Here is a 55987-nt window from a genome sequence, read left to right as displayed (position 1 = left end):
GGAACACACCGTTGGCGTTGGAGGCGAACACCTCGATCCGCCCGTCGGCGTTGTTGCCCGCGGCCAGTCGGTGCCCGCCGGTGCCGAAGTTCTCCCAGGCGGACCACCCGGCGCTGGGCCCGGTCTGCCACATGTGATCGAACGTACTGTCCGACAGCGCGAACAGCTCCAGCCGGCCGTCCGCGTTGGCCGCCACCGCCAGCTGGGCGTTGCGCGGACCACCCGCGAACCGCCACGTCGACCAGGCGCCGTTCACCGCGGTCTGCCAGGCGTGGTACACACCGTCGGCACCGGCGGCGAACGCCTCGAGGCGCCCGTCCGCCGACCGCCCGGACACGACCCGGCCGGAGGCGTACGGGTGCTTGGGGCCGCCGCTCGTAGCGGACCACAACGCGTTGGCGATCAGCGTGGCGTCGCCCGCCTCGATCCCGTACAGATGACGCAGGTCCTCCCGCGGTCGCTGCACCCGCCAGCACACCTCGCCGATCGGCGCGTCGTTCCACCCGCCGCCCGGAAACTCGTCCTCCATCGCATTGAGGAAGGCATTGGTGGCGTAGACCGGGTCCAGACGCTGCTCCCGGCTGCCCCACCAGTCCTGCTGCTGGAACAGTCCGATGCTGGTGTGGTCGACGGCCTGGGAGTAGTTGTTCATGCTGGTCTCCACGATGATCGTCGCGATCGCGATCGCCGCGGCCCTCGGGTTGAGACCCCGGTCCTTCACCGCCTGCGTGACCATCCGCGCGCAGGACATCTTGTACGCGTTCAGATAGCCGGCCATCTTCGCGCCGAGCTGCGGGTTGAGCTGGTCGGCCATGATGCCGTCGGTGGCCGAAGGACCGGCCGGATCGCACGGCGCGGTCGGAATGGCCATGCCCTGGGGGCCGGCGAAGTACCGGGAGACGCCGGAACGGTCGCCGCCCGGAACGGGCTCGGGCCGGGCGACGGCGACCGAGGCGGTCAACCCGACGACCAACGCCCAGATGCCGGCCAGTAAGGCCAGTCTGGTGAATACGCGGTGCAAGCCGCTTCCTGCCATGGTGTGCCTCTCGTCGTGAACTCCGGTCGTTGGCGGCCGACGGTAGGAGGCACCCATGAAATGCCGATGGAATCGGCCTCCCGCGCGTTTTGCCGGGCCGTGTTTCACCGGGCCGCGTTTCTCCGGCCCGCGTTTCATCGGGATGTCATCGGCCGCCGCCAGGCTCGTGACGCGAAGACAGACCACATGGGGAGGATCGAAATGCGAGCGAAGAAGATGACGGCCGCCTTGGCCGGCCTTCTGCTGACGGCGGGGCTTTCGGTGGCACAGGCGTCCACGGCGCAGGCGGCCACGACGGCCTCGTGCGAGGGCACCTACACGATCGTCGTCGGCGGCACGGGAAGCTCCTGGAACAACGACGGCTTCACCGGCAACATCCAGCAGCACGTCGGGTACCCGACCCAGATCCCCAACGGCGCGAGCGCCCGGGCGGGCGTCAACGAGCTGAACCGGCTGGTGCGCGACCAGCGTGCCGCGTGCCCCAGCCAGCACGTCAAGATGGGCGGGTACTCCCTGGGCGCCGCGGTGGTGCACATCTGGGTCACCGAGAACTGGCAGACCTTCGACAACGTCAACGCCATCCTCATCGCCGACCCCAAGCGCCAGGGCGGTCCCGGCGCCAACGGAGGATCCGTACCGTTCGGCGGCATCGTCGGAGCGCCGCTCGCCGGCGCCGACAGGTACTTCGGTGACGTGCCGGTCAAGACGATCTGCCACTGGGACTACGTCTGCGACGAGTCCGCCGGCATCTGGACGTACCCGGGGAACCACATCAGGAACTACCCCCACGACTTCAACATGGATCACCACAACGACAGCGCCAACGAGCAGTGGTACAACGGCGCCTGGTATCCCGCCGCCTGGTGACCAGCGGCCGGTCGTGATCACGGGCCCATCGGTCACCGGCCGGCCGTGATCACCAGCCGGCCCTGATCACCGGCCGGTCGCGGACCCGGCCAGGGGGCTCAGACCGAGGCCGGCCTCGTCGCCGCGCAGAATCATCTGGTGCGCCCGCCGCAGCATCCGGCTCGGAGGAACCCCGAGGTCCTCGGCGAGACGGCGGCGGGCGCGCTCGAACACCGTCAAGGCGTCGGCCTGGCGCCCGTTCCGGTACAGCGCCCGCATCAGCATCGCGGCCACCGGCTCGTTGAGGGGGTGCGCCGCCGACAGGGCGAACAACTCGGCGATCACCTCCGCGTCCTGGCCAAGCCGCAGCTGCCACTCCAGCTTCCGCTGCACGATGGCGATCCGGCGATCGCGGAGCCGAAGCCGCTCCAGTTCGGCGAGCGGCCCCGGCAGACCGGCCAGGGGCTCCCCGTGGAACAGCTCCAGCGCCTGGGCGCAGAGGCGGACCGCCTCGTGTGGTGCGCCCGCTCGATCGGCCTTCCCGATGGCGGTGACCAGCCGCTCCATGCGTGCCACGTCCACGTCGACCGCACCGGAGGCCAGCCGGTAGCCACGGAGTCCGCGCTCGATGACCGCGTCCGGACCGTCCCCGACGCGCAGGGCCTTGCGCAGTCGGTAGATGTACACCGGCACCACGTTCGCGACCGGCGGCTCCATCCCCCATACGTCATCGAGCAGTTCCTGCTGGCTGAGGGAGCGTCCCGCGCCCAGGGCCAGGGCCGCCAGGACGGCTTGCTGGCGCAGATGCCCCAGGTTCAGGGGCCGACCGTCCCGCCATGCCCGCAGCGGCCCGAGGAGGGAGATCCGTACCTTCGGTCCCGCCGCTCGCGCGGCGATGGTCCGTGGTCTCACCGGCCGTGTGCGGGGGCCACGTCCGGGGACGACCAGACCGCAGTCGAAGGCGTGGACGATGGCGGCGGCCCGGTCGCGCAGGCCGAGCTTCCCCATGATCCGCGCGAGGTGCTCGGCCACGGCGTCCTCGGGGACGGCGAGGGCGGCGGCGATCTCGTCGTCCCGCAGGCCGCAGCCGACCGCGGAGAGCACCTGGCGCTCCTCATGCCTGAGGGCGGCGGTGGTAGGGCGGTCGGTGATGACGGTCGTCGGCATCGCTGCTCCCCGGTCTCCGGACGCTCCGTCTCGCGAGCGCCGTCGACAAGGTAGTGGGGGGAGTGTCGGGCAAGGCATCCGGAACGATCCGGAGTGACACACGCGCGCGAACGCGACATCCCCCATGGACGGCGAGGGTGTTGCCGCGGATCCGCCCGCTCGCGGCACATACGCGGCCGACTCGCCCACACGTGTGGTCGCTCCCCACACGCCGCCCGGCGGCACGCCGCCGGGCCCCTCCGCCGACGATCATGCCGACGTGATCACTTCCGATACCACCCCAGCGCCCGCCACCCCCCTGCGCTCGGCGCGCGGACCGCGCACCGCGGCCGTCGTGGGGCTCGGCGCCCTGACGCTGCTGGCGTCGCTGTCCGCCCTGCCCGCCGGGGCCGTTCCGGCCGCGCCGGGACCCGGCCGGGCGGTACCTCCTTCCGGGCCGGTGGACGTCCTGGAGACCGGGACGGCCGCCTACCTGGACGCCGTCCGCGACGACCCGCGGCGGCTGCGCGCCTTCTTCCGCCATCTGCCCAAGGGCGGGGACCTGCACAACCACCTCTCGGGCGCGGTGTCCACCGAGTTCCTGATCGAACTCGCCGCCAGGGACGGCCTGTGCGTCGAGACCGCCACGATGACCGCCGTCGCCGCGCCCTGCGGTGCGGGGACCCGGCCAGCCGCCGATGCCCGCACCGACCGCGCCTTCCATGACGCGATCGTGCGCGCCTGGTCCATGCAGGACTTCCCGCCCGGAGGCGACGGGCACGACCACTTCTTCGCCACCTTCGGCAAGTTCGGCGAGGTCACCTACCGCCACCGCGGCACCCTGCTCGCCGCTGTCGCCGAGGACGTGGCCGCGCAGAACCAGTTCTACCTGGAGACCATGGTCACCCCGGCCTCCGACGGCGCGAAGAAGCTCGCCGACAAGGTCGGCTGGGACGACGACCTCGCCGCCCTGCACGCCAAGCTGGTCGCCGGCGGCAAGCTGGAGCGGCTCGTGGCCGAGGCGCGCGCGGAGGCGGACCAGGCCGACGTCCAGTTCCGTACCGCCGCCCGCTGCGGGACCAGCCGCCCCGAGCCCGCGTGCCGACTCCCCGTCCGCTGGATCTCGCAGGTGTCGCGCGGCAGCTCGCGCGAGCGGGTCTACACCCAGATGGCCCTCGGCATGCGGCTGGCCGAACGCGACCCCCGGTTCGTCGCGGTCAACCTCGTCCAGCCCGAGGACGGGGAGAGCGCGCTGCTCCACTACAGCCTCCAGATGCGCATGCTGGCGCACCTGCGCGGGGTCTACCCCGAGGCCCATGTGACGCTGCACGCCGGGGAGTTGTGGCCCGGACTGGTCAAGCCCCAGGACCTGGCGTTCCACATCGCGGAGGCCGTCCACGTCGCCCGCGCGGAGCGGGTCGGCCATGGCGTCGACCTCGTCCACGAGGACGACTGGCGGCGTACGGCCCGCACCATGGCCGCCCGGGAGGTCGCCGTCGAGGTCCCGTTCACCAGCAACGCCCAGATCCTCGGCGTACGCGGCGCGGACCACCCGTTCGCCACCTACCGCGCCTACGGCGTGCCCGTCGTCCTGGCCACCGACGACCCGGGGGTCAGCCGGATCGACATCAGCCACGAGTACCAGTACGCAGCCGAGACCTACGGTCTGTCGTACCGGGAGCTGAAGGACCTGGCCCGGGCCTCGCTGGAGTACGCCTTCCTGCCCGGAGCGAGCCTGTGGCGGGGCAACCCCACCCGCGACGGCTACCGCGTCGAGGATGTCTGCCGCGGCGAGCGCCCCGGTACGGCCGTGGGCAGCCCCGGCTGCCGCCGTCTGCTGGCCGCCAGCCCCAAGGCCGACGCCCAGTGGCGCCAGGAGACCGCCTTCCACGACTTCGAGCGGACCTTCGGCACCGGCCGCTGACCCGCCCGCTCTCACGCCCCCACCGGAAAGGACCCACGGACCCGGCACCGCCCCGTCACGAGGACCCCCGCACCACGACCGCACGTCCCTGCCCTCCGAGCAGGGGTGATGCGGCTCACCGGCCCGCCCCCGCGCCCGTACGAAGCGCGTCAGGAGCGGGCCGCGCGGCGTATGGGAGGCGTCAACGAAGGCCGAGGCCGGGCGGAAGGGAGGTTTCCTCGACTGGTCCGAGAAACCGATCTTCACTCAGGAGCTCGCGATGGCCGATCTGGCCTTCGTCCTCACCACGGCCGCGGTGTTCGCGCTGGTGGCCCTCGTCGCCAAGGGGGTGGCCGAGCTGTGACCGCCGAGAACGTCGTCGGCCTCCTCGTGGCCGCCGCCCTGCTGGGCTATCTCGTCCTCGCCCTCGTCAAGCCCGAGAAGTTCTGAGGACGCGGATGAGTCCCGTTCTCGCCGCCGTGCTCCAGCTCCTCGCGCTGAGCGTCGCGCTGGGCCTCGCGTACCGGCCGCTGGGCGACCACATGGCGCGCGTGTACTCCTCGACGCACCACCTGCGGGTCGAGAAGTGGATCTACCGTGCCATCGGAGCCGATCCCGACACGCGGATGGGCTGGCCCGCCTATCTGCGGGGTGTCCTCGCCTTCTCCGCGGTGGGCGTGCTGTTCCTCTACCTGCTCCAGCGGACGCAGGGAGCGCTGCCCGGCTCGCCCGCCTTCGCCTCGATCGACCCCGACCAGGCGTTCAACACGGCCGCGTCCTTCGTCACCAACACCAACTGGCAGTCGTACTACGGCGAGCAGGCCATGGGCCATGTCGTCCAGACCGGTGGGCTGGCGGTGCAGAACTTCGTGTCGGCCGCGGTCGGCATGGCGGTCGCCGTCGCGCTCGTGCGGGGCTTCGCCCGGTCCCGTACCGGCGAGCTGGGCAACTTCTGGGCCGACCTGGTCCGGGGAGTCGTCCGGATCCTGCTGCCGATCTCGGTGATCGGTGCCCTCGTCCTCGTCGCCTGCGGTGCGATCCAGAACTTCTCCGGCATCCACGAGGTCGGCCGGTTCGCCGGCGGCTCCCAGCAGTGGAACGGCGGGGCGGTCGCCTCGCAGGAGGTCATCAAGGAGTTGGGCACCAACGGCGGCGGCTATTTCAACGCCAACTCCGCCCATCCCTTCGAGAACCCCAACGGTCTCTCCAACCTCTTCGAGATCTTCCTCGTCCTGGTGATCCCGTTCGCCCTCACGCGCACCTTCGGGCGGATGGTCGGCAGCCTCAGGCAGGGGTACGCGATCCTGGCGGCGATGGCGACGATCTGGGCCGGATTCACGGCCCTGATGCTGTGGACCGAGTTCGCGGGCCACGGTCCCGCCTTCGACCTCGCCGGCGGCGCGATGGAAGGCAAGGAGACCCGGTTCGGCATCGGCGGCTCGTCGCTCTTCGCGGTGGCCACGACCCTGACCTCGACCGGCGCGGTGAACTCCTTCCACTCCTCGTACACCGGTTTCGGCGGCGGGATCACGATGCTGGGGATGCAGCTCGGGGAGATCGCGCCCGGCGGCGTCGGATCCGGCCTGTACGGCATGCTGATCATGGCGGTCATCGCGGTGTTCATCGCCGGTCTGATGGTCGGCCGCACTCCGGAGTACCTGGGGAAGAAGATCGGCACGCGGGAGATCAAGCTCGCGGCCTGCTACCTCCTGGTCACCCCGGCCCTGGTGCTCGGCTTCACGGCCGCCTCGTTCGTCCTGGACACCCCGGCGAACTCGATGACGAACTCGGGCGCGCACGGCTTCTCCGAGATCCTCTACGCCTACACCTCCGGCGCGAACAACAACGGCTCCGCCTTCGCCGGCCTCGACGCCGACACCCGGTGGTTCAACACCACGATCGGCATCGCGATGCTGCTCGGCCGGTTCCTGCCGATGGTGTTCGTCCTCGCGCTCGCCGGCTCGCTCGCCGAGCAGACGCCCGTTCCCCGGACCGCGGGCACGCTGCGGACCGAGAAACCCCTGTTCACCGGGGTGTTGGTCGGCACCCTCATGATCATCACCGGTCTGACCTACTTCCCCGCGCTCGCGCTCGGCCCGCTCGCCGAAGGGCTCGCGGCATGACCCCCGGCGCGACCAGGACCGACGTACGGAAGCAAGAAGACGACGCCATGACCTCCACCACGAAGACCCGGGCACCGCATACGGACGCGCCCACGGCCCACGAGCCCGAGGGCGGGCGGGTCGGCGGCGGGTCGTTCGACCCGAAGCTGCTGCTCACCTCCCTCCCCGGCGCTCTGCGCAAGCTCGATCCGCGACTGATGATCAAGACACCGGTCATGTTCGTGGTCCTGGTCGGCTCGGTGGTCACCACCGTGCTCGCCGTGAAGGACCCGGGGGACTGGTTCGGCTGGGCGATCACCGCGTGGCTGTGGCTGACCACGGTCTTCGCCAACCTGGCGGAGGCTGTGGCCGAAGGCCGCGGCAAGGCCCAGGCCGACACGCTGCGCAAGGCCAGGACGGGCACGGTCGCCCGCCGCCTGACCGAGGACGGCAAGGGCGAGGAGGAGGTCCCCGGCACCGAGCTGCGCGTCGGCGACCTGGTGGTCTGCGAGGCCGGCGACATCATCCCCGGCGACGGTGACGTCGTCGAGGGCGTCGCCTCGGTCGACGAGTCCGCGATCACCGGTGAGTCCGCTCCGGTGATCCGGGAGTCCGGCGGCGACCGGTCCGCGGTCACCGGCGGTACGAAGGTGCTGTCGGACCGGATCGTCGTCAGGATCACGACGAAGCCGGGTGAGACGTTCATCGACCGGATGATCCATCTGGTCGAGGGCGCGGCGCGACAGAAGACACCCAACGAGATCGCCCTCGACATCCTCCTTGCCTCCCTGACCATCGTCTTCCTGCTCGCCGTCGTCACGCTGAAGCCGTTCGCGCGCTACGCGGGCGCCGACGGACAGACCTCGCTGATCGTGCTGACCGCGCTGCTGGTCTGCCTGATCCCGACCACGATCGGGGCGCTGCTCTCGGCGATCGGCATCGCCGGCATGGACCGGCTCGTCCAGCGCAACGTCCTGGCCATGTCCGGCCGGGCCGTCGAGGCCGCCGGCGACGTGTCGACCCTGCTGCTCGACAAGACCGGCACCATCACCCTGGGCAACCGGCGGGCCGCCGAGTTCGTCCCCGTCGGCGGCGTCACCGAGGCCGAGGTCGCCGACGCCGCTCAGCTGTCGTCCCTGGCCGACGAGACGCCCGAGGGCCGCTCGATCGTCGCCCTCGCCAAGGAGCGGTACGGTCTGCGCGAACGCCATCCGGGCGAGCTCGCCCACGCCACCTGGCTCGAGTTCACCGCCCAGACCCGTATGTCGGGCGTGGACGTGGACGGGCGCCAGGTCCGCAAGGGCGCGACCGGTTCGGTCGTGGCCTGGGTGAAGGAGCGGGGCGGCGACGTCCCCGACGGCGTGCGGGCGCTGACCGACACGATCTCCCAGGCCGGCGGCACCCCGCTGCTCGTGGCCGCCGAGGACGGCGAAGGCGCGCGGGTCCTGGGCGTCGTCCATCTGAAGGACGTCGTCAAGAAGGGCATGCGGGAACGGTTCGAGGAGCTGCGCCGCATGGGCATCAGAACGGTCATGATCACGGGTGACAACCCGCTGACCGCGAAGGCCATCGCCGAGGAGGCGGGCGTCGACGACTTCCTCGCCGAGGCGACCCCCGAGGACAAGATGGCCCTCATCAAGCGGGAGCAGGCCGGCGGAAAGCTCGTCGCGATGACCGGTGACGGGACCAACGACGCCCCCGCCCTCGCCCAGGCGGACGTCGGCGTGGCCATGAACACCGGCACCTCGGCCGCCAAGGAGGCCGGGAACATGGTGGACCTGGACTCCGACCCCACCAAGCTCATCGAGATCGTCGAGATCGGCAAGCAGCTCCTCATCACCAGGGGCGCCCTCACGACCTTCTCCATCGCCAACGACGTGGCGAAGTACTTCGCGATCATCCCCGCGATGTTCGCCGTCGCCTACCCGAGCCTCGACAAGCTCAACATCATGGGCCTGGCCTCGCCCGAGTCCGCGATCCTCTCCGCCGTCGTCTTCAACGCGCTGATCATCGTCGCCCTCGTCCCGCTCGCCCTCAAGGGTGTGCGGTACGTGCCCACCGGCGCCGACCGGATGCTCCGCCGGAACCTCGGGATCTACGGTCTCGGCGGGCTGGTCGCCCCGTTCATCGGCATCAAGACCATCGACATCGTCATCTCCCTCATCCCCGGAATCGGCTGATCATGAACAACTCCGCAGGAAACGCGGGACGTCTGCTCGGGGCGGGTCTGCGCGCCCTCCTCGCGCTGACCGTGCTCACCGGCGTGGTGTATCCGCTCGCCGTCACGGGCGCCGCGCAGGCCCTGTTCCCCGGCAGGGCCAACGGCTCCGAGATCAAGGACGGGAGCGGGAGGGTCGTCGGCTCCGACCTCATCGGCCAGCGCTACGACCTGCCGCTGAAGGAGGGTGAGCGGACGGCGGAACCGGACCTGAGGTGGTTCCAGCCGCGACCCTCCAACGGCCTGGCCTCCCACACCGTCAACACCCGCTACCAGCTGCTCGTCTCCGGCGCCACCAACCGCTCGGCCGACAACCTCGACCTCATCCGGTGGGTCAGGGACGCCAAGGCGGCCGTGATCGAGGACAACTCGGTCCGCGGCCACCCCGTCGAGCCGTCCGACGTGCCCGCCGACGCCGTCACCTCCTCCGGTTCCGGCCTCGACCCCCACATCTCCCCCCGGTACGCGATGCTCCAGGCCCCCCGCGTCGCCCAGAAGAACCATCTCGACGTCCGGAAGGTGGAGCGGCTCGTCGCCGACCACACCGACGGCCGGATCCTCGGCTTCCTCGGCGAACCGCACGTCAACGTCCTCCGGCTCAACATCGCCCTCAAGGAGCTGACCAGGAGCTGACCCGCCCCGGTGGTACGCGCCGGTGCTCTCAGGGCCCGTCCGAGCTGCCCGGGAGGCCGACCCGGGGGACGATAGAAGCTGTCGGGCCCGGAGCCGGCCCCATGGCGGCCGGGCGGGTACTCCTCCGGAGGAGGGCCTCCGGCGGCCGGTGGACGGAGGGAGACCTGACGTGGACGCGGCTGACGCCCTGGGCGCCGCCACCCCGTCCGAGCCGGGGGGCCTGCTGGACATGCTGGGCGTGGCGGCGGTGGTCCTCGACGCCGACGGGCGGATCAGGCTCTGGAGCCCGCAGGCGCAGGAGCTGTTCGGCTGGACCGCGGAGGAGGCGCTCGGCCGGCCCGCCGCCAGGCTGCTGGTCGCCGAGGAACACACCGATCTCGTCCTGGACCTCTTCGCCCAGGTCATGGCCGGGGGCGGCAGCTGGGCCGGAGTCTTCCCGATCCGTCACAAGGACGGCTCCGACCGCCTCGTCGAGTTCCGCAACATGCGGCTGCTGGACCAGGACGGTGCCCGGTACGCCCTGGGGATCGCCGCCGACGACTCCGTCGTCCGCGGGATCGAGCGCAATCTCGCGCTCTCGGCGCAGCTCGTCGCCCAGTCCCCGACCGGCGTGGCGGTGGCGGACCCCGACCTGAACCTCGTCCTGACCAACCAGGCACTCGAGCGGATCACCGGCCGACCCGCCCAGAGCTGCCTGGGCCGCCCCGCAGCCGAGGCCCTGCCGTTCGAGGACGGCGAGGGCATCGAAGCGGCGATGCGCCAGGTCCTGGCCGACGGAGCGCCGCTGCTGAACCTCGCCGCCGTCGAGCGGACCGCGACCGGCGGGGAAGAGGCCCGCGCGTGGCGGGTGTCGTACTTCCGCCTCGAGGACTCCATCGGACGGGTGATCGGCGTCGCCGTGACCCTGATCGACGTGACCGACCAGTACCGGGCGGACCTGCGGAGCGCCCAGGCCCGCCGCCGCCTCGCACTGATCGCCGACGCCTCCACCCGTATCGGTACCACCCTCGACCTGGAGCAGACCGCACGCGAGCTCGCCGACTCCGTGGTCCCCGACCTCGCCGACATCGCCGCCGTCGACGTCCTGGACACCGTCATCCAGGCCCGGAGCACCCCGCGCGCTCCCACGGCGCCCGCCCTCTTCCGGGCCCTGGCGGTCAAGACGGCGTACCCCACCAGCGCCGCCGACGTCGCCGACCCGGTGGGCGAGATCACCCGGTACGAGGCCGACCGCCTGGTCACCCGCTGCGTCGCCACCGGCCGGACGGTCCACCTCGCCCACGTCCGCACGGAGGACCTGCCGCACATCGCCCGCGACGAGCACGCGGCCACCGTCCTGGCCGGTGCCGGCGTCCACTCGTACCTCGCCGTGCCCCTGACCGCCCGGGGCGAGGTCCTCGGCGCGCTCGACCTCAAACGCGCCCGCAACCCCCTGCCCTTCACCGAGGACGACGTCCTCCTGGCCGAGGAGCTCGCCGCCCGCGCCGCCGTGTGCATCGACAACGCCCGCTGGTACCAGACACAGCTCCAGGCCGCCACCACCCTCCAGCGCCATCTGCTGCCGCGCACCCCGCCGGAAGCGCCGGGGCTGACGGTGGCCTGCCGCTACCAGCCGGCCGGAGCGGCGGGCCACGCCGGCGGCGACTGGTTCGACATCATCCCGCTCACCGACGGCACCACCGCCCTGGTCGTGGGAGACGTCATGGGCTCCGGCATCAAGGCCGCGGCCACCATGGGTCAGCTGCGCACCGCCACCCGAACCCTCGCCCGGCTCGGCCTCCACCCCGCCGAGATCCTCCACCACCTCGACCTGCTCACCCGCGAACTCGAGGAGACCATCGCCACCTGCGTCTACGCGCTGTGCGACCCCCACGCCGCGACCTGCCACATCGCCCTGGCCGGCCACCCTCCTCCGGCACTGCTGCTGCCGGGGAAGGACCCCGCTCTCCTCGACCTGCCGACCGGTGCGCCCCTGGGAGCGGCCGAGGACGTGCCCTTCACCACCACCTCCTTCGAACTCCCGCCCGGCAGCCGCCTCTTCCTCTACACCGACGGCCTCCTGGAGACCCGCCGCCACTCCCTCGACGTCCGTATGGGCGCCCTCCTGCACCAGCTCACCGGTCCGCCGATGCCACTCGAAGCGACCTGCGACCACCTCCTCGCGACCCTGCCCGACCCCGAGAGCCACGACGACATCGCCCTGCTCATCGCCGAGGCCACCGCCCCGCCCCCGGCCCGGGACGCGGGTTCCTCCGGCGTCAGACCCAGTTGATCTCCGTCCGGGCCAGCAGGGGATCGTCGACCAGCTCCCACAGCGGCACCGCGACATTGCCGAGGCGGTAGCGGCCGCCGAAGTGGAGGGCGAGGACCCGGTGGTCCGCGAGGTCGAGCACCGGGGAGCCGCTGTTGCCGCCGAGGGTGGAGCAGTCGTGCCTCATCACGAGGCCGCCCGGGGCGAACTCCGTGGCCGTGCCGGGCTGGAGCCGCTTCACGTTGTAGACGTCCATGAAGATCCGGCGCATCGACTCGGGTTCGTTGCGGCGCCCGTCCCACGCCGGGTAGCCGATCACGTACACCGGACGGCCCGGCACGCTCGCGGGCGCGTCGGCGGCCACCGCCAGGGGCGTGGGCAGCGCGGCGCCGTCCGGCGGGGCGACGCGCAGCAGGGCCAGATCCACGTCCGGGTGGATCCCGGTCACCTCGGTGATCTCGTACGGGAGAGGTCCGGCGGCCGGGGCGGCGGACGGTTCCGCGACGAGCTCCTCGCCCGGGTCGACGCGGGCCGACATGCCCTGCTGGAAGGCCCAGCCGGCGCCTTCGGTCCGGCTGAACTCCACGGCCACGTGCCGGTTGGTCATCACCGTCTCGGGGCCGACGAGGAACGCCGTACCGACCCAGTCCAGGTTCGGATGACCGGCGACCTCCACCCGGCCGACCCGGGCGATCGACTCGCGGATCGCCGCCCGGCCGGCGTCGAGCACGGACCAGTCGCCGGGCTGGGAGGCGAAGTCCTGGCCCTGCACGAGGATCGCGGGCCGGCCCTCCAGGAGGACGATCGCCTCCACACCGAAGTACTCGTCCTCGTCGATCTCGTCCGCACGGCCGCCGGCCAGTTTCTCCAGACCGCTGACGCCCGCTTCCAGGACCCGGGCCCGCTCCTCCTGGGCGAAGCGGGAGATCTGGCCCGCCGGGGCGTCGTCCGCCGGACGGTCCTCCACCGACTCGGAGATCTCCGCCTCCAGGCTGTCGCGCACCCGCGCCGCCACGCTCCTCAGATCGTCGAAGATCCGCTCGGGATCGGTCGCGACCGGTGATCCGTGTCCCATCTCCCGCCACCTCCGCCTCTGCTGTTTCGCCTCTCACGCCTCGGGGCCGTGGCGCGCCGAGTGCGTCGGCCACGCCGACTGCGCCGCCGTGATCTCTTCGTACAACTCCGGCTTGTGCTCCCGGAGATGAGCCAGGATGCCGCTCATCTGCGTGCCGACGTTCACGAACGCCGTCGGCCTTCCCTGGTAGTGGATCTCCTCCACGCGGCGCGTGCCGCGGTGGAGCGCCACCACCGTCCAGTCGTCCGTGAACACCGGCGAGCCCGAGGACCCGCCACGGGTGTCGGTGAAGTAGCGGACGTCCCGCTCGTCCGCCTGGTAGACGAGGTTGTTGCGCAGCGCGACCCGCTTGGGCTGCCCGCCGGGGTGCTGGATGATGTTGACCGCCACGGGCTCGGTCCCGCGCAGCAGCAACGGCGCGGTGGCGACGCGCAGCAGCGGCCGCGGCGGGGTTCCCGGGGTCAGCCGGAGGATCGCGTAGTCGAGTGCCTCGTCCCAGGCGACCAGGGCGCCCGCCGTCGCCTCCTCGGTCTCGGTCTCGTCGGCGCCGTAGTCGAAGCGCGAACGGGAGTTGCGCACCTGGAGCTGGAGGTCGTCCTCGGCCACCCGTATCCGTACACCGGGCGAACGGGTACGGGCGTTGACGACATGGTGGTTGGTGATCAGCAGGCCGGGCGCGATGAGCCAGCCGGTTCCGGCGTGCGGATAGGCGGGCTGGAGCGGCGCGCCCGACTCGTACGGCGGGACCTTCAGCCGGGCGACCGACTCCCCGGCCAGGACGCCGCCGTGCAGGAACTCGAAGGGCACGGTGTCGTCCCGGAAGATGATCTCCTCCTTGGTCTCGTCGGGCATGCTCCCCGGGGGCAGATCCGGCTCTCCGGCGGCGTCGCGGGCCACGTCGTCCAGGGCGCGCTGGAGCACGGAGAGCGGTCCCGCCTCGACCGTCTGGGCGATCGCGTTGCGCAGCCAGACCTCCAGCGGGACCGTGCCGTCGATCAGCCGTTCCACCTGGTTCATGACATGCAGGTCGGAGTGCATCTGCCGCAGGGGGCTGTCCATCGTGGGCAGGCCGGCGCGGAAGTGGGCGGTGGTGCCGGCGAAGAGGAGCGGCCGGACGGCGTTGTCCGCGAGCCCGGCCTCCAGGGCGGCGTTGCGGACGCGGACGACGTCCTCGGGGGAGAGGTACGGAACCGTGCGCACCGCCCCCTCGGCGGCGTCGGGCGGCGGCTGCGACCACAGTCCGGCGGCACCGCCGGGGCGGGCGGTGGCCGGTCCGGCGCCCGTGCCCGGCCCGGCACCCGCCTCCGGGCCGGGGCGGGGGCCGCCGGTGTCCGGTACGGGGCCGCGCGGCGGGGAGCCCGCGTCCATCGCGGCCGCCACCCCGAGCAGCAGGTCGCCGCTGCGGTCGCGGAGCGTCAGGGCCCGCCAGGCGAGGCTGTCCAGCGTCCCGTGCCGACGCGCCTCCCACAGGGCCTGCTCCACCTCGGCGTACGGCATCCCGGGCCTGGCCGCCCCGGCGGGGCCGGACCCGGCGTGCGGCCCGGACGTCCCCGGCCTGCCGCCGTCCGACGCTCCCGGCCCGTGCGCACCTGGTTCGTACGGCCCCGGTCCGCGCGTTCCCGATCCGTGCCCCGGCCCGTGCGCTCTTTCTTCGTACGACCCCGCTCCGTCCGGCGTCCCGGGCCGCGCCGCCCCGTACGGAGCGGGGGTCCCGAAGGAGCCCGGGCTTCCGGGCTCTCCGGGGCCTCGTGGACCGCTCGCCGCGGAGTGCAGGATCCGGGCGAGGGGCTCGCGCAGTTGCGGTTCGTCGGTCATGGCGGTGTCGATCCAGCGGGCGAGCGCGTTCACGACGGCCTCGTCGTCGGCGGGGAGTCCCACCAGCCGCAGGGTGTGCTCCAGCAGCCGCGGATCGACCCGGGAGGCGCTCGCCGCGGCGGCCCGCGCCAGCGCCGGCTGCCGGGCCAGCTCCTCGTCGGGCAGCTCCCGCAGGGTGTGGGCGAGGCGTACGTCCGCCTCCGCCGAGCCCTCGTCCGTCAGCGCGGCCAGCCGGGACCTGGCCACCAGGACGCCCATCGACTCGTGGGCGAGGCCGAGCCCCGCCGCGATGTCCTCCGCCTCCTGGAGGTCGCGGTCGGCGTCGGCGAAGTCGCCCTCGTCCTGGGCGAGCCGCGCGGAGAGCTGGAGCAGCTCCAGCCGGGTCTCCGCGCAGCCGGCCTCGCCCGCCCGGTCCACGGCCCGCTCCGCGGTCGCCCGCGCGTCGGCGGACCGGCCCGACCTCGCCAGCGTCTCCACCAGAAGGGTGTGCAGCTTGCTGCAGGGCGTCCAGGGGCGCCGCTCGGCCAGCCGTTCCGCCGCCGCCTCCACATACCCCTGGGTGAGCAGGTTCTCGACCTCACGGGCGGCGATCCGCTCCCAGTCCTCCTGGTCGGCCTCGGCCATGATCTGGTCCGGCACGTGCCCACCGATCTTCCCCAGCAGGAACGCGGCCGAGCGCGCGGGCATGTCCCGGTCCGCGCCGGCCAGGTGCCCGTCGACACCGGCGACCCAACGCCGTTCCACCGTGCGGGGGTTCTCACCGAGCCGGAGCCGGTGGTAGATCTCCTCGGCGCGCGACCGCGGATCCTGACGGGCCGCGTAGTACTCCACCGCGCGCCGGTCCACGGCCCGCATGAGATCGGTCCGCGCGCTGTCGGAGAGGCGGAGCATGATGCTGCGCAGATCGGCCCGGTGGCGGATCGCCTGGGGACCGGCCGGCTCCATCAGGTCCAGCCGGGAGACCAGACGGCCGAAGAGCGAACGGGCTTCCTGAGGCGAGGCGATGTCCAGGCCCGCCGGTCCGGCGAGGACGTCCTGGATCAACTCCGGGGTGATCACCCGCAGGGCCAGGCCGGCCTGGACGAGGACGCGGACGCGGTCGTCGGCGATGTGCTTGAGGATCCGGTCGTACAGCGTGCCCTGGATCAGCAGCTGGTCGACCTTGTGGTGGAAGTAGCGCTTGCGCGAGGGCAGGCTCTTCACGAGTTCGCCGAGCGACTCCGAGCCGGAGCCCAGGACGACCGCGGCCTGGGCCGCCAGTTTCAGACTGAGCGGATGCCCGCCGACGCGGTCGGCGAGGTCCCTGGCGACCGTCTCGTCGCCGACCCCGCACGACATCAGCAGCTCCACGGAGGCCGGTTCGTCCAGGTCGCCCAGTTCCATGCTCCGCGGCGCCAGCACCTTGGCGGGGTGGTCGATCGGCGCCCGCCCGGAGACCAGGAACCGCAGCCGTGGATAGGCGGCGCGCAGGGCGGTCCAGATCGCCCACATCCGTGCCATGGCCGGTGAGCCGCGGTACTGCGCCTCCTCGAAGGAGTCGACGGCGATCACCAGGGGCGGGTCCATCTCCCCGGGCCGGGTGCGGACCGCCTCGCCGACCAACCGGGCCACCGCCTTTGCGAGTTCCTGCTCGCGGGCGCTCGCGCGGGCGTGGAACCCGGCCGAGTAGTCACGGCTGAGCGTGGCGCGGGTGGCGGAGAGCTGCCGCAGGTCGTCGAACTGGTTGAGCTCCGAGCGCTGGGAGGCCGCCGTCTCCTCGCACTCGTCGGCGAGCGCGTCGAACGCGGTGCGGTGGCCCGGGTACTGGATGCCGAGCTGTCGCGCGACCTCGGCGATGACGGTCGCCGGCTCGTGGATGGAGAGCGTGGGCCGCTCGAAGTCGATGTAGGCGAAGGGGAATCCGGTCGGCGAGGCGCGCAGGCTGTCCAGGAGGAACCTGGCGAGGAGGGTGCTCTTGCCGATGCCGCCCACGCCGTGGAGGAGGAGGGGCGGTTCGGCCGGTTCGGCGGGCAGCTCGATATAGGCGCGCAGCGCGTCGAGTTCGCGGGCGCGGCCGTGGAACGTGCCCCGGACCAGTCGTTCAATCGGCTGGAACAGCCGGGCCCGCTCCAGCCGGTGCTGGACGTCGTCGGGATCGGGCAGTCCCGTGACACCGGGGACCCGGCTCAGCCACAGGGTCGCCTGAAGGGTGTCGCAGAGCTCTTCGACGCCTTGCGGGTCGAGGTCCGGCGCGGCTCCGGAGAGCAGCGCGAGGGCGGTGCGCTCGGGCCCCGGACCGTCCGGGAACAGCGCGGTGTTGGCCTCCAGGGCCCGGCGGGCCGCCTGCGGCCCCGCGAGACCCCTCAGGGCCTCCTCGCGGACCTCCGCCCTCAGCACCCAGGCCGCGCGGGGGTGCGCGGAAGGCGTGGTGCAGTCGTCGACGAGGGCCAGGGCGGCCCCTCCGGTGGGTTCCGTCTCACCGGGCAGCCGCAGCAGCGCGGGGTCGAACTCGTGCAGCAGGCAGGCCGCCTCCCGGTAGGACCTGCGCAGATCCGGGAGCGGGGGAGGCGGCAGGTCGACGGCCGCCCGCACGGCGCGCCGGAGCAGGTCGGCGTGGTCGCTCGGGGGGAGTCCCGGAGGCAGGGAGCGGTACAGCCGTACCGCCTCCTCCACCGCCGTGCACACCCGCCGCATGTAGCTCTCGCCGTGGCCGGGGGCTTCGGCGGCTGCCAGGACCTCCGTGACGGCCACGTCCACGAGTCCGGGGACCGCCTCGTCGTCCGGCGCGGTCTCCTCCTCGGTGAAGAACCGCCGGAAGAAGTCCCGCAGATCGCTCTCGTCCACGACGCGCGCGGTGTCACGGCACTCGTTCTTGCGGATGTCGTACGGGAGTTGGCGCATGGCGGGGGAGTAGCCCAGCAGGACGAGCCGAGGGACGGCGTCCTTGCGTACCGGCGTGTGCTCGTAGATGGCCAGGGCGAGCTTGCCGATGCAGTCCCAGACGTCGGAGTTCGGGTCGAGTGTGTCGCATTCGTCGAGCACCAGCCAGAGCCGGTCCTCGGCGGCGGTCGCCCGGCTCACGATCCGGTGCACGGCGTCGTCGATCGATGGAAGTGGATCGTTCAACTGTGTGGGGTTCAACGGCAGGGGAGTCCCGTGCGGGCCGGACACGAACTCGGCCAGCCGCTCCACCACCCGCGCGGCCGTCGAGGTGCGCGACAAGGTGATCCGGATCGGACGGAACCCGAGGTGCTGACCGAGATGGCGGATCAGACGGTATGTGTACGAGCGCCCGCTGGCGGGCTCGCCGTCGACGACCAGCACCGTCTGCTCGGGGTCCTCGACGAAGTCACGGAGCCTTTCGCGCGACTCGGCACGGTCGATGAACACCTCGGCTCCGGCGCCATGACCGAGCACCAGGGCGCCGAAGGGGTCCCGCGCCGAGCGCTGCGCCCGCTCGTCCTCGCGCAGCCGCGCCAGCAACTCCCTCGCCTCGGCGCCCCGCTCCAGCCGGGCGGGGCCGTCGGCCTCCGTGAGCGCGTCCAGGCCGGCGAGCGTCGCGAGCAGCCGGCGCTGGTGCGGGATGTCCTTCCGGGCGAACGCGACCAGCGTCCGCGCGTTCTCGTCCCGGTCCGGGGTGAGCGGCAGATCCGCGACGAAGTCGGGGGAGAGCCCGCTGCGGAGCAGCGTGGTGTGGGGGTCGGGGGTGTCGAGGACGTAGTCCCGCACCCAGCTGGTGACGAGTCCCCATTCCGTTTCAGTGAGCGGCATACCGCACCTGCCCGGCCGTCCCGCGCGCGCCGTCAGACGGACTGACTGACACCTGTCATGCTTTCACCGGCCCGGGGCCGTGGCAAACGCGCGCACGGGCCGGACCAGGGGCCGTGGCGAACGCGCGAACGGCCTGTCCCCGTAGCCCCCGCCGGGCGTTCAGCCCTGCATGGCGATGTCGTCGAAGGTCTCCAGACGCCGCCAGCGCTCCTCCGGTGCCCGCATCGGCGGCATCAGATCCACGTCGGGCAGCGGCCCGAACTCCAGCTCCGTGATCTCCGCGACGTCCGAGACCGGCACCTGGTACGTACGGAAGGCGCCGAGCGGCGGCGGCGCGCCCGCCTTCGCCCCGGCGAGCGCCCGTTCCGCGTCCCGGCTGAGGTCGGGGCTCTGGTCCAGGACGTACGCGGTCGAGGCCAGCGCCCCGTCCTGCATGAACGCGGCCACCTTCCAGAAGCGCAACGGCACCTGGATACCCCGGTAGGGAGGATCGGAGTCCTGGAGCACGGGCCCGGTCAGCACGCACATCCTCCGGTCGAACTCGGCCGCGTGGTCCAGGAGATAGTTCTCCAGGCCCTGCCAGAGCCGTTTGCCCTGGTTGAACACATCGGCCTGCGGAGCGGCGTTGGTGTAGAAGAACGTGTCGGTGTTGGCCCGGCCGGCCTCGGCCACCGCGCCCCACACCGGATCGAGCCGGCGCACCAGATGGCCGCGGTCCAGACTGTTGTTCCGGTAGATGTCGTTGCCGGCCTGCTGCTCCTCGGGCAGGCGCGGATCGTACTCCCAGATGTCGTCACGGGCCACGTCCTCGACGAGCTGCCGGCCTTCGATGCAGACCGCCGTGGAGGCGGCGAGCCGCCGGTCCGGCCGGAAGACCACCGTGAAGTGGGTGTACGGAAGGATCACCGTCTCGACCGAGGTGCGCGCGGGCAGCGCCAGCGGTACGACGGGGCCGAGGAACGCCTCGTCGTAGCCCGCGCGGTTGGCCAGCGCGTCACGGCGCGGACCGCCGACACGGGGAGGCGGCGGGGAGGGCGGCGGAGAAGACGGGGGATCGGTCGGGTTCATATCATGTAAGTACCGCGCAGGGAGGGCCGCGCTCGGCGCCGGGCCGCAGGCCACTCGATCAGACGCCCCCGGTGCACCCCGTCCTCCCCGAGGAGGCCCCCATGCCTACCGGACTCTCTCTCCACATCGGGCTCAACACGGTCGACCCCGCTCGCTACGAAGGCTGGGACGGCGCGCTCCTGGCCTGCGAGAACGACGCCAGGGACATGGCCGCCCTCGCCCGCGCCGCCGGCTTCTCCGACACCGTCCTGCTCACCGCCGACGGCACCGTCGACCAGGTCACCGGCGCCCTGCGCCAGGCCGCCGGCAAGCTCGGCCCCGGCGACATCCTGCTCCTGACCTACTCCGGCCACGGCGGCCAGGTCCCCGACGTCACGGGCCCGGACGACGAACCCGACGACCTCGACGAGACCCTCGTCCTCTACGACCGCCAGTTCCTCGACGACGAGCTGTACCAGGAGCTCCGCCGCTGCGCCGACGGCGTACGGATCGTCGTCCTGCTCGACTGCTGCCACAGCGGCAGCGGCGTCGAGCTTCCCGGCGGCCCCCTCCCGACGACCGCCGTCCGGCTGATGCCCCTGCCGAGGCAGCAGCAGATCTACGAGCGGGACCAGGGCTTCTTCGCGGAGCTCCAGCGCTCCCTCAAGAAGACGGCGCCACCGGACGGCGAGGCCCGCGAGCCCGCGGCGGTCCTCATCTCCGCTTGCCAGGACAACCAGTACGCCTCCGACGGCCCGGTCAACGGCGCCTTCACCGAAGCCCTGCTCGGCGTGTGGGACGGGGGAGCCTTCCGGGGCGGCTACCGCGCCTTCCACCGCGCGATCCAGCACCGGCTGCCCGCCACCCAGAGCCCGAACTTCTACACCACCGGCACCCCGGCCCCCGCGTTCCTGCGCCAGAAGCCGTTCACCGTATGACCGGCAGCCCCCGGGCCGTGTCCGTGAAGTCTCGCCTCATCCCCGCAGCGCGGTCGCCAGCTGCGCGCGCGAGCGGACGTCGAGCTTCTGGTAGATCCGGGTCAGCCGCGCCTCGACCGTCTTGACGCTCAGATAGAGCTTCGCCGCCGCCTCCTGGTTGCTGGCACCCTGGCCGACCAGACGGGCGAGCCGCAGCTCGGCGTCCGTGAGCGAGGAGAGCGCCGGAAGGGTGTCCTCCCCGCCCTCCCCGGCCGGGGTCTCGCTCGCCAGGGCCAGCCACGGCGCCGCACCGGCCCGCTCGAAGACCGAGGCCGCCGTCTGCAGCGCGCTCTGCGCCGCCGACCGGCGACGGCGGCGGCGCTCCACCCTGGCCAGGGCGATCAGAGCCCGGCCCCGCTCCAGCGGCAGCCCGGCATCGGCGAACCGCTCGGCGGTGAGGGTCAGCAGCTCCGCCGCCTCGTCGGTCTTCCCGACGGCGGCCAGATACAGGGCGTACGCGCGGTCACAGCCCAGCAGAACCGTCGTACGGCCCAGGCGTTCCGCGACCGGACGCACCTCGGCCAGCAGGTCCGCCGCCTCCTGCGCCGCGTCGTTGGCCAGCAGCGCCTCCGCCAGCTCCTCGTGCCAGCGCAGCATCGACGGGTCGACGTTCGCCTGGGCGCGTTCGTTGGCCTGCACCCGGCGCAGGGTCTCCAGGGCCGAGGCGACGTCCCCGTTGACGAGCTGGACGCGGCCGAGCGCGTACAGGCTGCGGGAGAGGAAGACCCGGTCACCCTCCTCCTCCGACGCCTGGACACTGCGCCGGGCGTAGCTCGCGGCCCGCCCGAAGCTGCCCCCGGCCGTCTCCGCGAGCGCCAGCGTGTACCAGGCGGGCCCGGGGGAGAGGCCCGCCTCCAGGGTCAGCGCGAGGGACTGCCCCGCGTGCGCGAGGGCCGCCGGGCACACGCCCATCCGGGACTCGATCGCGGCCAGCGTGGAGAACAGCTCGATCGTGTCCTCGACCGAGCCGCGCCGCCGCACCAGCGGCAGCAGCGCGTTCAGCTGGTCACGGGCATCGCCCAGACGGTCGTCGAAGAGCGCGTGGCGGATCGTCAGGATCTGGGCGGCGTTGCGGATCCCGAGCGGACGCTCGGCCATCTCCAGACCCCGGGCCTGCGCGAGCACCGACTCCGCGTCCGGCGCTCCCAGCGCCCGCTCCATCCGCGCCTGTACGGTCAGGGCCTGGGCAGCCGTCCGCGGATCGCCCATCGAGGCGGCCAGCGCGGCGGATTCGACGGCGGCGGCCCGCGAGTGCAGCGGATCGCCGTCGGCCAGCACGTACTTGACCGCCAGGCGGAGCTGTACGGCCGCCCTGAGCGCGGTGTCCCCCTCGGAGTCCTCCATGGCGTGGACGTACATGTCGTCGAGGCCGGTGAGGCCCTGGCCCGCGGTGTCGAGGACGGCGAGCCGGGCCCGCACCCGGTCGGCGGGTGCCGCGTCCCGGGCCAGCAGATCGGTGGCGGCCCGCATCGCCAGGTCCGCGCGGGCCGCGCGGGCCGCCTCCTCGGCCGCGTCGACGAGCCGCGCGATCCGCTGCGGACCGTGCTCGACGGGCGTCGAACCGGCGGCGAGCAGGGCCAGTTCCGCCGCGAGGGCGCTGTTGCCGCGGCGGCGCGCGAGATCGGCGGCCGCGGCGACCTCGGCCGCGAGGGCCTCGTCGGGGACGTCCGTGGCGAGCGCCCGGTGCCGTACCGCCTCCACCGAGTCGTCCACGACCGTGGCGAGCGCGGCGTGGCCGGCGCTGCGCTCGGCCCAGCAGGCGTCGTGGACCAGGGTCGAGGGCAGCAGCCCGGCCGTGAACGTGACCGCGCCGTCCTCGGCGAGGGAGACCAGACCGGCGCGCTCGGCGGCGGCGAGATCCGCCTCCGCGTTCGGCCGCCCGGCCCGCCGGACGAGGGCCGCGGTGGGGCGCAGGGCGAGCGCGGCCAGCAGCAGCGTCTCGCGGACGGCCGGCGGCGCGGCGCCGAGCAGCTGCCGCGCCAGGTCCCGGGCGCGCCCGGACAGGGTGAGCGCCTCGGCGTGGTGGACGGGGGTGCGGGCGTCGGCCAGGGAGCGGCCCACGGCGAGCGCGAGACGCGGGTTGCCGCCGCTCGCCTTGTGGATGCGGCCGGCCATCCGGGACGGCAGCCGGTGGTGGATGAGGAGTTCGGCGATCTCGTCGGCCTGGAGCGGGGGCACGAGCAGGATGTCGGCCTCCGACGGCACCCACAGATGGGTGTCGTGGGCCTCCTCGGAGCCGTACGCCTCCGGGGTCTCGACGGCGACGACGCGCAGCGCGGGCGGCGCCAGGTGCAGGGCGAAGCGCAGCAGGTCGGCGCTGTCGGCGTCGATGTGCTGCACCCCGTCGACGACGAGCAGGGCGGGGCCGCGGACGGTGAGGCCGCGCAGGATCCGCGCGATGCCGAGGCGCAGGGCGATGGGGTCCCAGCCGCCTTCGTGCAGCGGCGCCTCGCGGCAGAGCATGGCGACGGCGGTGCGCTGGGGGCCGGGGAGGCCGTCGAAGACGCCCGACGCGCCCGCACCCCGCCCGGGGGACCGGTCGGCGGTCGTCATGGGATCGGGCGTGCCGTCCCAGGAACCGTCTCCGGTCTCCGGCAGGGCCACGCCGGGCCAGGTCACCGTCGCCGCGACGGAGGCGACGAGCGCGGCCGCCGCCGCGCCGGGTATGTCCCGGTCGGCGGGGAGCGTCGCCAGCCACAGGACCGTCTCGCCCCGGGCTTCGGCCCGGGCGGCCTCGGCGAGGGCCACCTCGGTCTTGCCGACTCCGGCGGGACCGGTGAGCAGGGCGCGGCCCCGGGTGTGCAGCACGCGTTCGAGGCGCGCGAGAAGCTCCTCGCGGCCCACGGGCGCCGGGGTTCCCCCTCCGCCCGCATGGCGCAGGGAGAGGTGCGACGCTGTCGTCACGTGTCCACCACCCCTCCGGCGCTCGGGCCCGCCCCGTGAGCCCCGTGCGCAGAGGATACGGAGCGTACGGGCGCAGTCCAGGCCCCTTGTCCGGCATACGGACAGCGAGCGCCGGTCACCACGCCAGGACGCGCCCGTGGTGTAGACCACGAGCGCGTCGCTGACCAGCAATGATGCTGTTGTGGGGGGTGGTTCGGGTGGGATCAGAAGGTGAGGCTCCACGAGTCGATGTAGCCGGTGTCACCCGAGGCCACATCGCGGACCTGGAGCTTCCAGGTGCCGTTGGCGACCTCGCTCGACGCGTCGACCGTGTAGCTGGTCAGGACGTTGTCGGCGCTGTCGTTGGAGGAGGACGCCTTCAGGTTGCGCACGGTGCCGTCGGGGGCGACCAGGTCGATGACGAGGTCCCCGCGCCAGGTGTGCTTGATGTCCACGTCCACCTTGAGGGTGGCGGGAGCGTTGCCGGTGCGGTCGGTGACGGCGATCGAGGACGACACGGTGGTGTTGTCGGAGATCGTCACGTTCGTCGCGTTGGTGTAGGTGGCGCCGGCCGGCGGGGTGGTGGTGCCGGTGACGGCGTTCACGGTCTTCGCGGCGTCGGCGATGCCGGTTCCGCAGCCGCCGGTGCAGGTGCCGGGAAGCGGCCTGGCGTTGGCCTTGATGGCGGACTCGATGTCGGCCGGGGTCAGGCTGCTCTTGGCCGACTTCAGGAGGGCGGCGAGGCCCGCGATGTGCGGCGCGGCCATGGAGGTGCCCTGGTAGGGCTTGTAGTTCTCCAGCGACTGCGTCGTGGTGCCCGAGTTGAGCGTGGAGTAGATGCCGTTCTCGGGGGTGGTCACCGTACCCGGCGTGTCGGTGGCGCGACGGGTCTCGCCGCCCGGTGCCGAGACGTCGATGATGGTGCCGTAGTTCGAGTAGTACGACCGGTTGCCCTCACGGCTGGTCGAGGCCACGTTGATGACGCCCGAGCAGTTGGCGGGGGTGAAGCCGGACGCGTTGGCGTTGCTGTTGCCGGCGGCGACGACGACGGTGGTGCCGCGCGAGACGGCGCCGTTGATCGCGGTCTGGTAGACGCTCGGGCAGGTGGAGCTGGCGCCGCCCAGGCTCAGGTTGATGACCTTGGCCGGGGTGGGGTTGGCCGCGACGCCGGGGACGGTGCCGCCGGACGCCCAGGTGATGGCGTCGGCGATGTCCGAGGAGGAGCCGCCGCACTTGCCGAGGACACGCACGGGCTGGATCTTCGCGTTGTACGCGATACCCGCCATGCCCTTGGTGTTGCCGGTCACCGCGCCGATGGTGCCGGCGACGTGGGTGCCGTGCCAGGAGGAGTTGCTCGCGCGGGAGCCGGTGCCGCACTCGCCGTCCGTGGCGTTCCAGTCGCCCTCGTCCTTGGCGTCCGCGTCACGGCCGTTGCCGTCGCGGGCGTCGGCGGAGGAGGAGATGAAGTCGTAACCGGAGACGACGTTGGCCGCCAGGTCCGAGTGGGCCGCGTAGCCGGTGTCGATGACGGCGACGGTCACACCGCTGCCGGTCGTCTTGTCCCAGGCGGACGGGACGTTCATGCCGCCGGTGGCCTCGAAGAGGTCCCACTGCTTGGCGTAGTCGGTGTCGTTCGGGGTGACCGCCATCGCGTACGCCCGGATGTCGGGCTCGACGGAGGCGACCTGCGGGTCGGCGCGGAAGGCGGCCATGACCTCCGAGACGTCCTGCTTCGTGGCGCTGTCGCCCAGGTCGACCAGGGCGGCGCCGCCGGCGAGGCGGCGCTCGAAGGCGAGGGCCTCGCCGGTCTCGGCGCCCTTGGCGGCCGCGTCGCTCTTCGCGGCGGCGTTGGAGCCGGCCTCGGCGGTCCGGGCCTTGTAGGTGACGATGACCTTCTCGACCGGCGCGCTGGGCAGCGTGGTCATGGCCTGGGAGACCGGGGCGGGCTTCGGGGTGGAGACGGCCGGGGCGGCGGCGAACGCCCCGGTGGAGGTGGCTGCGGCACCGAGGATCGCGGCGCTCGCGACCACCACGGATATGACTCTCCGCCTGGAACTGTTCAAGGTGTTCCCTTTCAAGCACGACGTAGGTGCGGAGCAGTGGCGGCGGCGCGGGAGCCTCGGCGCGAAGTGGGGTCGCGGTCCGCTGCACCCTGGGCTTGGGGGGCCCGTGCGCCGCCACCGGCGCGACGGCCCGGGTCAAGGCCGTCACCGGCGGACACCACCCCCCTCTCCTCATGCACCTGACAGGGCCTGAGCTCCTGAGGGGGGCGTGGATCGGGGGATGGGATCTGCCGGTGCGGCAGACAGTAGGGAAAGAGCAGGTGAACGCGATACGGGGAAAACCCTTGTCACCCCTCGGAGGGGGGCGGGGGAGGGGGGAGGGGCGGTGCTTGGACGCCCGCGCCGCGGGGAATCACCGACGGATGAAGTCAACGGGGTACAGGGGAAGTCGGTACGAGAGACGGCTGCCCCTCTGGTTACGGGGACCGCTCGTCCTCGCGGCCGGATGGGGAGTCCTCGTCTGCGGTCAGCAGGTCACGGAGGCGTACCGGGCGACGATGGCGTATCGCGCCGCACCGGTCTGCGAGGGCGAGGGGTGCGTACGGCCCGCGGTGGGCACGGTCCTCGACCGCCGGACGGGCGAACGCTGTACGTCCCACGGCACGACCGGAGGCACCAGCGTCGGCGGGACGGCGGCCGGCATGACGACCGCCGGCGGCATGGCGACCGCGGGCGGCGGCATGGGTGGCGCGGGGACGGGGGGCATCACCGCCGGGGGCGGGGGAGGCGGCACCACCACCTGTACGCGGTACTACGACGTGAAGGTCGAGTGGCCCGACCGTACCGGCTGGCTCGCGGTGGGGTCGCACACGTACGGCGAGGTCAGGACGGGCGATCGCGCGGAGCTCAGGGTCTGGCGGGGCGAGGCCGTGCGGCTGGTGGTGCGCGGCCGCACCTACGAGTACGCGCCCTCCTCGCAGGGCAGTGTCATGCCGTGGCTCGCGCTCGGCTGCCTGATCCTCGCCGCGGGGGTCTGGGCGCTGGTGAGCGGCCGGCCGTCGGGCATCCTCGCCTTTCCCAACTTCGGCTGGCTGTTCGTGGCGATCGGGGTGGGATGGATGGGCTCCATGGCCTTGTTCGGGGAGCACCTTCTCGTCTGGGCGTTCGCGATCGTCTGGACGGGATTCGCGGTCTTCTGGACCGTGGGCGCTTGGAGGGTCGTGTGAGGGGCGGAGGGTAGGGGGACGGGGCGGGTGGCGCTCGGCCGGTGGGGCGTGTCGCGAGGGCGGCGGCGCTCGGCCTGGCCCGGGGCCTCGGGCCTCTCCGGCGGACGTGGCCGGGGTCCGCGAGGCCCCGCCACCGTCCCCCGTACGGCCCGGTCGCCTCAGCCCACCAGTCTCAGCACGGTCGCCGACCTGCCCACCCGTACCGCCCGCCCCCACGGCAGTTCCAGCGCGTCCGACTCCATGCCGTCGCCGAAGGCGACCAGGCGGTCGGACGCGACGGTGAGGCACAGGGCCTCCCCGGGGCTCAGGAGACCTTCCACGCACGCCGTGCCCGTGGCCGGGGACGGCCACGCCTCGCGGACGAACCAGGCGAGCCGGGGGTCGGTCGCGGCGGGCAGCCGCAGCGGGCTCGCACGCTGCTGCCAGAGGGAGCGGAGCCAGCCCGTGGCCCCCGTCCCGGTCCCGACGGGAACGCCGGAGGACGCCTGGGGCTCGGGCGCCCCTGATCGCGCGCCCTCGACGGCGAGGGTGTAGCGGGCGGTCTGGTGGCCGGGCGGGCCGACATAGATCTCGTTGAGGGCGAGAAGCCGCTGCGCGTCGTCGGTGACCGCCTCCACCATCGTCAGCTCCTCGGCGACCGTGCTCGTGGCGGCCGGCAGCAACCTCCCGGCGTCCACGGGCCGGTGGCGCACGAGGACGCCCGGGTTGCGCCCCGGATCGGTGTCGATGCCGACGACCGGCTGACCGGTCAGATACTTCGCCGCGTTGGCCACCAGGCCGTCCTGCCCCACCACGACGACCACGTCCTCCGGGCCGAACAGGAACCGGTCCAGATCCGCGCGCTCCACCCGCGCCTGCCGCCAGGACAACGGCACCGCCCCCGCGACCTCGGCCAGCGCCCGCCGGGTGCGCTCGTGCCGCTCCCGCACCTCCCGGATGTCCGGACCGCGACCGGCGGCGAAGAAGGCGGCCTGCCCGTGTGTACCGTGCCGGGCGAGCAACTCCTCGTACTCCGTGGTCCGGTGGACGAGCACCGCCCGTGGCGCGAGGCTCACGACGCGCCCCCGCCGCCGCCCAGCTTCGCGAACAGCCCGGTCAGCACGTCGGGCGAGAGGGTGACGCTCTCGATCCGCGGCAGATTCTCGGCGGCCCGGGTCGCCGCCAACGCGTGCAGCGTCGCCGCGTCCGCCTCCCCGTGCACCCGCAGCCAGGCGGCCTGCGCCTCGGCGCGCGCCGCACCGACCTCGCGTGCCGCCGCCGCCTCCGCCCGTGCGAGCCGGACCTTCCGCACCGCCTCTGCCTCCGCGCGTACGGCGTCGGCGGCGGCGCTCTCCTCCGCCTCGCGGCGCGCGTTGATGCCGCGCTGGTCGACGAGCCGCTCCTCCTGGCGGGCCAGCTCGATCTTGCTGGCGAGCTCGTTCTCGGCGATGGCCCGCTCCCGTTCGACCGCGACCGCGCGCCGCTCGTAGGTGGCCCGGTCCGCCTCCTGCTGGATCTGTTCGCGGGCCGGAGTGCGCAGCGCCCGCTCGACCTCCGGCTCCGGGCGGATGGCCACCACCCGTACGGCCACGACTTCGAGGCCGGTCTCCGGCAGCCTGGGCTCGGCGGCGAGCCCCTCCGCGATCCGGTTCCGTACGGCAGCCACGCCGTCGACGAGGGCCGCGGCGAGCGGCGTACGGGCCAGGACGTCGAGCGTGTGCTGCTGGGCGGTCTCCGTGAGCAGACCGGCGATCTGCTCCAGCGGAGCGCCGCGCCAGGCGCCGGTGTCCGGATCGATGGAGAAGTCGATCCTCGTGGCCGCGGCCTCCGGCCGGCTCACGCGGTAGGTCACCGTGCACTGCACGCTCACGTCCTGGAAGTCGGCGGTCCTGGCGTGGAACGCCATACCGAGCTCCCGGTCGTCGACCGGGACTTCCGAGAGCGCGGCGGACAGCGCGCGGAACCAGAAGCTGAGCCCCGCGCCGTCGTGGACGAGCCGGCCCCGGTGGTGGTGCCGGACGTGGGCGGTGGGCGCGGAGCGCAGGTGGCGCCAGCCGGCGCGCCGGGTGATGTCGGCCATGAGACCCTCCCTTGTCGTCACTTTGACGATAGTGGGACGGTCTGCTTTTCGTCAATATGACGAAAGTGGGTGCCGGTGTCAGCCGATGGCGGGGTCGAGCGCCAGGGCCGAGGTGTCGGTACGGGGTGGCGGCACCGGCCTCGCGGTCTCGGGGGACGTACGGGGACCCGCTGTCGCGGTCGGGCGCGTGAGGGCTGCCTCCGCCATGACATCCGATGCCGGCGGGCGCGAGGAAGGCCGGTCCGCGGACGCGGGGGCGGCGGCCGGAGCCGGCACCGCCTGGGTGGTGCCCCCAGCCGTCCCCTGGCCGGTCGTCAGCAGGACCACCCCGCGTGCCGCCACGACGGCCGCGGCGCCCGCTATCGGCCATCCCCAGGCCCCGGCGCGAAACGTTTCGCCGAGCAGTGCCACGCCGATGACCGCCGCGGCGGCCGGGTTGGAGAGGTTCACGACGGCCAGCGGCGCGGCGAGACCGCCTCGGTAGGCGGTCTGCGAGAGCAGTAGTCCGCCCACCGCGAAGCCGGATATGAGCACCGCGAGGAGCGCTGTCCGCCACCAGGTCATGCTCCCGCCCGGCACTTTGAGCGCGATCGCGGCGGTCAAGGTCTGCGTCAGCGCGGAGGCGACGCCCGAGGCGATCCCGGAGGCGGTGGCGTGACCGAGACCCCGCCCCATGATCCCGCCGGAGCCGGAGCCGGAGCCGGAGCCGGAGCCGGAGCCGGAGCCGGAGCCGGAGCCGGACCGGGAGCCGGCCGCTGATTGCGCGCTTTCGCCGGACCCTGCCCGCGCCAAGGAGCCGGAACCGGCCGCTGACCGTGCGCTCCCGTCGGACCCGGGCGCGGAAGCCGGGCCTTCGGGGGCGTCGGCGCCCGTCCGCCGTCCGCCGCGCGACCCGCCCCCGTACAGCCGTCCCGACGCGAGCGCCGCGATCAGCAGCGCCGTCGCCGCGGCCACGATCAGAGCCTCGCGCAGGGTCAGCGCCTCGCCGGGCTTCGCCGGCCCGGTGACCGAGACCAGGCCGACGAGCCCCGCGAGCGTCCACAGCGCCCCGCGCCACTCCGCCCGGGTCACCCGCCGCCGCGCGCCGTACGCGCCCAGGGGCAACGCCGCGACCAGCGTCAGCGCGCCGAGCGGCTGGACGATGGTCAGCGGACCGTAGTGCAGCGCGGCCACATGGGCCAGCGCGCCGGCCGCGTTGAGGCCGACCGCCCACCACCACTGACGGCGGGCGAGCAGCGCCCGCAGCGCTCCGCGGCCGCCGGTGGAGGCCGAGGCGAGCCGAGCCTGGGCGACCGCCGCGAGCGCGTACCCGGCGGCGGAGACCAGAGACAGCAGCACCGCGAGCACGGTGCCGTCGATGGCGGTCATCACAGGGCTCCTGCCGTACGGGGCGCGGTGGCGCGCGGGGGAGGGGCCGGGGCGGCCGAGCCCGGCCCGGGGGCCCGTACGGCGGCGAGCGCGAGGGCGAGCAGGGCCGCCGCGGCCAGGGCGTCGAACCAGTAGTGGTTGGCCGTGCCGACGATCACCAGGAGCGTCAGCAGGGGGTGCAGCAGCCAGAGCCACCGCAGCCGGCCCCGGGTGGCTGCGATCAGACCGATCGCGACCATCAGCGCCCAGCCGAAGTGGAGCGAGGGCATCGCCGCGAACTGGTTCGCCATCGAGTCCGTCCGCGGTGTCGCGCCGTACACGGAAGGCCCGTACACCTGCGCGGTGTCGACGAGTCCGGCGGCGGTCAGCATCCGGGGTGGCGCCAGCGGCATCAGCAGATGCAGCGCGAGCGCGGCCGCGGTGAGGAGCGCGAGGACCCGGCGCGACCAGAGGTAGTGGCCGGGGCGGCGCCAGTAGAGCCAGGCGAGGAAGGCGACGGTGGCCGGGAAGTGCACGGCGGCGTAGTACGTGTTCGCGGCCCGGACGAGGCCGTCGCCGTGGAGGAGGAGGGCCTGGACCGATCCCTCGCCGGGCAGATGGGCGGCCCGTTCGGCGTCCCACACGCGGTCGGCGTTGCGGAAGGCGCGCGATTCGTGGCCGTTGGCGAGGAGGCGGCCGCACTTGTAGACGAGGAAGAGCGCGGCGACGAGCAGCAGCTCGCGTACCAGTAGCGGCCGGGGGGCGGAGGCCGGCTCGGGCGCAGGTCCCGGGCGAACCGCCGGTCCGGGGACGGCGGCCGACTCCGGGCGAACCGCCGGTTCCGGGATGGCGATCGACTTCGGGGTCGCGGTCGGCTCCGGGGTAGCGGTCGGCTCCGGTTCGGCGGGACACGTCCCGCGTATCCGGCGTATCCCGGCAGCCATGGCGCGGCCCCTTTATCCGTCAAATCAGCAGCAAACGGAGGAAGCGTAGATCCGATTTAATCGAGACGCAAACGTCTCGATACGTTTGCGTCTCGATTGTGCGGCCCCTACTCTCGTATGTGCAGAGAGCCGACCGGACGACGACGGAGGAACCGGTGTCCCCACAGGCCGCCACAGAGGCGGCGACCGCCGCCGCCCGCCGGAGCAAGATCACGCCCGAGCGGGAGACCGAGCTGTTCGAGGCCGTGATCGACCTCCTCCGGGAAGGCGGCTACGACGCGGTGACCATGGAGGGGGTCGCGGCCCGCACCAAATGCGGCAAGGCGACGCTCTACCGGCAGTGGGGCACCAAACCGCGGCTCGTCACGGCCGCCCTCGCCAAGCGGCGCTGCCCCTTCTTCGCCGGTATCGACACCGGATCGCTCACCGGTGATCTGCGCGAGGCCGCGCGGACGGCCGCGTCCCGACGGGACCGGGACGCCGAGCTGATGGAGGCGGTCAGCCAGGCGTACATCCAGCACCCCGATCTGCGCGAGGCGTTGCGGGAGACCGTCATCAACCCCGAGGTCGCCGCCCTCGACGAGATGCTGCGGCGCGCGGTCGAACGCGGGGAGATCGAGGCGGACAACCCGGCGATCGGCTTCGTCGCGCCCTGCTTCCTCGGCATGCTCCGCGTCGAGCGGCTCTTCGAGGAGCGCTTCGCGGACGCGACGGCGATGCGCGTGTTCGTCGACGCGGTACTCCTGCCGGCGCTGCGCGTCGACGTGTGATCGGGCGCCCCGTCCCGCACCCTGAGGGGCATGGCCGCCACCACTCCGGACATCCGCGTCCGCCGCGTCTACGATCCTCCCGCCCCCGACGACGGTGTACGGGTGTTCGTCGACCGCCTCTGGCCGCGCGGCCTCGCCAAGGCCGACGCGCACATCGACGAATGGCCCAAGGCCCTGACCCCGTCCACGGAACTGCGCCGCTGGTACCACGGCCCTGAGGGGGAGTACGACGAGTTCTGCCGGCGGTACGGAGAGGAGCTCGCCGCCCCCGCCGCCACGGAGGCCCTCGAAGGCCTGCGCGACCTCGCCACCCGGGGGACGGTCACCCTCCTCACCGCTGCCAAGGACCCCGCCCTCAGCCACACCTCCGTACTGGAACGGGCGCTGTCCACGCCGAAGGGGTGACGGCCGGCTGCCGCGCGGCGGAAAGGCAGAGCCACCTCCCCGCGGTCAGCCCCCCGCACGCGCCACCCCCCCCCGCGGTCAGCCCCCTCGCACGCGCCACCCCCCCCCACACGCGCCGCCTCCCCGCGGTCAGCGCTGCCTCCCGGCCGAACCCGCCGCCTCCCGGCCGCGCGACAGCCGCTTCCCGGCCGAAGACGGTCTCCGGCGCGACGCCGGGCCTTCGGGGCATAGCCAGGGACGCGCGGGGACGGTCACCATGTGCGGACCGCACCGCGTTCCGCACGTTCCCCTTCCGAGAGGCACCGCGTGGACCCGAAAACGCACGAACGACTCGACCGACTCGACGCACTTCAACGAGACCCGTATCCCCTCTACGCACAGGCGCGACGGACACCAGGACTCACCTTCGTCCCCGAACTCGACGCCTGGCTGGTCGCCCGGGACGCCGACGTCCGTGAAGTGCTGCTGCGGCCCGAGGACTTCTCCTCCGCCCAAGCCCTGCGCCCCGACGTCATGCCCTCACCCGCCGTCTTCGGCGTCCTCGCGCGCGGATTCGGCAAACGCCCCACCGTCGTCTCCACGGACGGCGCCGCGCACCGCCGCCACCGCGCGCCGATCAACAGCGGCCTGTCCGCCGCCCGGGTCGCCGCCCTCACCCGGTACGCCACCGAGGTCGCCACCGGCCTCGTCGACTCGTTCGCCGAGGACGGGCACACCGAGCTGATGTCCTCGTACGCCCGTGGGCTGCCCGGCGCCGTCATCGGCCGGCTCATCGGCTTCGAACCGGAGGATGTCCCCGCCGCGGTGCACGGAGGACACCGCGCCGAGCAGCTCCTCTTCCGCCCCATGGACGAGAAGGAACAGCTCGCGGCCGCCGAGGACGTGGTCGCGCTGCAGCACCTCCTCGACCGCTACGCCCGCGACCGGCGCGCCCGGCCCCGCGACGACCTCTGCTCGGCCATGGTCGCCGCCCTGGCCCCCGACACCGGCCTCGGGCCCGGGACCCGTGACCTCACCCCCGACCAGCGCGGCGAACTCGTCTCCAACCTGCAGAACCTCCTCATCGCCGGACACCTCACCACCACCGCGCTGATCGGCACCGCGCTGCTCCACCTGCTGCGCCACCGCGACCAGTGGGAGCTGCTCTGCGCGCGACCCGACCTGATACCCGGGGCGGTGGAGGAGGCAGTCCGCTACGACACCGCCGTCCAGGGATTCCGCCGCACCACCACCCGTCCGGTCGTCCTGGCCGGTACCGAGCTGCCCGCCGGAGCGACCCTCTTCGTCGCCTACGGCTCCGCCAACCGGGACGAGGCACGCCACGAGGACGCCGACGTCTTCGACATCACCCGGCCCCCGGCCCCCGTCCGGCACGTCGGCTTCGGCCACGGAACCCACGGCTGCCCCGGATCCCGGCTCGCCAGGACCCAACTCGCCATCACCCTGCAACTGTTCACCCGCAGACTCCCCGGCCTGCGGCTGGCGGACGACCACGAGGTGGTGATGCGGCCGACCCTCATCCACCGCTCACCCGAGGAGCTCCGTCTCACCTGGTGAAGACAGCGCGGCCGGGCGGCACCCGGGCGAGACCGTATCGAGATGACACCGGCCGCTCGTACGTGTCGAGCCACACGCCGGACGACCCGGCCGGACTCGTCGACCTCCTCCGCGAGAACCTCGCCGACTACCGCGCTCTCGTCCACCGCACCGACACCGACGGCCTGCCGGCCCTGCTCCCGCGCCTTCTCGCCGAGCGCGGCGCGGGCACGGTGCTCGTCCCCTCCGGCCTGCCGGCCGAGTGACTGCCGACGGCGGACGCGACGAGGACCGACATCACCCGCATCCACGACCGGGCCGAGGCGACGGCCCGAGAACTCGACGCCGTCGAGGGCGTCCACGGCCCCCGCACCCCCGAAGCGGTGCTACTCCGGGCGTAGCCTCGGGGCCTCGGCGGACGCGTCCGGCACCCGGTCCTCGCGCTCCGTGCGGTCCGCCAACTCCCGGGCCCACCCGGCCAGCCCGTCGACGTCGAGGCCGTACGAGCGCCCCTGCGACGCCGGCAAGGGAGCCGTGATCCGGTCCGCGCCACGCCGCAACAGCCGCGCCCCGCCCCGCGCGTTGCCCCGGGCGGCGTGCGTCAGCCCCACGGCCAGCTGGGCGAGCCCCTGCCACAGGTCCCGCTCCCCGGCGGGCCCGGTCTTCCAGGCGTCCTCGAAGACCTCGTGCGCGTGGAACGGCATCCCCTCGTCGAGCAGCCGCTGCGCCTCGGCGAGCGTCTGCGGGGGCGTACGTGTCACACCCTCCGGCGCCCGCGGCACACCCTCCGTGCCGTACGGCAGTGGGCGTCCGAGCCCGTCACGCGGCCGCGCACTGCGCGCCCGCCCCTCCTCGTCGCGGTCCCTCGGCATCCCCTTCACGCCGCCCATTGTCCCCCTCCCGCCCCCACCCGCCAGTCGGCCACCCCGGCCACCACCTGCGGGATCTCTCCGCAACCCCCTGACGCGACGACGGCCCTGCGCCCCCGCGCCCCTCGGCGTGGGGTAAAGTTTCTCTCGCACGACGCCACCGGGAGCATCCGGCGGGACGGGCATCGGGACGTGGCGCAGCTTGGTAGCGCACTTGACTGGGGGTCAAGGGGTCGCAGGTTCAAATCCTGTCGTCCCGACTTGCATGTACGCAGGTCAGAGGCCGTATCGGAAGTATTCGATACGGCCTCAAGATCGTTTTGGGGACCAGTTGGGGACCAGGACGGAAACGGCCCGGTCGGGTGGGTGGTGAGGAAGCGTCGTCACTCTTGCCTTCATCCTGGCCCGCGCAAAGTGGGGTTGGGGCTCCGGCTCCGTTGGGGGCCTGACGAAAAGGGCCGGGCCGGACGGTGCCGTGGCTGCGACCACCGTCCGGCCCGGAGTGTGCGGGGCTGGGGCTCAGGCCGCCCGCTCGTGTGTTCGCAGGCGTCCTCGATGCCGTACGTCTCCCAGTCGGGGAAGTCGTCGTCGGCGGGAACGGTCTCGCCCGGCACCAGCAGGCAGGCGTCGAGGGCCGCCCGGAGGGCGTCGGCGCGCAGGCCGGTGCCGATGAAGACCAGTTCCTGGCCCTGAGTGGTCTCCGGACCGCGAGCGCCGGAGGGTTCGAACCGCGCGACGGCGCCGGCCTGGGACCACAGTCCGGTCACCCGCGGCCGGCTGGCGAGCCAGAAGAACCCCTTGGAGCGCAGGACGCGCCCGAACGTACCGCTGTCGAGGCCCTCGGTGACGAAGGCCCACAGCCGTCCGGGGTGGAAGGGCAGGTCGGAGCGGAACACCAGCGAGGAGATGTCGTACTCCTCGGTCTCCGGCACGTGGTCGCCGTTGAGCTCCTTCACCCAGCCGGGGGCCTGCTGCGCCTTCTCCACGTCGAACAGGCCGGTGCCCAGGAGGTGTTCGAGGGGGACCTGTCCGCGTACGGCGGGGACGATCCGCGCCTCCGGGTTCAGCCGGGACAGCGTGGCGCGCAGCCGGCGCGCCTCCTCCGGCCCCACCAGGTCGAGCTTGTTGAGCACGATCACGTCGGCGAACTCGACCTGGTCCATGAGCAGGTCGCTGACGGTGCGCTCGTCGTCCTCGTACTGGTCGAGGCCGCGCGCGACGAGTTCGTCGCCGCCGCCGAGTTCCGCCAGGAAGTTCGCGGCGTCCACGACCGTCACCATCGTGTCCAGGCGGGCGAGGTCGCCGAGGGTGGCCCCGTCGTCCCGGGGGAAGGAGAACGTCGCGGCGACCGGCATGGGTTCGGAGATGCCGCTGGACTCGATGAGCAGGTAGTCGAAGCGGCCTTCGCGGGCGAGCCGGTCGACCTCTTCCAGCAGGTCGTCGCGGAGGGTGCAGCAGATGCACCCGTTGGTCATCTCGACCAGCCGCTCCTCGGTACGGGACAGGGCCGCCTCGCCGCCGCGCACGAGCGCCGCGTCGATGTTGACCTCGCTCATGTCGTTGACGATGACCGCGACCCGCAGCCCTTCACGGTTGCCGAGCACATGGTTGAGCAGCGTGGTCTTCCCGGCCCCGAAGAATCCGGAGAGTACGGTCACGGGCAGCCGGTCGGTGGAGGTCATGAGCGCTCAGCCCTCCGGGTGGATCAGGCCGCGCTCGTACGCCTTCACCAGGCGCTGCGGGACCTGGTACACCACGCCCTCGACGGTGACGGGGACCAGCTGGGGCGTGGTCGCCTTCCACTGGGCGCGGCGGTGGCGGGTGTTGCTGCGGGACATCTTCCGCTTGGGGACGGCCATCGTGAGACTCCTCGGTCGGTTCTGACATGGAGAGGCTATATGAAAATGGTTGCCATTCTCAATCTGCCTCTCTGTGGCTGACGAGGGGGTCGGACCATCCACCCAGACCGCGCGGCCCGGTGACAGCTCGGCGTCCGTGACCAGCGCGCCGTCCAGCGCGCCCGCGATGCGTTCGGCGTCGAGGCCGGGTCCGGTGAATCTGATCCCGTTGCGCCGCTCGCCGTAGGAGCCGAACCAGAGTCGGCGGGCGAGCGTGCGGCGCTGTGCTTGCCGATCGGCGCAGGACGCTTTGGTTCGGGTTTCATGTCGAGGATGCCTCGCGAGCGGGAGGCGAGGGGGCGGGCGGAGTCCTGCGGGACCGCCCCGGCCGGGTGTTGCCGGGCATGACGCCTCGGCCTCTCAGGTGTCCGCGTGCGGTCCCTTCGGTCCCCCTCGCGGGCCCGAGGGGAGCCGCACGCGGACGTGACGACACTAAGTGCTCATGGGATCCATTTTCAATCGCTTGAGCGTGGTTCGGGTCCTCGGGTGCCGACCGGCCGGGGTGGAGGTCGCGCCGAAGCCGGCGCCTACCAGGACGACTTGGTCACGCCCGGAAGAAAGCCGGCGTGGGCCTGCTGTCGCGTGCGCACGCGCGAGAGCCCGAACTTGCGCAGATAGCCCCGGGGGCGCCCGTCCACGCTGTCGCGGTTGCGCACTCGGGTGGCGCTGGCGTCGCGTGGCTGCCGGCGCAGCTCCGCCTGGGCGGCCTCGCGTTCGGCCGCGGTCGAGGACGGGAGGCGGATGATCTCCTTGAGCTCGGCCCGCCGGGCGGCGTACCGCTCGACGACCTCCTTGCGCTTCTCGTTCTGCGCGATCTTGCTCTTCTTCGCCATCAGACCTTCCCTCCCCGCGCGCGGATCCGAGCCACGGCGGCCTCGATGCCGATCGTGTCCACGGTCTTGATCGCCCTGGCGCTCAGGACCAGGCGGACGTGCCGCCCCTCGCTGGGCAGCCAGTACCGCTTGCGCTGGATGTTCGGGTCGAAGCGGCGCGAGGTGCGCCGGTGCGAGTGGGAGATGTTGTTGCCGAAGCCGGGCTTGGCGCCGGTCAGTTGGCAGTGGGCGGACATGGACGCAGCCACCTTTCTCGCTGGGGGAGCGTGTTGGTAATGGAAATCATTGCCATATACTAGCGGTCATGGCGCGCAACGAGATCCGCCCGGTCATCAAGCTCCGTTCGACGGCGGGCACCGGATTCACCTATGTGACCCGCAAGAACCGGCGCAATGACCCGGACCGGATGGTGCTCCGCACGTACGCCCCAGTCGTCGGCCGCCGCGTCGACTTCCGCGAAGAGCGCTGACCCCCCTCGCACACCGCCCCGCCCCACCCCCGCACCACCGAAAGGCCCTGCCATGAAGTCCGGGATCCACCCCGCCTACGCCCCCGTCGTCTTCCGCGACTCTGCCTCCGACACCGCGTTCCTCACCCGCTCCACGATGACCAGCGACAAGACCGTCGAGTGGGAGGACGGCAACACCTACCCAGTCGTCGACGTGGAGATCTCCTCCGCGAGCCACCCCTTCTACACGGGCACCGCCCGGGTCCTCGACACCGCCGGCCGCGTCGAGAAGTTCCAGCGCCGCTACGGAGCCCGCTGATGGGCCACGAGCAGCAGCTCCCCGTCGTCATCGTCGCCGGCCTGCACGCCGAGGCCAGGAGCCAGGTCGTCGACCGCCTGCTGCACGCCGTGCAGGGGAGCGTGGCGCTGCACCACGACCTCGCCGGGGCACCTGACGGCACAGTCCTGCGGCTGATCCGCGACGCCTCCGGCACCCTGTCCCGCGGCGAGACGCCCCTGGTCGACGGCTGCGCGTGCTGCGCGCTGCGCGAGGACCTCGTCCCGGAACTGCGGCGGCTCGCCGACAGCGGCCTGACCCGTCTCGCCGTGGTCGAACTGTGGGACTCGGTCGAACCCAAGGCCATGGCGGAGGTGATCGTCGAACACGGAGGAGACCGCCTCGCCCTGACGAACGTCATCACCGCCGTCGACCCCGCGCTCATCCTGCCCTGCCTCGCCAACGGCGACGACCTGGCCGAGGCCGGCCTCGCCGCCGCTCCCACCGACCAGCGGACCGTCGGCGACACCTGGGCCCGCCAGCTGGAGTACGCACCCGTCCTCGCCGTCGTCGACAACGACGAAGCCGACGACGAGGACCGCGCCCTGCTCGCGCAACTGCACCCCACCGCGCTCCGCGTACCGGCCGCGTCCCCGGAACTCGCCCGGGCCGCGTTCGCCGGCATCGACGTCGAGGCCGCCGCGGCCGCGCAGCACCCCGCGTGCGCGCTGCTGCCCCAGGACGCGGACGAGGCCGGCGTGACCACCTTCGTCTGGCGTCGCCACCGGCCGTTCCATCCCGAGCGCCTCTACCAGGCACTCGAGGACCTGTGCTGTGCCGCCGCCCGAAGCCGCGGCCGGTTCTGGCTCGCCGACCGACCCGACACCCTGCTCGCGTGGGACGCGGCAGGCGGAGCGCTCTGCGTGGAGAGCGCCGGCCCTTGGCTGGCCTCGCTGCCGGACGCCGCCTGGGAGATGGTCCCTCCCGTGCGCCGGGCGGCGGCCGCGCTCGACTGGCACCCCGATCACGGCGACTGCTGCCAGCACCTGGTGTTCACGTCGCCGGGATTGGACCGTGACGGTCTGGAACGGCTCCTGGACTCCTGCCTGCTGACGGACGCGGAGTACGCGTCGGGGCGCGAGGCATGGAAGCACCTGCCCGCCGCCTTCGACTCCCTCCTCGACGCCGCCTGACATTCACCCGTACACCCCTCCACGGCCTGGCCCGACCGTGACGGAAACCTTCCTGCAAGGAGACATCGCCATGGCCCGACGCCCCGACCCCCGCAAGCCCGTCAAGTCCCGTCCCAACCCGCTCGACGCCGCCGGGATCACCTACATCGACTACAAGGACACCAACCTCCTGCGGAAGTTCATCTCCGACCGCGGCAAGATCCGCGGCCGCCGCGTCACCCATGTGACCGCCCAGCAGCAGCGGCTCCTCGCCACGGCCATCAAGAACGCCCGGGAAATGGCCTTGTTGCCGTACGCCAGCCGCTGACGGCGCCCGGGCTCAGTCCTCGTTGCGGAGGCGACGCATGGTGAGCGTGCCGGTTTCGCCTCATGCGCTCAGTGGCAAACCAGCTCGACGCCGGCCGGCGCGGTACTCGATCATGTGTTCATGCCCTTGAGAGAAACCCTTGCCCGAGTCGATGCGGATCTGGCCGCCGGCCGGGTTCCCGTCGCGCGTCAGCGCTTGCGTGGTCTCATCTCGTCCTTCCCGCACGACCTGACGCTCCGCCGTCGGCTGGCCGAGGTGTACCGGCTCTACGGCGACGCGGCCGAGGCCGGGCGCTGGATGTACCTCGAAGAGGACCGGGACGCCGACGAGACCGCCGCCTTCGAGGCGCGGTACGGGTCCCCGGGGCGGCGGATGAAGGCTCTCGCCTGGCGCGGCGCCGAGGCGAACGCCGCCACCGCCTTCGCGGAGGGGCAGCTGGTCGCGGTGCGGAACGCCTGCGCCGAGGAGCTGGGGCACCCCGTCGACTGGGACGACCCCGACTCCTACCAGGACGACCTGGGCGAGGAGTACGAGGCGCCCTCCGCGCCGTGGACGGTCAGCGGTGTGCTGGCGGGCGTCGGCTGCCTGGTGGTGGCCCTCATCTTCCTCGCGATCTGGGTGAATGGACTCGTCGCCCTCTTCGACTGACTCAGGCGTGGGCGGTCGGCGGCGGGGCCGTACGTGTCAGCCCTGCACCACCCGTACCGGTCGGCGCAGAAGATAGGCCGCCGCCGTGGTGACGAGGAGGAGCATGCAGGCGATGAACACCAGACCCGCGGCTTCCAGGCCGAGGGGGTCGGCCAGGAGGCCGACGCCGACGACCGGGATGGAGATGCCGGCGTAGGCGACCAGGAAGAGGGCCGAGATCGCCGCGGCGCGCCGGTCCGCCGGGGCGGTCGCGGCGACGGCTGACAGGGACGCGCGGAAGACGAGGCCCTGTCCCGTGCCGCCGATGACGGCGGACAGGACGACGAGGGCCAGGAGCTCCGTGTGCAGGGCCCCGGCAAGCAGGGCCAGCCCGGTGAAGAGGACGACGCAGCCCACGGGCAGCGAGCGCGTCACTCCGACTCGCCCGACCGCCAGTTGACCGGCGGTCGAGGAGAAGAAGGCGAGTGCCACCACCAGACCGCTCACCGCGTGGTTGTCCACGTGCAGGTAGCGGGCGAGGAAGGCCGGGCTGACCGAGGTGAACACCCCGAAGAGGGCGAAGCCCGCGAAGGACGCGATCGCCGCCGGCACGAACACCGGCCGGACCTGGGCCGGCAGGGCGGGGCGCCGCGGACGTACGGCCGTGAGCGGCCGCCGCTGCCGCACGGTTTCCGGAAGGCGCAGCAGCACGAGCGCCGACACCGCCGCCAGGGCCAGATGGATGCCGTACGGCAGCAGCAGCGGGGCGGGGGCGTACTGGGCGAGCAGCCCGGCGAGCAGAGGGCCGCAGCCGAGGCCGCCCATGTTGGCGGCCGTGGCCACGAACGTGGCCCACGGCCCGCCGCCGGGCGGGGCCAGCTCCATGACGTACGCCGTGGCCGCCCCCGTGAACAGGCCCGCGGACAGGCCCGACAGCAGCCGGCCCGCGTACAGCCAGCCCACGGCGTCGGCGCACAGGAAGCAGACGGCGCTCACCGCGGCGAACCCCAGCCCCCACAGCAGGGCCGGCCTTCTGCCCACGATGTCCGACGCGTCACCCGCGAGGAGCAGGACGGCCATGACCCCGAACGCGTACACCGCGTACACGACCGTCACAGTCAACTCGGAGAAGCCGAACTCCGCCTGGTAGAGGGGGTACAAGGGGGTGGGAAGCGTGGTGCCGGCCATGCACACGACGAATACGGCGCCGACGAGCAGACAGCGCGGCCAACTCCGAGGATCACCATCCATGCCGCCGACCGTAACCCCGCAGGGCGCTGACGCCCCGGCGGCACCACGCCCGGGTCTGCCAGGCGTGGTGCCGGTGTGCGGAGGAGTCGTACGGGTGGTCAGCCCACGAGGTGGTCCTCTCGCGAGTCGTCAGGGGGGTGGGTTGTCTTGGGGCCGGGGGGTGCGGCCGCTCGCCGACGGCACACGAAGGGCGCCGTCGGCGACGGGTCGCGTGCTCTCCGGGGAGGCACGGTGCTCACAGCGCACCGGGGGCCCGGGCAGGCAGGGCTGAACCGGGTGCCGTGGGGAGCCGCTGCGGGCGGCGGTGAACAGTCGGCGCCGCGAAGGCGGTGCTGAGCCGGGAGACGGCGCTGACGAGCGCGCTGAGCCGGGGCGGCGCTGAACGGGGCGGCGGGCGCGAGGGCCGCGGCGGGCGTGCCGCCGTAACTGTGGCTCGGCAGCGGCGAGTTGCGCGCGATGCCGAGAGCGCGCCTACGAGGCGGGGGAAGGTCCCCCGTCGGTGAGGGTGATGGCGGCGGGGCAGACACCGGCCGCGACGCGGACCGCGGCGTGCCGCTCCCGCGGCGGCCGGGCGTCCAGCAGGACGACCAGACCCTCGTCCTGGTCCTGGTCGAACACCTCAGGGGCGGACAGGGCGTACATCCTGGCATCGAGACAGCGGTCGCGGTCGACACGGACGTCCATCGGCTCAGCCCTCGTCCCAGGTGACCGGCGGCCGGTGCACACCGTAGATGTTCATGTCCGTGCGCAGCGGCACCTCGTCCGCCGGCGCATCGAGGCGTGCAGCGCCCTGTGGTGCCGTGATGCGCCATCCAGCCACCGGATCGGCGCGCCCCGCCGGATGGCCGGCCTGCCGGCTCTCCGTCCGTCGACGGGAGCTCCTGATTCGTGCAGACGTTCGATTGTTCGTCTACGCTGGATCCATGACCGCACCACGACCGGAGATCCCCGGCCTCCAGGGATCCCTCTTCGACCAGGACACCGACATCCGGCTCGGCCCTCTGGACGGCGTGCGGCGGACGGTCCTCGACGGCGGGGCCTGGGTCGACCACCTCCCCGGCTGGCTGAGCGGTGCCGACGCGCTCTTCGAGGAGCTGGCCGGTTCGGTGCCGTGGCAGGCCGAGGAGCGGAAAATGTACGACAACGTGGTCGCCGTGCCCCGTCTCCTCGCCTACTACCGCGAGGGCGTCCCCCTCCCGCACCCCGCGCTCGTGGAAGCCCGCGAGGCCCTCAGCGCCCACTACGGCCCCGAGCTCGGCGAACCCTTCGTCACCGCCGGTCTCTGTCTCTACCGCGACGGCCGCGACAGCGTCGCCTGGCACGGCGACCGGACGGGGCGCTCCGCGACCCGGGACACGATGGTCGCCATCCTCTCCCTCGGCGACCCCCGCGACCTCGCGCTCCGCCCCCGAGGCGGTGGCCCCGTGGCGCTCCGGCTTCCGCTGGGCCACGGCGACCTGCTGGTGATGGGCGGCTCCTGCCAGCGCACCTGGGAACACGCGGTCCCGAAGACCAGCCACGCGGTCGGCCCGCGCATCAGTGTCCAGTTCCGCCCGCGGGGGGTGGGCTGAGGGACCGTGGTCAGGGGCGGCGGGCGGACGCCCGTCCTGGTTCCGGGCCGCCGACGAGCACGACGTCGAGACGGCGCGGGCCGTGGACGCCCTCCACCCGGTCGAGTTCGATGTCGCTCGTCGCGGAGGGGCCGGAGATCCAGGTCAGCGGGCGGGCCGGATCGAGGCGTTCGAGAGCCTGGGGGACGGAGGAGACGACCTGCTCCGGGACGCGGACGAGGCAGATGTGGTGGTCGGGCACGAGCGTGAGGCGCCGGCTGCCCTGATCCGGGCCGCCGTCCAGGACGAGGGTGCCGGTCTCGGCGATCGCCAGCGCGCAGCCCGTCACCACGGAGTCGCACGTGTCGAGATCGTGCGGAGTCAGGTCGGCCCGATCGGGACAGGGAGTGACGTCCGCACGGTGGAGCACCCGGGCCGGCAGCCCGCGCGGTACGAGCACGCGTCGAGCCCCGCGCTCGGACAGCAGGCGCCCCACCACCTCCGGAAGCTCCGCCGGCCGGCAGTGGTGCACGGCGGCCCGGTAGTCCTCCAGGTTCTCGGCGAGGAGGCCGACGCGCTGCTCGGGGGTGAGGCCGCCGTGCTCCCGGGCGTAGTCGCGGGACACCGCCCGCGCGTACGGGACGTCGGCCTCCGGCACATCGGCGAGGGCCTGCCGGATCCGTCCCAGTACCGACTCTCTGCCGCTCACTGCGAGCCCTCCCCGCGATCGTGCTCCCGCTTCCACCAGGTGCGGAAGGGCTGGGCGGGCACATCGGGCAGTTCGCGGCTGTCGGTCCACGCCCGCCCCGGTCCCGGAAGGCGTGCGGGGTGGAGCCGGCGGGTGAAGGAGGCGAGACGCTGACCCGCGGCCAGGACCCGGGGATGGCCGAAGACCCAGGCGGCCGCGCCCATGGCCGCTCTCTCCGTACGATGGCCCGGATTCTCGGCGACCTTCTCGCGGAGGTGGACGAGCACTTCGGGGATGTCGATGGCGACGGGGCAGACGTCGTAGCAGGCGCCGCACAGGGTGGAGGCGTACGGCAGGGAGGCGTCGATGTCGCTGGTGGTGCCGCGGAGCTGGGGCGTGAGGATGGCGCCGATCGGGCCGGGATAGACCGATCCGTAGGCATGCCCGCCGGCGCGTTCGTAGACGGGGCAGACGTTGAGACAGGCCGAACAGCGAATGCACCGCAACGCCTGACGGCCGACCTCGTCGGCGAGCGCGGTGGTACGGCCGTTGTCGAGCAGCACCAGATGGAAGGCCCGCGGCCCGTCACCGTCGCTGGTCCCGGTCCACATGGACGTGTACGGGTTCATCCGCTCCGCCGTCGAGGAGCGGGGCAGGGTCTGCAGGAAGACCTCCAGATCACGCCAGGTCGGCACCACCTTCTCGATCCCGACCACGGAGATCAGGGTCTCCGGCAGGGTCAGACACATCCGCCCGTTGCCCTCCGACTCCACCACCACCAGGGTGCCGGTCTCGGCCACCATGAAGTTCGCTCCCGAGATCCCCACCTTCGCCCGCAGGAACTTCTCCCGCAGATGCAGCCTGGCCGCCTCCGCCAACTCGGCCGGCGCATCGCCGAGATCCTCCGGCGCCGGACGCCCCCAACGCCCCATCCGCGAGGCGAAGATGTCACGGATCTCACCACGGTTGCGGTGGATGGCCGGAACCAGGATGTGCGAGGGACGGTCCTCGCCCAGCTGCACGATCAGCTCCGCCAGATCCGTCTCATAGGCCGTGATGCCCTCGGCTTCCAACGCCTCGTTCAGGCCGATCTCCTGCGTGGCCATCGACTTGACCTTGACGACCTCCGACTCGCCCGTCGCCTTCACCAGCCCCGCGACGATCCGGTTCGCCTCCTCCGCGTCACAGGCCCAGTGCACCCGGCCGCCCGCCGCCGTCACCGCCTCCTCCAACTGGACCAGATACGCGTCCAGATGGCGCAGCGTGTGGTCCTTGATCTGCTTCCCGGCCTCCCGCAGCCGCGCCCAGTCCGACAACTCCGCGACCGCCCGGGCACGCTTGTCCCGGATCGTGTGCGTGGCATGCCGCAGATTCGCCCGCAGCACCCCATCGGCCACCGCCTCCCGCGCCGCCTCAGGGAACGACGGCATCCCCACGAACGTCCCGCTCACGCCAGTGGCTCCTCTTCCGTACTCGCCAGGATCTCCGCGATATGGACCGGGCGGACGCCGGCCTTCAGGCGGCGCATCGTGCCTCCGATGTGCATCAGGCACGAATTGTCCGCACCACACAGCACCGACGCCCCCGTCGACACCGCCGACCGCACCTTGTCGGCGCCCATCGCCGCCGACACCTCCGCGTTCTTCACCGCGAACGTCCCCCCGAAACCGCAGCACTCCTCCGCACCCGGCAGCTCCACAAGCTCCAGACCCCTCACCGCCTCCAGCAGACGCCTCGGCCGCTCCCCGAGACCGAGACCCCGCAGACCGTGACACGACGGGTGGTACGTCACTCGGTGCGGGAAATACGCGCCCACGTCCGTCACCCCCACCACGTCCACCAGGAACTCCGTCAGCTCGTACGTCTTCGGAACGAGCGGGGCCACGGCCAGGGCGAGCGCGTTCCCCCGGCCCTCCGCCCGCGCCCGCTCGCCCATGCGCGGGTACAGCTCACGGACCATCGCCCCGCAGGAGCCGGACGGAGTGACGATCGCGTCGTAACCGCCGAACACCTCGGCGAACCGATGGGCGAGCGGCTCGGCCTGGCGCCGGTGGCCGGTGTTGTAGTGAGGCTGCCCGCAGCACGTCTGGCCCATCGGGAAGTCGACGTCGACCCCCAGCCTGTTCAGAAGTCTCACCACGGCACGGCCCGTGTCCGGATAGAGCGTGTCGTTCACGCAGGTGAGGAAGAGGGCGACACGCATCGCGGCTCCTTCGAGTCCATCGGTGGGGCTCCGGGTGGGCGCGGTGTCAGGGCCGCGCCCACCCGGAGGGTTCATGGCCGGTTCTACGCGATGATCCGCCGGGCCGCCGCCTCCCAGGCGGCCCTGTCTCCCGACGGTTCGTACCGGCGCGACGGCTGCGTACGGGCGAGGAGTTGGCGCATCGCGACGCGGTCCTCGACGAGTCCGTGCGCACGTGCCTGGACCAGGACGTTGCCCAGCGCCGCCGCCTCCACCGGCCCGGCGACCACCGGCAGTCCGCACGCGTCGGCGGTGAGCCGGCACAGCAGGGCGTTCCGGGCCGCACCCCCCACCATGTACACCACGTCGACGGGGTGGTCGGCGAGCCGCCGCGCCTCGTCGATCGCCCGACGGTGGGCCAGGGCGAGCGAATCGAGGATGCAACGCGTCGTCTCCCCGCGCGTCGAGGGGACCGGTTGTCCGGTGGCCCGGCAGGCCTCGGCGATCCGCTCCGGCATCCGGCCCGGCGCGAGGAAAGCGGCGTCGGACGCGTCCACCACCGACCGGAGACCAGGCGACTTCGCCGCCTCCCGCAGCAACCCCGCCACATCGCTCTCGCCCCAGACCCGCATGCACTCCTGAAGCAACCACAGGCCCATGATGTTGCGAAGATAGCGGACCGTTCCGTCGATGCCCGACTCGTTGGTGAAGTTCGCCCTCCTGCTCGCCTCCGTCAGCACGGGCGCCTCAAGTTCGAGTCCGGCCAGCGACCAGGTGCCCGTACAGATGTAGGCGTACCGCTCGCCCCTCCCGGCGGGCACACCGGCCACGGCGGACGCGGTGTCGTGCGACCCCACCGCCGTGACCGGCACCGGAGCGCTCGCCCCGACGTACTCCCGTACGTGGGGCAGCAGCGTGCCCGCCGGATCACCGGGGCGCCGAAGAGGCGCGAAGAGGCCGAGATCGACACCCACCGCCTCCGCCACGCCCGACGCCCAGCCGCCCGTGCGGGCGTCGATCAGCTGGGTCGTCGAGGCGTTGGTCACCTCCGTCCCCTGCTCGCCCGTCAGCCAGTACGTGATCAGATCGGGAATCAGGAGCAGGCGCCGCGCGGCCGCGAGCTGTGCCGTGCCCTGGGCCGCCACCAGCTGGTAGAGGGTGTTGAACGGGGCGTACTGGATCCCCGTCTCGGCGTAGAGCCGTTCCGCGGGGAACTTCTCCCACACCCTCTCCGCCACCCCCTCGGTACGGGAGTCGCGGTAGTGGACGGGCGGCCCGAGCAGCTTTCCGTCGGCGTCGAGCAGGCCGTAGTCCACGGCCCAGCTGTCCACGCCGACGGAGTCGACCGGCCCGGCGGCCCGCAGCCCCTCCAGGATCCCGGAGTACAGGGCGAGGACGTCCCAGCGCAGCCCCTCGGGGAGGCGGCACGGCCGGTTCGGGAACCGCTGGACCTCGGTCAGGTCGAGAAGGTCCCGGCCGACCCGGCCGACCATGACACGCCCGCTGCTCGCGCCGAGGTCGACCGCGGCGAACGCCTTCGTCCGTCCGCTCATCGCAGGAAGGCGGCGGCGACGCCGGCGTCCACGGGGACATGGAGGCCGGTGGTGTGGGTGAGATCGCCGCCGGTGAGGGCGAAGACGGCGTTCGCGACGTGCTCGGGCAGGACCTCGCGCTTGAGGAGGGTCCGCTGGGCGTAGAACTCGCCGAGCCTCTCCTCCTCGACGCCGTACGTCGCCGCCCGCTGAGCGCCCCAGCCGCCCGCGAAGATCCCCGAACCGCGCACCACCCCGTCCGGGTTGACCCCGTTGACCCGGATGCCGTGCTCGCCCAGTTCGGCGGCGAGCAGCCGGACCTGGTGGGCCTGGTCGGCCTTGGTGGCGGAGTAGGCGATGTTGTTCGGACCGGCGAAGACGGCGTTCTTGGACGCGATGTACACGATGTCGCCGCCGAGCCCCTGCGCGATCATCACCCGGGCGGCCTCCCGGGACACGAGGAACGAGCCGCGGGCCATGATGGCGTGCTGCACGTCCCAGTCCTCCGCCGTCGTCTCCAGCAGCGGCTTGGAGATCGAGACACCCGCGTTGTTGACGACGAGATCGACCCCGCCGAAGGCGAGCACCCCGGTCTCGAACGCCAGGGCGATCTGCCGCTCGTCGGTGACGTCGACCGTCACCGGCACCGCCCTGTCCGGGCCCCCCAGCTCCTCGGCCACCGCCGACGCGCTGTCGGCGTTCCGGTCCGCGACGACCACGCACGCGCCCTCGGCGGCCAGCCGGCGGGCGATCGCACGGCCGATGCCGCTGCCCGCCCCCGTGACCAGGGCGACCCTGGCCGCCAGGGGCTTCGGCTCCGGCAGACGCCGCAGCTTGGCCTCCTCCAGCTCCCAGTACTCGATGCGGAACTTCTCCGACTCCTCGATGGGCGCGTACGAGGAGACGGCCTCGGCGCCGCGCATGACGTTGATCGCGTTGACGTAGAACTCGCCCGCCACCCGCGCCGTCTGCTTGTCCTTGCCGAAGGAGAACATGCCCACACCGGGGATCAGCACGATCGCCGGGTCGGCGCCGCGCATCGCGGGGGAGCCGGCGGTCGCGTGCCGGGCGTAGTACGCGGCGTACTCCTCCCGGTAGGCGGCGTGCAGCTCCTTCAGACGGCCGACCGCCTCCTCCGGCGGCGCCGTGACCGGAAGGTCCAGCACCAGGGGCCGGACCTTCGTCCGCAGGAAGTGGTCGGGGCAGGAGGTGCCGAGCGCCGCCAGGCGGGGGTGCTCGGCACGGGCGAGGAAGTCCAGGACCACACCGGCGTCGGTGAAGTGGCCGACCTGCGGCCGGTCCTTCGAGGCGAGGGCGCGGATGTGCGGGGCGAGGGCGGCGGCGCGTGCGCGGCGCGCCCGCTCCGGCAGCGCCTCGTAGCCCTGGACGACCGGACCGAACGGCTCAGGCCCGCCCCGCTCGGCGAGGAACGCCTCGGCGGTGCGGATGATGTGCAGCGAGTTGGCCTCGCACTCCTCCGGGGTGTCGCCCCAGGCGGTGATGCCGTGCCCACCGAGGACGCAGCCGATCGCCCGCGGGTTGGCGGCCTTGACGGCGGCGATGTCGAGGCCGAGCTGGAAGCCGGGGCGACGCCACGGCACCCACACCACCCGGTCGCCGAAGCACTCGGCCGTCAGCTTCTCGCCGTCCGCGGCGCAGGCCAGGGCGATGCCGGAGTCGGGGTGGAGATGGTCGACGTGGGCGGCCTCCACCAGGCCGTGCATCGCGGTGTCGATGGAGGGGGCCGCGCCGCCCTTCCCGTACAGGCAGTGGTCGAACGCGGCGACCATCTCGTCCTCGCGCTCCACCCCCGGATACACGTCCTTGAGGGCCCGCAGCCGGTCCAGCCGCAGGACCGCGAGCCCGTCCTCGGTCAGGGTGCCGAGATCGCCGCCCGAGCCCTTCACCCACATCAGCTCTAGGTCCGTCCCGGTCACGGGATCCGTACCGGTTCCCTTCGCCGATGTATTGCCGCCGGCGTAGTTGGTGTTGCGGGGATCCGAACCGAGGCGGTGCGAGCGGGCCAGCAGGGCGGCCGGTGCGGGAGGGAGTGCGGAAGACATGGATCGCCCTTCGGGACGTCACGAACGGGAGGGAGTGTGCGGGTGTTCCCGCGTCGGGGGCGCCGGTCAGGCGCCCCAGCCCGCGGGCGCGGACGTTCGGTCAGGCGCCCCAGCCCGCGGGCGCGCCGCCGACGCGCTCCTCGGCGACCTTCCGTGCCCAGCCCGAGCGGTGGAAGGCGGCGACCGGATCCGGGGCGAGCCCGCACTCCTCGCGGACCTCGGCCAGCAGCGGGCGTACGTCGGTGTTGTAGGCGTCCATCAGTACGGCGTTCGCCTCCAGTACGTCACCGGACCGCTGGGCGGCGGCGAGTGCCTGGCGGTCCACCAGGAGGGCCTTGGCGGTGGCCTCCTGCACGTTCATGACGGAGCGGATGATCGCGGGGATCTTGGCCTCGACGTTGTGGCACTGGTCGAGCATGAAGGCGACCTCGGGGCCGAGGCCGTCGCCCCGGACCACCTCGTACATGATCCGGAACAGCTGGAAGGGGTCCGCGGCGCCCGCCATGAGGTCGTCGTCGGCGTAGAAGCGGGAGTTGAAGTCGAAGCCGCCGAGCTTCCCCTCGCGCAGGAGCGTGGCGACGATGAACTCGATGTTCGTACCGGGCGCGTGGTGCCCGGTGTCCACCACGACCCGGGCCTTGGGGCCCAGCTTCAGGCAGTGTGCGTAGGCGGTGCCCCAGTCCGGGACGTCGGTGGTGTAGAAGGCCGGCTCGAAGAACTTGTACTCCAGCAGCAGGCGCCGGCCCTCGCCGAGCCGGTCGTACACCTCGCGCAGCGCTTCGGACAGCCGGTCCTGACGCTCACGGACGTCGTCCTGGCCGGGGTAGTTGGTGCCGTCCGCGAACCACAGCTTCAGATCCCTGGAACCCGTCGCCTCCATGATGTCCACGCACGCGAGCAGATGATCCACGGCCTTGCGGCGCACCTTGGCGTCGGGGTGGCACACGCTGCCGAGCCGGTAGTCGTCGTCCTGGAAGGTGTTGGAGTTGATGGTGCCGAGCCGCAGGCCCCGCTCCTCGGCGTACGCGGCCAGAACGGCGTAGTCGTCCACCTCGTCCCACGGGATGTGCAGGGCGACGGTGGGAGCCGCTCCGGTGAACTCGTGAACCTTCGCCGCGTCGTCGAGCTTCTCCCACGGAGTGCGGGGGACGCCCGGCTGCGTGAACACCTTGAACCGGGTTCCGGAGTTGCCGTAGGCCCAGGAGGGCGTCTCGACGGCCTGCGCCTTGAGAGCGGCCTTCACGGCCTCGTGCACGTCAGTCATGAGCCACCTCGGGAGCTGGACCGGGCTGTGAATCGTTTCAGTAACGCTAAGCCCTCCCTTCTTTCATGGTCAAGACGGCTGACCCAGTGCGAATGAAAGGATTCATCGCCTGGGGCAAGGAGGTGCTTCGGTCAGGAGAGGAGCAGGCGGAGGCCGAGACCCGCCGCGTCGAGGCCGGCGAGGTCGCTGTCGCGCTCGGCCCACCGGCCGGAGTCGAGGTCGTCGCCGAGGCTTCGCACCGCCCGCTGCTCGGCCTCCGGAACGACCTCGTCGCGGGTGAGCCGGAACCGGTCCCGCCGTCCGGGCTCGTCGGTGTCGAACCCGCGGCAGCACGAGCCGAAGCGGTGACCGGGGCCCACGCCGGCCTCGCCGCACCGGTCGCCCATGAGCCCCCCTCACATGGGAGTTGGAGAGCACAGCCGCACCGTTACGCGCGTTTCCGGGACCCCGGCTCCGTGGCGGCGCGGGCGGTCTGCCGCCGTCGTTCCGTCGAATTGCCATGAGATACGCATACGTTCCGGACGCACGGGCACGCGAACGTCAGCCACAGACGGCGGACGGAGAGATTCTCCACGCCGATCTTCCGGGCCTACAGGCGGGATCATGAACGCGACTGACGACGAAAGTGACAGGAAAACCGGCGAGCGCATCGACATCTCCACCGCGATGAGACGGGCCTCCGCCCAGCTCTCGGAACTTCTCCGGTGCGAGCCGGGATCCGTATCGGCGGTGAAATCCACCGAAGAGGGCTGGTCGGCCGATGTGGAAGTGACCGAAATCGAAAAGGTCCCGGACACGATGAGCGTCATGGCGTCCTACCGCGTCGCTCTCGACCCCGAGGGCCGACTCGTCGGGTACGAACGGACGAGACGCTACGCCCGAGGCCAGATCGACCGCCGCTGACGGCGGACGGGGCGCAGGCTCCCCCCTCGGGGGCGGCCGGGCGCCGAAGGCACCATCGGAAGGAGTTCCATCGTGACACTCGTCCAGCAGAGCAACGCAACGAGCGGCGGAAGCGGTTCCGGAAATCTCTACGACGTTCTGGAGCTCATTCTCGACCGGGGTCTCGTGATCGACGCGTTCGTCCGCGTCTCCCTCGTCGGGATCGAAATACTCAAGATCGACGTCCGTGTGGTCGTCGCCAGTGTGGACACCTATCTGCGGTTCGCCGAGGCGTGCAACCGGCTCGATCTGGAATCCGGCCGCAAGGCACCGACCCAACTGACCGACATCGTCGGCGACATGACCGAGAGCGGCGCCAAAGGAAAGTCGAAGGGCGCGCTGAGCGGTGCCGTCGAGGCGTTCACGGACACCTTGCAGGGCAAGCGCGAGGAATCCGAGGAGGAGCCGCGGAAGCGGTCGGCGCGCAAAACGACCTCCAGCCGTTCGTCAGCCCAGGGAAGCGAGGAGTAGCGCATGTCCACCTACGTCTACGCCATCACCGGCGCGGACCACCCGCTGCGGCTGGACAACCTCCAGGGAGTGGGCGACCCGCCGTCGCCCCTGCGGACCGTCACGACCGGCACCGTGGCCGCGGTCGTCAGCGACGCGCCCGCCGGGCTGCGGGCCAAGCGCCGTGACGTGCTGGCCCACGAGAACGTCCTCGAGGCCCTGATGTCGGACGGCGCGACCCTGCCGATGCGCTTCGGGCTGCTCGGCCCGGACGACGAACGGGTGGCCGAGGTCCTGGACCGGGAGGCTTCGGCCTACCGCGAGCGGCTGGCCGAACTCGACGGCCATGTCGAGTACAACCTCAAGGCCGCCCGCGACGAGCAGGACATGCTGCGCGAGATCCTGACGCAGTCCGAGCAGGTACGGCAGCTCAACGAGCGCACCCGCTCGGACCCGGCGGCCCACGAGGAACGGGTCGCCCTGGGGGAGCTGGTCGCCCATGAGGTGGCGGCCCGCGGCGGCGGCCAGGCCGAGGAGACCATGCGGCGTCTCACCCCGGCCGCGGCCCGCGCCTCCCGCAGCGAACCCGGGGCGAGCCACTTCCTCAACGTGTCGTTCCTCGTCCCGACCGAGTCGACGGACGCCTTCGTACGCGCCGTGCAGGAGGAGGCCGACCGGCTGGGCGAGGCGTACACCTTCACCCTGACCGGGCCGCTTCCCCCGTACAGCTTCGTGTGACCGCCCCGGGAGGGAGGTGACGGCCATGGGACTCATCACCGGCGTGCTGACCTTCCCGATGGCACCCGTACGCGGCACCGCCTGGGTTCTCGACCAGGTGCTGCTCGCCGCGGAGCGGGAGTACTACGACCCCGAGCCGGTGCGCGCGCAGCTGGCGCGGCTCGCGGACGACCTGGCGAACGGCCGTATCGACGCCGAGGAGTTCGACCGCCGTGAGGACGAGCTGCTGGACCGGCTCGACGAGATCGAGGAGTACCGCCGGCGACGGGAGAACAGCTCATGACCGCACGGAGTGAGGGCCGGCCGTAGGCCGTGCCCGGAGCCGTACCGCGGAGGTCGGCAGCCGACCGCGAACCAGCACACAGACAGGGACGACACCGTGTCCGATTCACTGGCAGGCCGTATGTCCGCCCCACCGCGCGCCGCGCCGGTCCACGGCCCGCAGGGCTCGTCCGCCAACCTCGCGGACATCCTGGAGCGCGTGCTCGACAAGGGCATCGTCATCGCCGGCGACATCCAGATCAATCTCCTGGACATCGAACTCCTGACGATCAAGCTCCGTCTGCTGGTCGCCTCGGTCGACAAGGCGAAGGAGATGGGCATCGACTGGTGGGAGCACGACCCCTCGCTCTCCTCCCGGGCACGCCCCGCCCCTCCGGTCGAGGGCCGGCACGAGCCGGCCCTCGACCGGAGGGACCCGCTGGCCGAGGAGAACGAGCGCCTGCGCGCCGAACTCGCCCGGCTGCGCTCGACAGCCGGTTCCACGGGTGCGGGTGCCGCAGCGGACGCCGGTGCCGGTGTCGTACGGGAGGAGGACGAGAGGTGAGCACACGAGAGCGGACACGGGAGGCGGCCGCCTCCGTGCGCGACGCGGGCGCCTCGGGCGAGTCGGAGACGACGCTGACGTACGTGTACGCCGTCGGCCGCGACGACGGTACGCTCCGCGGCGTCGTCGACCACCTGACCGGAGTCGACGGCCACGAGCTGCGGCTGATAGGTGGCGGCGGCAGCGGGCTCGTCGCGCTCGTCTCGCCCGTACCGGCAGATGTGTTCGACGAGAGCGCGCTGCGGGCTCAGATGGAGGACCTGGGGAGGCTCGAGAAGATCGCCCGCGCCCATCACGCCGTGATCGACGCCGCGTTCGCCGAGACGGTCGTGCTCCCCCTGCGCCTGGCGACGGTCTATCTGGACGAGCGCAGGGTGGTCGCCATGCTGACCGAGCAGCGGCTCCCCTTCGAGCGGCTCCTCGCGGAGCTCGACGGACATGTCGAGCTGGGAGTGAAGGTCTACGCGGACCCGTCCGCCGCCACTCCGCCCGCGCCCGCTGCGCCGCCGGAGGCGCCGACTGCCGCCTCGAGTCCCGGCCGGGCGTATCTGGCCCGGCGGCGGGCCCAGCGACGCACTACGCAGGATCTCCACCGCGCCGCCGGGGACATCGCGGCCGAGGCGCGGAGCGTGGCGGAGACGCTCTCCCGCGCCAGGGCGGTGCACCGCCCCCAGCAGGGTGAGCTGTCCCGGCATCGTGGGGAGAACGTCAGCAACGAGGCGTATCTGGTGGCCGCCGAGGACGCGGACCGGTTCCGGGAGCGGGTCGGCGCCCTGGCCCTGCGCGCGCCGGGCGTCCACGTCGAGGTGACCGGCCCCTGGGCTCCGTACTCCTTCGCGACACCGGAGACGGGCGGGGACGAGGATGCGCCACGATGAGCGCACCGTTCACGGGCGACGGCTTCCCGGACAGGGAGCCGCTCGCCGGGCCGCCGGTGGCCCTGATCGACCTGCTGGACCGCCTCCTGAACGGGGGAGCGGTACTGACCGGTGATCTCGTCCTGTCCGTCGCCGACGTGGACCTGGTGCACATCAACCTCCGCGCGGTCATCCGTTCGGTCACCGGTGACGAACCGGCTCCCGAACTCATCCCAAGGAGGCCCACGGCGTGAACGAAACACCCCCGGCGTCGGACACGGCCCCGACGGTGAAGGAGGGCGTCCCCACGGCTCGACGGCTGGCCACGGACCCCGACACGGTGGAGCGGGACCTCATCAAACTCGTCCTCACCATCGTCGAGTTGCTCCGCCAGCTGATGGAACGCACCGCAGTCCACCGGGTCGACCAGGGAGACCTCAGCGAGGACCAGGAAGAACGCATCGGCATGACGCTGATGATCCTGCAGGAACGAATGGAAGAGCTGTGCGAGAGATACGGCCTTTCGACGGACGATCTGAATCTCGATCTGGGGCCGTTGGGGTCATTGCTTCCCCGTGACTCGATCGGCCGTGACGGAATCTTCTCCGTGACGGAACCCGGCGCAACGCCCCCCGTTTCATCACTGGTTGAGCGGCAAGGAGGAAAAGCATGACTGCAGAGAGCGAAAACGCCAGGAATTCCCGCACCACGCAGACCAAGAACACCCAGGCCAAGAAGACGACGGCCAAGCGGGCGGAGACGAAGGCGTCGAACGCCACGGCCACGGTGGAGTCGGCGGCACGTGACGCCGAGAACTCCGTGCCGGCGAGCGCGCGGTCCGCCGGGGCGGCCACCAAGCGCGTCGGCCGTGCGGCGGCGAGCGGTCTCCAGAGCGGGCAGCAGACCCTGACGGCCAACGCCGCCAAGGCGGCGACCGCCGCCACCACCGCGTGGACGGTCGTCAAGCAGCGGAAGGCCATCGCGGCCGGAGCCGCGGCGGGAGTCGCCGGGGTCGCGGGCGCCGCCTTCGCCATCGGCCGCTCCACCGCCAAGCCGCCGGTCGGACCGCTGACCCGGCTCGCGCGCGGCCGGATCTGACCGGGACGGATTCACAGGTCCCCGGCGGCGGCCGCCCTCGCACGCACCCTGCGGTCCGCCCCGTCACGACGGGGCGGGACGCAGCCCAGCCGGGGGGCGGCGCCCGGGGCCCGCGCGGCGGC

General features: G+C 72.6%; 52 protein-coding genes, 1 tRNA gene and 2 pseudogenes (1 of these 55 cut by a window edge). 29 read left to right on the top strand and 26 right to left on the bottom strand.

Annotated features, from left to right (window positions below; genetic code table 11):
- Positions 1-1036, bottom strand: the 5' portion of a protein-coding gene (locus tag ACWDX6_RS06080) for a peptidase M23 (protein WP_451483740.1). The gene continues 620 nt to the left of window position 1, outside the view; only the first 1036 of its 1656 coding nucleotides appear in the window; its start codon is at positions 1034-1036; its stop codon lies off the left edge, out of view.
- 201 nt (positions 1037-1237) lie between these two features.
- Here ACWDX6_RS06080 and ACWDX6_RS06075 point away from each other — a divergent pair, with 201 nt between their 5' ends.
- Positions 1238-1903, top strand: a complete 666-nt coding sequence (locus ACWDX6_RS06075) for a cutinase family protein (protein ID WP_451483739.1) — start codon at positions 1238-1240, stop codon at positions 1901-1903.
- A gap of 66 nt (positions 1904-1969) precedes the next feature.
- Here the strand turns inward: ACWDX6_RS06075 and ACWDX6_RS06070 are convergent, their stop codons facing one another.
- Positions 1970-3049, bottom strand: a complete 1080-nt coding sequence (locus ACWDX6_RS06070) for a BTAD domain-containing putative transcriptional regulator (protein ID WP_451483738.1) — start codon at positions 3047-3049, stop codon at positions 1970-1972.
- Positions 3050-3308: 259 nt separating this feature from the next.
- On the opposite strand from ACWDX6_RS06070, the gene ACWDX6_RS06065 reads away from it, so the two are divergent.
- The 6 genes from ACWDX6_RS06065 (at position 3309) to ACWDX6_RS06040 (ending at position 12156) form a co-directional block, all read left to right on the top strand.
- Complete coding sequence (locus ACWDX6_RS06065; RefSeq protein WP_451483737.1) at positions 3309-4952, top strand: adenosine deaminase family protein; 1644 nt, start codon at positions 3309-3311, stop codon at positions 4950-4952.
- A gap of 339 nt (positions 4953-5291) precedes the next feature.
- A complete protein-coding gene (gene kdpF / locus ACWDX6_RS06060) occupies positions 5292-5381 on the top strand; it encodes a K(+)-transporting ATPase subunit F (RefSeq protein WP_451483736.1) in 90 nt (29 codons plus the stop codon).
- An 8-nt stretch (positions 5382-5389) separates the two neighbouring features.
- Positions 5390-7054, top strand: a complete 1665-nt coding sequence (gene kdpA, locus ACWDX6_RS06055; RefSeq protein ID WP_451483735.1) for a potassium-transporting ATPase subunit KdpA — start codon at positions 5390-5392, stop codon at positions 7052-7054.
- 47 nt (positions 7055-7101) lie between these two features.
- Complete coding sequence (kdpB, locus tag ACWDX6_RS06050) at positions 7102-9213, top strand: potassium-transporting ATPase subunit KdpB (RefSeq protein WP_451483734.1); 2112 nt, start codon at positions 7102-7104, stop codon at positions 9211-9213.
- 2 nt (positions 9214-9215) lie between these two features.
- Positions 9216-9884 carry a potassium-transporting ATPase subunit C gene (locus ACWDX6_RS06045; RefSeq protein ID WP_451483733.1) on the top strand — a complete coding sequence of 223 codons (669 nt, stop codon included), beginning with the start codon at positions 9216-9218 and terminating at the stop codon, positions 9882-9884.
- 229 nt (positions 9885-10113) lie between these two features.
- Complete coding sequence (locus tag ACWDX6_RS06040) at positions 10114-12156, top strand: SpoIIE family protein phosphatase (protein ID WP_451483864.1); 2043 nt, start codon at positions 10114-10116, stop codon at positions 12154-12156.
- Here the strand turns inward: ACWDX6_RS06040 and ACWDX6_RS06035 are convergent.
- The 3 genes from ACWDX6_RS06035 to ACWDX6_RS06025 all read right to left on the bottom strand — a co-directional run bounded on the left by ACWDX6_RS06035 (position 12143) and on the right by ACWDX6_RS06025 (position 19843).
- A complete protein-coding gene (locus ACWDX6_RS06035) occupies positions 12143-13210 on the bottom strand; it encodes a trypsin-like serine peptidase (protein WP_451483732.1) in 1068 nt (355 codons plus the stop codon). The genes ACWDX6_RS06040 and ACWDX6_RS06035 overlap by 14 nt on opposite strands.
- Before the next feature lie 33 nt (positions 13211-13243).
- The gene (locus ACWDX6_RS06030) at positions 13244-18775 is read right to left on the bottom strand and encodes a trypsin-like peptidase domain-containing protein (RefSeq protein WP_451483731.1); all 5532 of its coding nucleotides are present in this window, start codon (positions 18773-18775) and stop codon (positions 13244-13246) included.
- 159 nt (positions 18776-18934) lie between these two features.
- Positions 18935-19843, bottom strand: a complete 909-nt coding sequence (locus tag ACWDX6_RS06025; protein WP_451483730.1) for a DNA/RNA non-specific endonuclease — start codon at positions 19841-19843, stop codon at positions 18935-18937.
- A 101-nt stretch (positions 19844-19944) separates the two neighbouring features.
- Between ACWDX6_RS06025 and ACWDX6_RS06020 the strand changes: the two genes are divergently transcribed.
- Positions 19945-20760, top strand: a complete 816-nt coding sequence (locus tag ACWDX6_RS06020) for a caspase family protein (RefSeq protein ID WP_451483729.1) — start codon at positions 19945-19947, stop codon at positions 20758-20760.
- 36 nt (positions 20761-20796) lie between these two features.
- Here ACWDX6_RS06020 and ACWDX6_RS06015 read toward each other — a convergent pair whose 3' ends face one another.
- Together ACWDX6_RS06015 and ACWDX6_RS06010 are read right to left on the bottom strand one after the other, a co-directional pair.
- Entirely contained in the window at positions 20797-23703 is a 2907-nt protein-coding gene (locus tag ACWDX6_RS06015) for an AAA family ATPase (RefSeq protein WP_451483728.1), read from the bottom strand.
- Between the two features lie 203 nt (positions 23704-23906).
- Entirely contained in the window at positions 23907-25607 is a 1701-nt protein-coding gene (locus tag ACWDX6_RS06010; protein ID WP_451483863.1) for a S8 family peptidase, read from the bottom strand.
- Between the two features lie 635 nt (positions 25608-26242).
- Here ACWDX6_RS06010 and ACWDX6_RS06005 point away from each other — a divergent pair.
- Positions 26243-26911, top strand: coding sequence for a hypothetical protein (locus ACWDX6_RS06005; RefSeq protein WP_451483727.1), 669 nt, complete (start codon positions 26243-26245; stop codon positions 26909-26911).
- A 158-nt stretch (positions 26912-27069) separates the two neighbouring features.
- Here the strand turns inward: ACWDX6_RS06005 and ACWDX6_RS06000 are convergent, their stop codons facing one another.
- From ACWDX6_RS06000 to ACWDX6_RS05985, 4 genes are all read right to left on the bottom strand, one after another.
- Positions 27070-27966 carry a hypothetical protein gene (locus ACWDX6_RS06000; protein WP_451483726.1) on the bottom strand — a complete coding sequence of 299 codons (897 nt, stop codon included), beginning with the start codon at positions 27964-27966 and terminating at the stop codon, positions 27070-27072.
- Positions 27963-28970 carry an SPFH domain-containing protein gene (locus tag ACWDX6_RS05995; RefSeq protein ID WP_451483725.1) on the bottom strand — a complete coding sequence of 336 codons (1008 nt, stop codon included), beginning with the start codon at positions 28968-28970 and terminating at the stop codon, positions 27963-27965. The genes ACWDX6_RS06000 and ACWDX6_RS05995 overlap by 4 nt, the downstream gene beginning before the upstream one ends.
- 78 nt (positions 28971-29048) lie before the next feature.
- Positions 29049-30338 (bottom strand): DMT family transporter, encoded by a 1290-nt coding sequence (locus ACWDX6_RS05990; protein WP_451483724.1) that lies wholly within the window; start codon positions 30336-30338, stop codon positions 29049-29051.
- Positions 30338-31261 (bottom strand): phosphatase PAP2 family protein, encoded by a 924-nt coding sequence (locus tag ACWDX6_RS05985; protein WP_451483723.1) that lies wholly within the window; start codon positions 31259-31261, stop codon positions 30338-30340. The genes ACWDX6_RS05990 and ACWDX6_RS05985 overlap by 1 nt, the downstream gene beginning before the upstream one ends.
- A gap of 155 nt (positions 31262-31416) precedes the next feature.
- On the opposite strand from ACWDX6_RS05985, the gene ACWDX6_RS05980 reads away from it, so the two are divergent.
- The 4 genes from ACWDX6_RS05980 (at position 31417) to ACWDX6_RS05965 (ending at position 34238) form a co-directional block, all read left to right on the top strand.
- Positions 31417-32031, top strand: coding sequence for a TetR/AcrR family transcriptional regulator (locus ACWDX6_RS05980; RefSeq protein WP_451483722.1), 615 nt, complete (start codon positions 31417-31419; stop codon positions 32029-32031).
- Between the two features lie 30 nt (positions 32032-32061).
- Positions 32062-32436: a DUF488 domain-containing protein gene (locus ACWDX6_RS05975; RefSeq protein ID WP_451483721.1), complete on the top strand. Its 375-nt coding sequence runs from the start codon at positions 32062-32064 to the stop codon at positions 32434-32436.
- Between the two features lie 306 nt (positions 32437-32742).
- The gene (locus tag ACWDX6_RS05970) at positions 32743-33993 is read left to right on the top strand and encodes a cytochrome P450 (RefSeq protein ID WP_451483720.1); all 1251 of its coding nucleotides are present in this window, start codon (positions 32743-32745) and stop codon (positions 33991-33993) included.
- On the top strand, positions 33990-34238 hold the full coding sequence (locus ACWDX6_RS05965; protein WP_451483719.1) for a hypothetical protein: 249 nt from the start codon (positions 33990-33992) through the stop codon (positions 34236-34238). Before ACWDX6_RS05970 ends, ACWDX6_RS05965 begins: the two co-directional genes overlap by 4 nt.
- A 120-nt stretch (positions 34239-34358) precedes the next feature.
- Here ACWDX6_RS05965 and ACWDX6_RS05960 read toward each other — a convergent pair whose 3' ends face one another.
- Positions 34359-34862 (bottom strand): DUF309 domain-containing protein, encoded by a 504-nt coding sequence (locus ACWDX6_RS05960; RefSeq protein ID WP_451483718.1) that lies wholly within the window; start codon positions 34860-34862, stop codon positions 34359-34361.
- Between the two features lie 165 nt (positions 34863-35027).
- Here ACWDX6_RS05960 and ACWDX6_RS05955 point away from each other — a divergent pair.
- Positions 35028-35101, top strand: a tRNA-Pro gene (locus ACWDX6_RS05955).
- A 135-nt stretch (positions 35102-35236) separates the two neighbouring features.
- On the opposite strand, the gene ACWDX6_RS05950 is transcribed toward ACWDX6_RS05955, so the two are convergent.
- The 4 genes from ACWDX6_RS05950 to rpmB all read right to left on the bottom strand — a co-directional run bounded on the left by ACWDX6_RS05950 (position 35237) and on the right by rpmB (position 37808).
- Entirely contained in the window at positions 35237-36523 is a 1287-nt protein-coding gene (locus ACWDX6_RS05950) for a GTP-binding protein (RefSeq protein WP_451483717.1), read from the bottom strand.
- Between the two features lie 6 nt (positions 36524-36529).
- A complete protein-coding gene (rpmF, locus tag ACWDX6_RS05945) occupies positions 36530-36700 on the bottom strand; it encodes a 50S ribosomal protein L32 (RefSeq protein WP_451483716.1) in 171 nt (56 codons plus the stop codon).
- Between the two features lie 566 nt (positions 36701-37266).
- The gene (gene rpsN, locus ACWDX6_RS05940) at positions 37267-37572 is read right to left on the bottom strand and encodes a 30S ribosomal protein S14 (RefSeq protein ID WP_451483715.1); all 306 of its coding nucleotides are present in this window, start codon (positions 37570-37572) and stop codon (positions 37267-37269) included.
- On the bottom strand, positions 37572-37808 hold the full coding sequence (gene rpmB, locus ACWDX6_RS05935) for a 50S ribosomal protein L28 (protein WP_451483714.1): 237 nt from the start codon (positions 37806-37808) through the stop codon (positions 37572-37574). The genes rpsN and rpmB overlap by 1 nt, the downstream gene beginning before the upstream one ends.
- A gap of 68 nt (positions 37809-37876) precedes the next feature.
- Here rpmB and rpmG point away from each other — a divergent pair, with 68 nt between their 5' ends.
- The 5 genes from rpmG (at position 37877) to ACWDX6_RS05910 (ending at position 40445) form a co-directional block, all read left to right on the top strand.
- The gene (gene rpmG / locus ACWDX6_RS05930) at positions 37877-38041 is read left to right on the top strand and encodes a 50S ribosomal protein L33 (RefSeq protein ID WP_451483713.1); all 165 of its coding nucleotides are present in this window, start codon (positions 37877-37879) and stop codon (positions 38039-38041) included.
- Positions 38042-38093: 52 nt separating this feature from the next.
- On the top strand, positions 38094-38339 hold the full coding sequence (locus tag ACWDX6_RS05925) for a type B 50S ribosomal protein L31 (RefSeq protein WP_451483712.1): 246 nt from the start codon (positions 38094-38096) through the stop codon (positions 38337-38339).
- Positions 38339-39490 (top strand): CobW family GTP-binding protein, encoded by a 1152-nt coding sequence (locus ACWDX6_RS05920; protein WP_451483711.1) that lies wholly within the window; start codon positions 38339-38341, stop codon positions 39488-39490. The genes ACWDX6_RS05925 and ACWDX6_RS05920 overlap by 1 nt, the downstream gene beginning before the upstream one ends.
- 70 nt (positions 39491-39560) lie before the next feature.
- Positions 39561-39797, top strand: a complete 237-nt coding sequence (gene rpsR / locus ACWDX6_RS05915; RefSeq protein WP_451483710.1) for a 30S ribosomal protein S18 — start codon at positions 39561-39563, stop codon at positions 39795-39797.
- Positions 39798-39917: 120 nt separating this feature from the next.
- Positions 39918-40445, top strand: coding sequence for a DUF6584 family protein (locus tag ACWDX6_RS05910; protein ID WP_451483709.1), 528 nt, complete (start codon positions 39918-39920; stop codon positions 40443-40445).
- A gap of 36 nt (positions 40446-40481) precedes the next feature.
- On the opposite strand, the gene ACWDX6_RS05905 is transcribed toward ACWDX6_RS05910, so the two are convergent.
- The 3 genes from ACWDX6_RS05905 to ACWDX6_RS05895 form a co-directional block, all read right to left on the bottom strand.
- Positions 40482-41675, bottom strand: a complete 1194-nt coding sequence (locus ACWDX6_RS05905; RefSeq protein WP_451483708.1) for an MFS transporter — start codon at positions 41673-41675, stop codon at positions 40482-40484.
- 471 nt (positions 41676-42146) lie between these two features.
- Positions 42147-42359 (bottom strand): ferredoxin, encoded by a 213-nt coding sequence (locus ACWDX6_RS05900; RefSeq protein WP_451483707.1) that lies wholly within the window; start codon positions 42357-42359, stop codon positions 42147-42149.
- Between the two features lie 4 nt (positions 42360-42363).
- Positions 42364-42495, bottom strand: a complete 132-nt coding sequence (locus tag ACWDX6_RS05895) for a hypothetical protein (RefSeq protein ID WP_451483706.1) — start codon at positions 42493-42495, stop codon at positions 42364-42366.
- A gap of 103 nt (positions 42496-42598) precedes the next feature.
- On the opposite strand from ACWDX6_RS05895, the gene ACWDX6_RS05890 reads away from it, so the two are divergent.
- Entirely contained in the window at positions 42599-43246 is a 648-nt protein-coding gene (locus ACWDX6_RS05890; RefSeq protein WP_451483705.1) for an alpha-ketoglutarate-dependent dioxygenase AlkB, read from the top strand.
- Between the two features lie 10 nt (positions 43247-43256).
- Here the strand turns inward: ACWDX6_RS05890 and ACWDX6_RS05885 are convergent, their stop codons facing one another.
- The 7 genes and pseudogenes from ACWDX6_RS05885 to ACWDX6_RS05855 form a co-directional block, all read right to left on the bottom strand.
- Positions 43257-43934, bottom strand: coding sequence for a LutC/YkgG family protein (locus tag ACWDX6_RS05885; protein ID WP_451483704.1), 678 nt, complete (start codon positions 43932-43934; stop codon positions 43257-43259).
- Positions 43931-45364: a LutB/LldF family L-lactate oxidation iron-sulfur protein gene (locus ACWDX6_RS05880; RefSeq protein WP_451483703.1), complete on the bottom strand. Its 1434-nt coding sequence runs from the start codon at positions 45362-45364 to the stop codon at positions 43931-43933. Before ACWDX6_RS05880 ends, ACWDX6_RS05885 begins: the two co-directional genes overlap by 4 nt.
- Positions 45361-46116 carry a (Fe-S)-binding protein gene (locus ACWDX6_RS05875; protein ID WP_451483702.1) on the bottom strand — a complete coding sequence of 252 codons (756 nt, stop codon included), beginning with the start codon at positions 46114-46116 and terminating at the stop codon, positions 45361-45363. The genes ACWDX6_RS05880 and ACWDX6_RS05875 overlap by 4 nt, the downstream gene beginning before the upstream one ends.
- A gap of 83 nt (positions 46117-46199) precedes the next feature.
- Positions 46200-47648, bottom strand: a complete 1449-nt coding sequence (locus ACWDX6_RS05870; RefSeq protein WP_451483701.1) for a rhamnulokinase — start codon at positions 47646-47648, stop codon at positions 46200-46202.
- Entirely contained in the window at positions 47645-49690 is a 2046-nt protein-coding gene (locus tag ACWDX6_RS05865; RefSeq protein ID WP_451483700.1) for a bifunctional aldolase/short-chain dehydrogenase, read from the bottom strand. Before ACWDX6_RS05865 ends, ACWDX6_RS05870 begins: the two co-directional genes overlap by 4 nt.
- Positions 49691-49790: 100 nt before the next feature.
- Positions 49791-50954, bottom strand: coding sequence for an L-rhamnose isomerase (gene rhaI / locus ACWDX6_RS05860; protein WP_451483699.1), 1164 nt, complete (start codon positions 50952-50954; stop codon positions 49791-49793).
- Positions 50955-51085: 131 nt separating this feature from the next.
- A pseudogene (locus ACWDX6_RS05855) lies at positions 51086-51220 on the bottom strand (MerR family transcriptional regulator); the annotation flags it as partial.
- Positions 51221-51557: 337 nt separating this feature from the next.
- Here ACWDX6_RS05855 and ACWDX6_RS05850 point away from each other — a divergent pair.
- The 9 genes and pseudogenes from ACWDX6_RS05850 to ACWDX6_RS05810 all read left to right on the top strand — a co-directional run bounded on the left by ACWDX6_RS05850 (position 51558) and on the right by ACWDX6_RS05810 (position 55865).
- Positions 51558-51857, top strand: coding sequence for a gas vesicle protein GvpO (locus ACWDX6_RS05850; protein ID WP_451483698.1), 300 nt, complete (start codon positions 51558-51560; stop codon positions 51855-51857).
- A gap of 72 nt (positions 51858-51929) precedes the next feature.
- On the top strand, positions 51930-52367 hold the full coding sequence (locus ACWDX6_RS05845; RefSeq protein ID WP_451483697.1) for a gas vesicle structural protein GvpA: 438 nt from the start codon (positions 51930-51932) through the stop codon (positions 52365-52367).
- 3 nt (positions 52368-52370) lie between these two features.
- The gene (locus ACWDX6_RS05840) at positions 52371-53084 is read left to right on the top strand and encodes a GvpL/GvpF family gas vesicle protein (RefSeq protein WP_451483696.1); all 714 of its coding nucleotides are present in this window, start codon (positions 52371-52373) and stop codon (positions 53082-53084) included.
- Positions 53085-53109: 25 nt separating this feature from the next.
- Positions 53110-53367, top strand: coding sequence for a gas vesicle protein GvpG (locus ACWDX6_RS05835; protein WP_451483695.1), 258 nt, complete (start codon positions 53110-53112; stop codon positions 53365-53367).
- Positions 53368-53463: 96 nt separating this feature from the next.
- Complete coding sequence (locus ACWDX6_RS05830) at positions 53464-53910, top strand: gas vesicle protein (RefSeq protein ID WP_451483694.1); 447 nt, start codon at positions 53464-53466, stop codon at positions 53908-53910.
- Entirely contained in the window at positions 53907-54788 is an 882-nt protein-coding gene (locus tag ACWDX6_RS05825) for a GvpL/GvpF family gas vesicle protein (protein WP_451483693.1), read from the top strand. Before ACWDX6_RS05830 ends, ACWDX6_RS05825 begins: the two co-directional genes overlap by 4 nt.
- Complete coding sequence (locus ACWDX6_RS05820; protein ID WP_451483692.1) at positions 54785-55021, top strand: gas vesicle protein; 237 nt, start codon at positions 54785-54787, stop codon at positions 55019-55021. The genes ACWDX6_RS05825 and ACWDX6_RS05820 overlap by 4 nt, the downstream gene beginning before the upstream one ends.
- 35 nt (positions 55022-55056) lie before the next feature.
- A pseudogene (locus ACWDX6_RS05815) lies at positions 55057-55344 on the top strand (gas vesicle protein K); the annotation flags it as partial.
- 92 nt (positions 55345-55436) lie between these two features.
- Entirely contained in the window at positions 55437-55865 is a 429-nt protein-coding gene (locus tag ACWDX6_RS05810) for a hypothetical protein (protein ID WP_451483691.1), read from the top strand.
- Positions 55866-55987: the final 122 nt, after the last annotated feature.

The sequence above is a fragment of the Streptomyces sp. NPDC003027 genome (assembly GCF_053591435.1).
This window is presented reverse-complemented; position numbering and strand designations above follow the sequence as displayed.

Coding starts and splice junctions, on each gene's coding strand:
- ACWDX6_RS06075 (WP_451483739.1), top strand. CDS start 1,238: ATGCGAGCGAAGAAGATGACGGCCGCCTTGGCCGGCCTTCTGCTGACG.
- ACWDX6_RS06070 (WP_451483738.1), bottom strand. CDS start 3,049: ATGCCGACGACCGTCATCACCGACCGCCCTACCACCGCCGCCCTCAGG.
- kdpA (WP_451483735.1), top strand. CDS start 5,390: ATGAGTCCCGTTCTCGCCGCCGTGCTCCAGCTCCTCGCGCTGAGCGTC.
- kdpB (WP_451483734.1), top strand. CDS start 7,102: ATGACCTCCACCACGAAGACCCGGGCACCGCATACGGACGCGCCCACG.
- ACWDX6_RS06045 (WP_451483733.1), top strand. CDS start 9,216: ATGAACAACTCCGCAGGAAACGCGGGACGTCTGCTCGGGGCGGGTCTG.
- ACWDX6_RS06040 (WP_451483864.1), top strand. CDS start 10,114: ATGCTGGGCGTGGCGGCGGTGGTCCTCGACGCCGACGGGCGGATCAGG.
- ACWDX6_RS06035 (WP_451483732.1), bottom strand. CDS start 13,210: ATGGGACACGGATCACCGGTCGCGACCGATCCCGAGCGGATCTTCGAC.
- ACWDX6_RS06030 (WP_451483731.1), bottom strand. CDS start 18,775: ATGCCGCTCACTGAAACGGAATGGGGACTCGTCACCAGCTGGGTGCGG.
- ACWDX6_RS06025 (WP_451483730.1), bottom strand. CDS start 19,843: ATGAACCCGACCGATCCCCCGTCTTCTCCGCCGCCCTCCCCGCCGCCT.
- ACWDX6_RS06020 (WP_451483729.1), top strand. CDS start 19,945: ATGCCTACCGGACTCTCTCTCCACATCGGGCTCAACACGGTCGACCCC.
- ACWDX6_RS06010 (WP_451483863.1), bottom strand. CDS start 25,607: ATGACCACGCTGCCCAGCGCGCCGGTCGAGAAGGTCATCGTCACCTAC.
- ACWDX6_RS06005 (WP_451483727.1), top strand. CDS start 26,243: ATGGCGTATCGCGCCGCACCGGTCTGCGAGGGCGAGGGGTGCGTACGG.
- ACWDX6_RS05995 (WP_451483725.1), bottom strand. CDS start 28,970: ATGGCCGACATCACCCGGCGCGCCGGCTGGCGCCACCTGCGCTCCGCG.
- ACWDX6_RS05990 (WP_451483724.1), bottom strand. CDS start 30,338: ATGACCGCCATCGACGGCACCGTGCTCGCGGTGCTGCTGTCTCTGGTC.
- ACWDX6_RS05985 (WP_451483723.1), bottom strand. CDS start 31,261: ATGGCTGCCGGGATACGCCGGATACGCGGGACGTGTCCCGCCGAACCG.
- ACWDX6_RS05975 (WP_451483721.1), top strand. CDS start 32,062: ATGGCCGCCACCACTCCGGACATCCGCGTCCGCCGCGTCTACGATCCT.
- ACWDX6_RS05960 (WP_451483718.1), bottom strand. CDS start 34,862: ATGGGCGGCGTGAAGGGGATGCCGAGGGACCGCGACGAGGAGGGGCGG.
- ACWDX6_RS05950 (WP_451483717.1), bottom strand. CDS start 36,523: ATGACCTCCACCGACCGGCTGCCCGTGACCGTACTCTCCGGATTCTTC.
- rpmF (WP_451483716.1), bottom strand. CDS start 36,700: ATGGCCGTCCCCAAGCGGAAGATGTCCCGCAGCAACACCCGCCACCGC.
- rpsN (WP_451483715.1), bottom strand. CDS start 37,572: ATGGCGAAGAAGAGCAAGATCGCGCAGAACGAGAAGCGCAAGGAGGTC.
- rpmB (WP_451483714.1), bottom strand. CDS start 37,808: ATGTCCGCCCACTGCCAACTGACCGGCGCCAAGCCCGGCTTCGGCAAC.
- rpmG (WP_451483713.1), top strand. CDS start 37,877: ATGGCGCGCAACGAGATCCGCCCGGTCATCAAGCTCCGTTCGACGGCG.
- ACWDX6_RS05925 (WP_451483712.1), top strand. CDS start 38,094: ATGAAGTCCGGGATCCACCCCGCCTACGCCCCCGTCGTCTTCCGCGAC.
- ACWDX6_RS05920 (WP_451483711.1), top strand. CDS start 38,339: ATGGGCCACGAGCAGCAGCTCCCCGTCGTCATCGTCGCCGGCCTGCAC.
- rpsR (WP_451483710.1), top strand. CDS start 39,561: ATGGCCCGACGCCCCGACCCCCGCAAGCCCGTCAAGTCCCGTCCCAAC.
- ACWDX6_RS05910 (WP_451483709.1), top strand. CDS start 39,918: ATGCCCTTGAGAGAAACCCTTGCCCGAGTCGATGCGGATCTGGCCGCC.
- ACWDX6_RS05905 (WP_451483708.1), bottom strand. CDS start 41,675: ATGGATGGTGATCCTCGGAGTTGGCCGCGCTGTCTGCTCGTCGGCGCC.
- ACWDX6_RS05900 (WP_451483707.1), bottom strand. CDS start 42,359: ATGGACGTCCGTGTCGACCGCGACCGCTGTCTCGATGCCAGGATGTAC.
- ACWDX6_RS05890 (WP_451483705.1), top strand. CDS start 42,599: ATGACCGCACCACGACCGGAGATCCCCGGCCTCCAGGGATCCCTCTTC.
- ACWDX6_RS05875 (WP_451483702.1), bottom strand. CDS start 46,116: ATGCGTGTCGCCCTCTTCCTCACCTGCGTGAACGACACGCTCTATCCG.
- ACWDX6_RS05870 (WP_451483701.1), bottom strand. CDS start 47,648: ATGAGCGGACGGACGAAGGCGTTCGCCGCGGTCGACCTCGGCGCGAGC.
- ACWDX6_RS05865 (WP_451483700.1), bottom strand. CDS start 49,690: ATGTCTTCCGCACTCCCTCCCGCACCGGCCGCCCTGCTGGCCCGCTCG.
- rhaI (WP_451483699.1), bottom strand. CDS start 50,954: ATGACTGACGTGCACGAGGCCGTGAAGGCCGCTCTCAAGGCGCAGGCC.
- ACWDX6_RS05850 (WP_451483698.1), top strand. CDS start 51,558: ATGAACGCGACTGACGACGAAAGTGACAGGAAAACCGGCGAGCGCATC.
- ACWDX6_RS05840 (WP_451483696.1), top strand. CDS start 52,371: ATGTCCACCTACGTCTACGCCATCACCGGCGCGGACCACCCGCTGCGG.
- ACWDX6_RS05835 (WP_451483695.1), top strand. CDS start 53,110: ATGGGACTCATCACCGGCGTGCTGACCTTCCCGATGGCACCCGTACGC.
- ACWDX6_RS05820 (WP_451483692.1), top strand. CDS start 54,785: ATGAGCGCACCGTTCACGGGCGACGGCTTCCCGGACAGGGAGCCGCTC.
- ACWDX6_RS05810 (WP_451483691.1), top strand. CDS start 55,437: ATGACTGCAGAGAGCGAAAACGCCAGGAATTCCCGCACCACGCAGACC.